Raw genomic sequence first — 57,671 nt, forward strand, 5'->3', positions numbered from 1 at the left:
TGAAGGCCGCGGACGATTGGAAGTGGAGCAGCTTCCGCCATTACGCGTTTCGACAAGTGGGAGTGGTGGAGATTGAATCGGAGTGGGCAGCGAGGGATCGGGAATCGTCCGGCGCGCAGAGAATCTTCTTGCGGCCTCCGCTGTAGGACGCCACAATCCTGACGGTTTCGAACTTTCGTGATACCCGGGTTAGCGTCCAACTGCCGGACGCGAACCCGGGGCACCCAAACATTGAGGCAATTGAGGGACCCGGGCCACCAGCCTGCCCTAATGGAGTTCGAGAATGAAAACACTTTTACTGCTTGTCCTCTCATTGTCTCTTGTATTTTCGATTGCTTACGCGCACCCTGGAAAATCGCCATCGTGCGAAATGGTTGCCGCTGCTCTCTCGGAAGTTGAAACCTTCAAACCCGGTATCACGCGAGCAGAAATCGAGGGATTCTTCGAACTCGATGGCGGTATCTCAAGTCCACAGCAAGCTACGTACGTATATAAAGAGTGTCAGTACTTGAAGATAGATGTCGAATTTCGCCTCGTGAACAAAAACAACAAAGTCGAGTTTAGTCCCACCGATGTCCTAGTGCGCTCATCGAAGCTCTATGTCTCGCATCCAGTAAAGGATTAACAGCCTTGTTGAGGTGCTGATGGCGGGTGGCGCAGACAAACGCGTCCGACACCCTCACCTCAACCCCCAAAAGAACTCCGCCACATCCCCTGCTAACGCCACCGGTTCCTCCGCTGGCGCGAAGTGTCCGCCGCGTGGAAACACCGTCCAGCGCTGGACGTTATACAGACGCTCCAGCAGCGACCGCGGAGGCTCGCCCTCCGGGACCTTCTCGTGCGCGAACACACCGAAGGCCGTTGGCGACCCCACGTACGTCGGCTCCACCGGGTGTCGCCGATTGTCCCAGTAGTCGCGCATCGACGACGTAATCGTTTGCGTTACCCAGTAAAGCGTGAGCGTGGCGCAGAGGAAGTCGTCCGACGGCGTAACGTCGCTCCACGAATGCCACTTCTCGCCCACGTAGGCCGCCAGCCCCGCCGGTGAATCGTTCAGTCCATAGCCCACCGTCTGCGGCTTCGTCGACTGGATTGCGCTGTACCCCCGCTCCGTCGCATCCCAGCCCTGCCGCACCGCCAGGTACGCCCGCTCCGACTCCGAAAGGTCCGCGTCATTTACCTCCGGCGTGAGTTCCGGTGTCGTCAGGTGGATCCCGATCACCGACTCCGGATGGTCCAGCGCCAGGAACGTCGACACCCCTGCACCGAAATCACCGCCTCCCGCGCCATAACGGGAATAACCGAGCTCGCTCATCAGCCTGTGCCAGCGCTCCGACACGTACCGGTAGTTGATGCCCACCTCCGCCGGACGAGGCGAGAATCCATATCCGGGCAGCGAGGGCACCACCACGTCGAAGTCCCCCAGCATCGGCAGCACGTCCACGTAATCCAGGAAGCTGCTCGGCCACCCGTGCGTCAGGATGAGCGGCACACCCCGCCCTGACTTCGCGCGCTGATGCACAAAGTGAATGCCCTCCCACCTGAAATGCTCCAGCCGGTTCAGTTTCCGTTCCCACGCGCGCCAGTCGAACTCGTCGGCCCAGTACCGCACCAGGTGCCGCAACCATTCGAGTTCCGTGCCCTGTTCCCAGCCGATGCCCGGTATCTGGTCGGGCCATCTCGTCCGCCGCAACCGCGTGCGCAAATCGTCGAGCACATCGTCCGCAACATGAATCTCAAACCGTTCCACTTTCACTCCCCGGTCACTCCCCGGTGCCGACCAACTTACACGAGAATTTCCCGTTCCGGGAAAAGTTATGTCAATGGGGTCCAAGCCCTTAAAAATTCGTAAGTCGCTGATTTAACGGCAAATATAAATTTCAGAATGGTGGCATGATGCCCCCACCCAAATTGCTATTCTGAAAATGTAGGTGGTTTTCGTTCTTTGTCATTCTGAGTTCTGAGGCAAAGCCGAAGAACCCCTGTACTGGGGTTTTTGGGTTTGTCATTCTGAGTTCTGAGGCGTAGCCGAAGAACCTCTGTACTTGGGTTTTTTGGGTTTGTCATTCTGACCCTGACGCTGAAACGAAGTGAAGCGGAAGGGGAAGAATCCCTCTAGCTGCCGCCGACTCTTCAGGAGGAGAGCTTTTACCGACAACCAACGACTAAGGACTAACGACTGGCTTTTTCTAACTCCTTTGTTTTCATATATGCGTCGTGTAACTCATTTGTTTTCATATACAGATTCTCCATATATGAAAACAAAGGACTTATAAATCCTTTAGAATCATATATGTAGCGCCCAACGCACCTGTAACTGCTTTGTTTTCTTATATAACGGCAAAACAGGGGGGGCCCCCTCCCAAACCTGCCTGACCACTACAGGTTGTGGTCCTCTTGACATCGAAAGAATCCCATCCGCCGAGCCGGAATGATACAAATCTGAACCAGTAACCAGGAGCAGATTGATGCCGACTCGCAGGCAGTTCATCCAAACCGGACTTGCCGCAACCGCCACCGCCGCCACCCTCCCCAGCCTGCACGCGCAGGAAAAAAATGAGAAATCTTCCCTTCCCGCCTCGATCGCCACGCTGAAATCCATGAAGTCTCAGGCGACGCCGATCACCGTCGAGGAACGCCGCGAGCGCATCGCCCGCGCGCGACAGCTCATGGCCGAAAACAAGCTCGACGCGATCGTCATCGCGCCCGGAACATCGCTCATGTACTTCAGCAACATCCGCTGGTGGCCGAGCGAGCGCTTCTTCGCCATGATCCTGCCGGCAAAAGGCAATCCGTTCTACGTCTGTCCCGCATTCGAGGAAGGACGCGCTCGCGAGCAGATTTCGCGCGGACCGCTCGGCGATTCCGCCGACGTTCGCATCTGGCAGGAAGACGAAGATCCTTACGCTCGCCTCGCACAAGGCCTGAAAGATCACGGCATCGCAACTGGTCGAGTCGGAATCGAGGAGACGATGTATTACGTCTTCAGCAGCGGCTTGTCGAAAGCCGCAAGTTCGGCGCAGTTCACCAGCGCAACGCCAGTCACCGCTGGTTGCCGAGGCGTGAAGTCAGCCCACGAACTGGAACTGATGCGCTTCGCGAACAAGGTCACGCTTACCGCGTACGAAGCAGCCTGGAAAGCCTTGCATCCCGGAATGACCAACCGCGACTTCGCCTCGCTGATCGCAAAAGCCCACGATCAGCTCGGCTTCGAAGGCGGAGCGATGGTGCTCGTCGGCGAATATTCGGCCCTTCCGCACGGAACCATTCAGCCACAAACGATCAAGGAGAACGACATCGTCCTGATCGACGGCGGTTGCGAAGCGGAAGGCTACAACTCCGACATCTCGCGCACCTTCGCCATCGGCAAGCCGACGGACAAGATGAAGCGCGTCTTCGACATCGTCCATCGCGCCCAAACCGCTGCCTTCAAAGCAGCCAAAGCAGGAAACACCTGCGGATCTGTCGACGACGCCGCGCGCAAGGTCATCACCGACGCAGGCTTCGGCCCGGACTACAAGTACTTCACGCATCGCCTCGGACACGGAATCGGACTCGATGGTCACGAATGGCCCTATCTTGTCCGCGGGAACAAGACCATGCTGCAACGGAACATGACGTTCAGCGACGAGCCGGGAATTTATATCCGCGGTGAGTTCGGGGTTCGGCTCGAAGACGACCAGGTGATTACCGAAAACGGCGGAGAACTGATGACGCCGCAGTCGCCATCGCTCGAGCAGCCGTTCGCGAGCTAAGGCTTAGCGCTGGAAGGAGTAATGTTTCGGACTCAGTTACTCTTGAGTTACTCCCGTTTCCACAGGATGTTCGCGTACAGTCGCGGATATGGTTTCCGTAACTGTCCTGGCTAGTGGGAGCAAGGGCAACTGCACGGTTGTCTCCAGCTCCCGGACGAAGATCCTCGTCGATGCCGGACTTTCTGCACGCGAAACCTTCCGCCGTCTCGAGATGGTCGGCGACAGCGCCCATTCGCTGTCGGCCATCGTGATCTCCCACGAGCACTGCGATCACGTCGCTGGACTCTGCGTACTCGCGAAGAAACTGCGAATCCCGGTCTATATGACTGGCTTAGCCCATCAGGCTTACGAGCGGGCGGAGCGCGATAAGCAGAACGAAGAAACGGGAAAAGTCCTGGAACGCTGCGAGATCTTCCAAGCAGGACACGGTTTCCATATCGGCGACATCGCCGTGATGCCGTTCACCATCCCGCACGACGCGGCCGATCCGGTAGCGTTCACGTTCAAGGTCGAGGGCGTGAAGGTCGGAGTAGTGACGGACCTTGGCTATATGCCGCACAGCGTGGTGCAACATATGCGCGGGTGCGACATGCTGATGATCGAGTCGAATCACGACCTGGAGATGCTGCGGATTGGGCCTTATCCGTGGTCGGTGAAGCAGCGGGTGATGTCGCGATTGGGGCATCTGTCCAACGATGCGCTCGCGGAATTTTTCCGCAGCGAATATGATGGAGGCGCAGCATTCGTTGTGCTGGCGCACTTGTCCGAGCACAACAATCATCCGGAACTGGCACGCACGGCTGCCGAACACGCGCTGTCCAGCCGGAGAAGCTTGCTGCAGAACCGCCTGGTGCTGGCGTCGCAGGAACATCCGCTGGAGCCGCTCAGGTTTTAGTGCCGCATGAAGACTCAGTGCGTTGATAAAGTCGTCGGCGATATCCTGGCTAGCTGGCGCTACGACATTTCCGGCATTTTTCCAGAAATGCGTGGCGACTACGAAGCCCACTTCGCCGAGTGTGAGCACTGCCAGGCGAAACGGCGGCTTCATCGCACCATCGACTTCACCCTCATCGGACTTGCCACATTGTCCGCGTTTGTTTTCCTCGTGGCGTTCGCGGTCATCCACCAGTTGAAACCACAACACGCTTTTTGGCTGGAGGTTGGGTCGCTGGTGGGATTCTCGCTTTCCGCTTTTATCTGGCTGCTGGTAGCGATTGCCACGCCTGCACCGATCGTGGCAGTGGAAGCGGCGCGTGTTGGCGCACGGCGGGTACACGATCGACTTCCTGAAAAGATTCGCGACCGCATCCCCGAAGAGCTTTGGGTGAAAATCTCCGGACAGTCCTGAAACGTCTGGGGATCCAGCACGGTGGAATCTGCGTCCAATTAACCAGCAATTCATACTGTAAAGTTTCCACATGACCTGCGTCAGCACGGTTGTAACGCTGATTCAGGAAGGCAAGACATTGAAAGCGATCACGACTCTACTGCTTACTTTTGTTTTAGTTACAGGCGCTGCCGCCCAACACGAGCAGCACGACATGTCTCAGCATGGCGACCATAGCCAGCATGAGATGAAGATGGAAACTGCCAAGCCGACGACCGGCGGGATCTTCGAATCGGGCACGGCGTGGGTTCCGGCCTCGACGCCGCATTACATGTGGATGACCCAGAAGGGCGGCTGGAACCTGATGGCCCACGGCAACCTTATCGTGGGCTACAACCAGCAAGGCGGACCGCGAGGTGTGGGCAAGGCCGAGTCCACGAACTGGCTGATGCTGATGGAAGAACACGCGCTGGGCAAAGGCACGATTCAGTTCCGGCAGATGCTTTCGGCGGAGCCGCTGACATCTCCGCATCCGGGATACCCGACGCTGTTCCAGACCGGAGAAACATACAAAGGCAAGCCGCTGGTCGATTACCAGCACCCGCACGACCTGTTCAGCGAGCTGGCGGTGCGATTTACGTATCCCCTTTCGGAACGATTCAGCTGGCTGCTGTACGGCGGATTAGCGGGCGAACCGGCGCTCGGCCCAGTTGGGTTCCCGCACCGGTTGTCGGCGATGGATAATCCCGCGGCTGTCCTCGGACACCACCTGCAGGACTCAACGCACATCACGTACGGACTGGTGACGACGGGCTTCATCTACGGGCCGGTGAAATTGGAAGCTTCGGCCTTCAACGGTCGCGAACCGGACGAGGTCCGCTACAACTTCGACCTGAAGGGTTTCGATTCGTGGTCCACTCGTCTGAGCGTGGCGCCGGGCAAGAACTGGGTGATGCAGTACAGCTACGGGCACCTGGTAAAGCCTGAGGCACTGGAAGAAGGAAACGCCGAACGCCAGACCGCGTCCGTGACCTACAACAAGCCGATCAATCGCGGAAACTGGGCAAACACGCTGGTGTGGGGACGCAATCGCAAAGACCATCACGGTACCGACGCGATTACGAACAGTTACCTATACGAGTCGTCGTTGAACTTCCTGGATAAGAACTATGTCTATGGCCGGACTGAGTTGGTGGATAAGGACGAACTGCATCTCGATCCGCCGCTCGATCACGGATCTTTCCGGATCGGCGCATACACGATCGGCGGCGTGCGGGATATTGTGCAGAACAAGTACGGGCAGATTGGTCTCGGCGCGGACGTGACGTTCTACTCGAAGCCGGCGGTGCTGGATTCGGTGTACGGAAAGAATCCGGTGTCGTTCCACGTCTTCCTGCGGTTCCGGCCGGGGAAGATGAAGCACTGAGCAGTTAAGGCGAGATACGCGAGATGCGTATCTCGCCCTCCCCCACACATTTTCAAGGTTGATTCGAGGACTGATGCCAAGATCGCTCTCAACCGCATGCGCGACGGAAAGGTAGCGCCGGGTTGGCGAGTAAGAGAAGTACGCGATCGACGAAGGGTATCTAGGAACGTTCAGAGGTGGCGCGGCTAGATTTGAAATTCACTTTCGGAAGAACTTCATCGTAATCAGAAATCAAAAGTGATTCCCTGATCCTCACAAAGAGATTCGCAAAGCACGTGGAGAGTCAAATTTCGCCGAATTAGCTGAGCAGGCGCGGAAAGATGAAGCAGTGAGAAGCTACCTACTTCGTTTCACCTCGGTTCAATTCACTTGACCGCCACATCGCAAACGATCCAGCAGCTATCAGCGGACTGGAAAAAACCAACTTTAGATTCTTGAATTCCGAGAAGAAGCTCACGTTCGGAAAGTTCAGGGCGAAAACAGGGGCGTCACCTGAGCCAAAACGGCCACAGTAAAGAAAGTACCCGATCTGTAGGCCGGCCGGTGAAGATTAAGCCCGAGATGTTGAGCCTAGATACGGGTAAGCGCGCCTCCTTATTCCACAAAGAAGACTTTCGATTTGGCGACTTTGCGATTTGGCGGGTTTTCACATGTCCTGTCGCTCTCGCCCGGCCAGTACCAGAGGACGAGCCGCATCTTTCCTTTACCAACCAGCCGAAACGGATACTCGTGAGTCTGTCCTGCTTGTAGCGGTACAGAAGAGCGGCCATTGCCGAGGTCCGAGCCGAGAAGCAAGGTGTGCCAGCCCTTCTCATAAGCTTCCACGTAAACGGGTGTCGGCGTTGACTCGGTCAGTTCGGTCTCAGTTACTGAATAGCGCCCGAAATCTACGCAAAATGAGATATCCTGCCTTCCGACATTCTTGATCGTGACATCAATCCGTTCATGCGCTTTGAACCGTTCTTTCGGGAGGGTGACTCGTACCTGCGACAATGCCTCAAACCCCAGCAGACACGAAACACACAACACGAGGGTAATTGCACGCAGAATGTTCACGGTGGAAATCTATGTCATCCAGCATGCGATTTCCATCTCTTATGTTGTGAGCCGATTCAAGTGTGACTGTCTGCTTCGCAGACTGATCCGGTCGTCCATTGGTTGGACTTACTCCGTTAACAACCCGCCGATCAGATCGGTGATGTTTTCGATGTTGTGCTCGAAGCACCAACTCTCCCGATTAAGCAGTGAGCGCCGACTTACGATAACGATTTCTTAGCAAGCCCGACTGTCTTCCACGTCATCTCCGCGAACGTCACTGCAATGACTGCACCGGATGCGAATAAGAATTTGTGTTGCATCAGCGACCTTCCATTAGCCGTCAATTCGTGCGACAGCAAGCTGTCAATCTGCTTGTGACCACCCCAGTGAAACCATGGCTCGGTCGGGAGGTCCACTTGCAGCGACTCAAGTTTCCGATACCTGAGTTCGTGTAGTGTCTTTTCATCGAAGCTGAGGAAGGTCGCACGAACCGCAGCTTGCGAAGGCCGGACAATCGCCTTCTTGGCAGTACCGAGTGCATCACCGAATGTGAACTCCAACAGATTGCTGTCGAAGAGTGGATCCTTTTCGTCGGTGAATCTTTCGTATGTACGCTTGGCAAGTCTGGGACGTAACTTCCTCAACTGTTTGTTGTAGGCGCGGTACAGCTGCTTCGATTTCTCGTGAGCCCGCCGAAGCCGATCCGGGTCAAACGGTTCCGCGTTCCACGCATTCTGCAACTCGCGGTCATAGTAGGTGAGCGGTTCAGGGTTTGCGTTCATGCTTAATAGCCACTCTATTCCTAACCACACCCAGAGTTCCACAACTCATCACAAACGCGGCCTGAAGGCCCGCTCTTTCAAATCTCTCCGGAATCCGATTTGGCTTATCCCTCTGTTATCAACCCGCCGATCAGGTCGGTGATGTTTTCGATGTTGTGCTCGAAGCACCAGCTTTCGAGGGCGTCCACCAACTTTTCCGTTGCGCACGGGTCCCAGTAGTTGGCGGTACCGACTTCGACTGCTGCCGCGCCGGCAAGCATGAACTCGATCACGTCCACGGCGGTGCTGATGCCGCCGATACCGATGACCGGAATTTCGACCGTGTGCGAGGCCTCGTAGACCATGCGCAGAGCGATGGGCTTGATAGCCGGACCGGAGAGTCCGCCGGTAACGGTAGAGATGCGCGGCTTGCGGGTTTCGGCGTCAATGGCCATGGCAGTAAAGGTGTTGACGAGGGAGATGGCGTCGGCTCCGGCCTCGGCGGCCGCATGTGCCATGGTGGCAATGCTGGTCACGTTTGGTGACAGCTTTACGATCAGCGGACGGCGCGCGGCGCTCTTGCACAGCGCCACCAGTTCCATGAGCATGCCCGGTTCGGTGCCGAACGCCATGCCTCCGCGCTTCACGTTGGGGCACGAAACGTTCAGCTCATAGGCGGCGATGCCTTCGCCGTCGTTGAGCATCCGGATGACGGCTTCGTAGTCTTCACGCGTGTATCCGAAGACATTGGCGATGACGTTAATGTTCTTCAGCTTGCGCAGGTGCGGGAGCTTGTCTTTGAGGAACGCCTCGACGCCGATGTTCTGAAGGCCAATGGAGTTCAACATCCCGGCCGCAGTTTCGAAGAGGCGCGGCGGCGGATTGCCCGGCATCGGCTCTCGCGAGAGGCCTTTGACGACGAAGCCGCCGAGTTTGTCGAGAGCGACGACGTCCTCGAACTCCACGCCATAGCTGAAGGTTCCGCTAGCGGCGATGATGGGGTTCTTGAACTTCAGCCCGGCGAAGCCGACGTTAAGGTTCGGCTTGGGCTGGGCGCCGCGGCGGGGACGTGGGGCGGTAGAGGTACTGCTCATCGTTTACTCTCCGAAGCGGGTTTCGCCAGGGCTTCCGTCAAGACGCGGCCGACGGCGGCGGAAGGTGAATTGATTCCTAGAAGGTTGGCGAGCGTGACGGCCATGTCGACAGGCTCGCAACGTCCGCGATAGGTGCCGGGTTGGAAGGGCAATCCGAAAAACATGAGCGGCACGTGCGTGTCGTAGCTGTAAGGCATGGCGTGATCGGTGCCGGTGCCTGACTTACGGGTGACGGTGAAAGGCGGCGAGAAGGCGTAGAGGTACCATCCGCCTTGCGGTGCATAGCTGTTGGCAAATTTCTTCCCGAGCGGCGTGGGCGGAAGATCGTGGCGTGCGATCTGCGAACGTCCGACATACCCGCGGCTCCCGAACTGCGTGAGAATGTCCGCCACCTGGCGCTCGGCGTCGTCTTCGTTGAGCTTCGCGGCAGTGAATGCATCGGGATTCAGGAAGACAAGCGGCCATTCGGTTTGGGGAACGTACTCGGCCTTGCCGTATTTCGCGCTGAGCTGAGTGTTAATGGCGGAGCGGATCTTTTCGTCGACGAGATATCCGGAAGGTACGCCGATGGTTTTCGTGAACGATGGCGCGGTGGAGACGCCGTGGTCGGCGGAGAGGGCGATCCAGAGATTGCCGAGGCCAAGACGGTTGCCGAGGAACTCGAAGAATCCGGCGAGTTGACGGTCGATGGCCTGCACCATAGCGCGACTTTCGTCGGTGTTGGGGCCGACCTTGTGGCCGAGGATGTCAGGCGCTGACAGGCTGATCAGCAGCAGGTCGGTGGCAGGACCTTCGCCCAGCTTTTCCTGGGTGACGAGTTCGCGCGCGAAGTCGAGTTCGAAGTCGTTGGCGTAGGGCGTGGAGCCGACGATCTCATAGAAGCTGTCTTCGCCTCTCAACTCGGCCGGCTTCGAGGTGCGACGCAGGAGTTTGTCACCGACCTTCCAGTCGCGATTCCAGTATTTTTCCGCCGGGTTCGTCTTGTTGTACGACTTCACCCAGTCGGGGAGGTCCTTCATGTAGTAAGTCGAGGTGATCCATTGGCCGGAGTACTTGTACGGCCAGAAGGCGGTACCGGAGTATCCGGCGGGAAGAATGGAGGAGCGTTCTTTCAGAGAGATGGCGAACACGCGAGACTTCCCGTCCGTCGCCATACGGAGTTCATCGCCGAGAGTGTCGGCGAGGAGGTTGTGCGGGGAGAAGCCGGGGTAGTTGCCGTCGAGTCCGACGAGACGGGTGGAGTCGTCATCGACGGCCGTGATCATCTTCTTCTTTGTCGCGTCGTACCACTCGTTGTTGAGGATGCCGTGCCCGTTGGAGTAGGTGCCGGTGAACAGAGTGGCGTGTCCCGGGGCGGTGCGGGTGTTGGCGTACTGATAATTGCAGTCGCTAAACCAGGCTCCGCGGTCCATCAGGAGGCGGAAGCCGTTGGGGCCGAACTGGTCGCGACCGCGATCGAGGTAGTCACCACGGAACTGGTCGATGATGATGACGACGACGAGTTTCGGCTGGCCGTTATATGCGGAGGCCCATCCGGTTGCAGGAATGAAAAAAATTGCACATGAGATAACGGCGAGTATGAAAGCTGCGCGGCGTCCCATGCTTCTAGTGTACCGAAAGCAGCGACTTTGAATCTGTCGACAATCAAGGATATGGACGGTAATATCGATCAACTCACATCTATAAGCTTTCAACAGGAGAAAACAGGGGATGAGGAAACTCACACTTTTGGGCGGAATTCTGCTCGTATGTGTAACGGGCATTTCTGCCATGGCACAAACCGCTGCAACGCCGGCGAAACCGGCCGGTAACCTCGCGCGCGGGAAATATCTGGTGAACAACGTGGGCATGTGCTCGGACTGCCATACGCCGATGGACAAGAGGGGGAACCTGGTAAGGGCGAAATTCCTGCAGGGCACTCCGCTGATGTTCAAGCCCACGGTGCCGGTTCCAGGATGGATGGAAGCGGCTCCGGGCATTGCGGGACTGGAGTGGACGGACGAGGAAGCGATCACGTTCTTCACGACCGGCAAGCGTCCGAACGGCACGATGGCCGCGCCTCCGATGCCGCAGTTCCGCTTCAATAAAGCGGATGCCGCGGCGGTTACGGCGTACCTGAAGTCGTTGAAGAAGTAATTGCGGCTGGGGCGACCGCCCGGTCGCCCCGCTTACTCCCACGTGCAGTGCCACCCCTCCGACTGATACAGTTATTGCTTCTATGCTCGACTTATCTTTTGTCCGTGATCATCTGGAACTTGTAGAAGAGAAACTGCGCCAGCGGGGTGCGAATCCTGCCGAACTTTTGGGCAATTTCCGCGAAATTGACCAGGACCGTCGCCGTGCCATTGCCGAACTCGAGAACCTGCAAAAAGACCGCAATACGATGTCGAAGCGCATCGGCGAGTTCAAAGGCAAGGAGAAAAAAGGTCAACTCACCGAGGCCGAGAAAGGCGAGTTGGAGGCCATCTCTGCGCAGGTGACGAAGTTCAAGGAGCAGATCCCTGCCCTCGAAGAACGCGTCAAGGAAGACGAAGGGAAGTTCTACGAAATCCTGAAGAGCATTCCGAATATTCCGCATGAGTCGGTGCCGGTGGGCAAATCCGAGCACGATAACGTGGAAGTGCGACGGTGGGGCAAGCCGCGGGAGTTTGATTTCACTCCAAAGCCGCATTGGGAAGTGGGCGAGCAACTTGGAGTGCTGGACCTGAATCGAGCGGCCAAGCTGAGTGGCGCGCGGTTTGCCGTGTACTGGGACTTGGGCGCGAAGTTGGAACGCGCGTTGGCGAATTTCATGCTCGATCTGCATACGAAGGAGCATGGTTATACGGAAGTCCTGCCGCCGTACATGGTGAACGCGGAGTCGATGTATGGCACGGGTCAGTTGCCGAAGTTTGAGCAGGACCTGTTTAAGGTTCCACATGGAGACAGGAATCTGTACCTGATTCCCACGGCGGAAGTGCCCGTTACGAATCTGTATCGCGATGAAGTGATCGAGACTGACCGATTGCCGGTTTCGCTGACTGCGTATACGCCTTGTTTCCGAAGCGAGGCGGGATCGTATGGGAAGGATGTGCGTGGAATTATCCGGCAGCACCAGTTCCAGAAGGTGGAGTTGGTGAAGTTCACGCGGCCCGAGGATTCGTACGCACAGCACGAGAAACTGACACGCGACGCAGAGACGATTTTGCAGAAGTTGAACTTGCCCTATCGGACGGTTTGTTTGTGCACGGCGGACATGGGGTTCGCGTCGGCGAAGACGTATGACCTGGAAGTATGGCTGCCGGGGCAGAACCTGTTTCGCGAGATTTCGTCATGCTCGAACTTCGAAGCGTTCCAGGCGCGGAGGGCGAACATCCGCTATAAGCCGGAAGGTAAGAGCAAGACCGACTATGTCCACACGCTGAACGGCAGCGGACTGGCGGTCGGAAGAACGTGGTTAGCAATCCTTGAGAATTATCAGCAAGCAGATGGGAGCGTGGTGATTCCGGAGGCGCTGAGGCCGTACATGGGCGTGGAGCGGATTGAGCCGAGGAAGATGTAGCTAGAGTTAGCGGTTTAGGCGGTAGGAGGGCGCGACGCGGTCGCGCCTTTACCGTTTTTGGGATCATTGATTTCCGGGGCAGACCCGAGATTCTGCTCTGGTTCGGGCTTTTGAAGGCTCGGTATTTCTGAGAAACTAACCGCGAGGATGAAGGTTGTCGGCAGCGTCACAATACATGTGTGACCTACGACACAGACTCATGGTACGGGGTGACTCCATTATCCTCGGCACCGATACGGCTGGGGCGGCGCAAAGTTCGCCTCCGGTTGGGAGGCGTTTCCAGATGGCCAATCTGCATCATAGCCGGTTGCTAATATCGAAACGCCCAGAAAGCTTCGTTCTCACGAAGATGCGGCCTCCGCTCCTGTCCTCCGCAACGCATCTTGAGAGACCCGGCCCGCCGGGATATGCGAGGTTGACCGGTGCGAATGCGCGCCCCCCGTACGGAATAGAACGTATTTCATACTCATACTCAGTAAGGCTTCATTCTTCTAAATCAGGCCCTGGTTCCAAGCATTTCATTAAGACATAGGAGCATTGCCACCCCGGTCCCGCCACCTGAAAGCTTGCTTATCGGTTTAGGGGAGTAGTGTTCCTGTTTGGCACCAAGAGGAGGAGAGATGCCTCAAGAGGTAACGGCTGGGAGTCAGCCTGTCGCCAACCAACAACCGGAAGACGTGTGGGAACACGTCGCCTCCATGGACGAGTTCAAGCTTCTTTTGATTGCCAAGTGGGAGTTCGTCATCCCGGCGGTGATCACGTTTGTCGTCTACTACTTTCTGCTGCCGATTTCCGTCGGCTACTTTCCGGAGTTGATGGACAAGCGGATCGGTCCTGTCAACCTGGCTTACCTGTTTGCCCTTTCGCAATTCTTTGTGGCGTGGCTGATCGCTGCTTTGTATGTCCGCGGCGCAAGGAAATTCGACGACTTTGGAACTCGCATCATGGAACACCTTGACCGGCGGGAAGCAGAACGCCTGAAGGGAGAAAACTAACATGTCGTTAACACTCGTTCTCTTCCTCGCGTTCATTGTCGTTACTCTTGGGATCACATACTGGGCTGCCCAGCGCTCCAAAGGCGCGGGCGCTTACTTTGCTGCCGGACGCCGGATCACCGCCTGGCAAAACGGCGTGGCTGTGGCGGGCGATTACATGTCCGCGGCCTCTTTCCTTGGCATCGCGGGTTTGATTGCGTTTTTCGGATACGACGGGTTCATGTACTCGGTTGGATGGCTGGTGGCGTACCTGACCGTGCTGCTGGTGGTTGCAGAGCCGCTGCGCAACGCCGGCAAGTACACGATGGCCGACGTACTCGCGTATCGACTGAGCCCCCGACCGGTAAGGGCGATGGCGTCGTTGAGCACGCTGACCGTCAGCACGTTCTACATGATTGCCCAGATGGTCGGCGCTGGAGCACTGGTGTCGCTGCTGTTAAAGGGCTCCGGCATACAGTTCCACACCGCCGTGGTCGGAGTGGGAATCCTGATGATCGTTTACGTCGTATTCGGCGGAATGCTGGCGACGACGTGGGTGCAGATCATCAAAGCCATTCTGCTGATGAGCGGCACGATCCTGCTGAGCATCCTGGTGATGGCGCACTTCGGTTTCAGTTTCAGCGCGTTCTTTGACGCGGTCGGTCACGTGAAAACCGGGGTGGATCCGAAGACGGGAGCCGATGTGGTTAAGGACTTCCTGCAACCGGGGCTTCGCTTCAAACCACCGTATGGCGCGCTTGACTTGATCTCGCTCGGCATGGCACTGATCTTCGGGACGGCAGGACTGCCACACATTCTGGTCCGCTTCTACACCGTACCCGACGCAAAGACGGCCCGGCACAGCGTGGTCTGGGCGATGGTGCTCATCGGTACCTTCTACATCATGACAACGTTCCTGGGCTTTGGAGCGGCGACCATCGTAGGCCAAACGTTCATCAAGCAGAACGGCGGAACAAACATGAGCGCTCCGCTGCTTGCGCAGGTGCTCGCCGGAGACGTGTTCTTCGCGTTCATTTCGGCGATTGCCTTCGCGACCATCCTCGCGGTGGTAGCGGGGTTGACGATTTCGGCTTCGACCTCGTTCGCTCACGATCTGTGGACCAACGTGATTCATCGTGGCGTCGAGCGAAAACCGGGTGAAGAAGTGCGGGTTGCGCGTATCACGGCGTTCGTGGTGGGTGGCATTTCAATGGGCATCGCGATCATGCTCGGGCCGACCGCAAACGTTGCGTTTCTAGTGGCGCTGGCGTTTGCCGTAGCGGCGTCGGCAAACCTGCCGGTGATTGTGCTTTCCATCTACTGGAAGCGCTTTAACACCACAGGAGCGGTGCTTGGACTGGCTAGCGGACTGGTGGGTTCCATCCTGCTGATCTTTATCGGGCCGAGCATCATGGGCGTGGATGCGCCCGGAGCAGCGGTTCACCACATGATTCAGCGGGCTCCCATCTTCCCACTCGAAAATCCCGGGATCCTCAGCATTCCGATTGGGTTCGCTGGAGCGGTACTGGGAACGCTGCTGAGCAAACGTGAAGCGACGGCGGAACACAAGTTCACCGAGCTTCAGGTTCGCGCCAACACTGGACTGGGTGCCGAGAAGGCGACGGCACATTAATACAAGAGGAGGCCGGGGCAAACCCCGGCCTCTCGGAGATTTGCATCATGAGTACTGCTACGCCAACCACCAAACAGGCGATCGACTCCCTGCTGGCTGTCGATACGGAATACGCATCGCCGCAGATCGTTTCGGCCAATGCCACGCAGAAACACTGGGAGCGGGAGTGCCGGCGAGCGCTGGAGTCGCCTGAGGCATTTTGGGGCGAATATGCCAGCAAATTCGTCTGGCTGAAGCCATGGACAAAAGTATTCGAGTTCGACGGTGTCCATCATCAGTGGTTCGTGGACGCGCGAACGAATATCACACTTAACGCGCTCGACCGGCACGCAAATTCCGAGCATCGTAATCGGGTCGCGTATATCTGGCTCGGCGAAGACGGCACGGAGCGCCAGGTCACATACGCCCAGCTTCATGCACAGGTCTGTCGATTCGCGAATGGACTGAAATCGCTCGGGGTGAAGAAGGGCGATCGCGTCATCATCTATATGCCGCTGACGCTTGAGGGCGTGATCTCGATGCTTGCCTGCGCCCGGCTTGGCGCAGTGCACTCGGTTGTCTATGCAGGCCTTGGACACACGGCCTTGCGTGACCGCATCGTCGATGCGCAGGCAAAGATTGTCATCACCGGAGACGTGGGATACCGTCGCGGCAAGATCGTTCAGCTGAAGAGCATTACGGACGAAGCTGTGGACGGGCTCGATTTTGTCGAGAAGATCGTGGTGTTCTCACGCGAACAGACGGAACTGGCAGGCAACGAGGTGAACTTCGCCGACTTGATGAAGTTCCCCGATGTTTGCCCTGCGGAAGAGATGGATGCGGAAGACCCGCTGTTCATTCTTTATACGTCCGGCAGCACGGGAAAACCAAAGGGCGTGGTGCATGTCCACGGCGGGTACATGGTTGGCATCACCTACCACTTGCAGAATTACTACGACGTGAACGAACGCGACATCTTCTGGTGCACGTCGGATATCGGATGGATCGTTGGACATTCCTACATTGTTTATGGTCCGCTTTGCGCCGGAGTGACAACGATGTTTCGTGAAGGCGCCGTAGATTATCCGACGCCCGACACGGCGTGGGAGATAGTCAATCGTTACCGTGTTACGAAAATGTTCACGGCTCCCACGGCGTTGCGTATGTTCATGCGATATGGCGAGGCACATCCTCAGAAGCACGACATCTCGAGCCTTCGCGTAGTGGCGTGCGCGGGAGAACCGCTGAATCCGGAAGCGTGGAAATGGGCACAGACGTACATCGGAGGAGACGGCCGCTGGGGCTACGTCATCGACAACTGGTGGCAAACCGAGTTGGGATGCCCGGCGATCGGGACTCCGCCATCTATGGCAATGCGTCCGGGAAAATGTGGTATCGCCCTGCCGGGAGCCGACATCGACGTGGTCGATGAGAACGGAAAAGCCGTACCTCCTGGAGCGGGAGGCAGGCTGGTGCTGAAGCGGCCATTCCCGACCATGATGCGAACCATCTGGGGAGATCCCGAACGCTACGAGCGAGAGTGGCAAAAGATTCCGGGGCTTTATATGACAGGTGACGTCGCGGTTCGCGATGCGGATGGATACATCACGGTATTGGGACGTGTAGATGACGTGCTGAATGTCGCGGGACATCGCATCGGTACGGCGGAGGTTGAGAGCGCGCTCGTGTCGCATCCTGCGGTAGCAGAGGCGGCGGCGATTGGCATACCGGACGCACTGAAGGGAGAGGTAATCAAAGCCTTTGTGCAATGCCGCGCCGGGCACGTTGCATCGGATACACTGGCTACCAGTCTGATTGAGCATGTTCGGCGTGAGTTGGGGCCGATTGCGACTCCGTCCAAAATAGAGTTCGTGGCAGCCCTGCCGAAGACGAGGTCAGGTAAAATCCTGCGACGGTATTTAAAAGCCAAAGAGCAGGGCCTTGATCCCGGCGATATTTCGACGTTGGAAGCGTAGTTCATCGGCGTGGACCAAATGTCCGCGCCAAAATCTCCGATCATAAGAGGATGGAATGGCACAGGAGAGCGCACAGCAACAACAGGCAAACATCGATTCGATTCTTCGTGAAGAACGCAAGTTTGAGCCGTCTCCGGAGTTCCGCCAGCATGCATACATAAAAAGCATGGCGGAGTACGAGCGGCTGTATAAAGCTGCGGCTGAAAATCCGGAGCAGTTTTGGGGCGACATCGCGAAAGACCTGCACTGGTTCAAGCCGTGGACGAAGGTCCTGGAGTGGGATTGCCCGTGGGCAAAGTGGTTCGTAGGCGCAGAGACGAACATTTCCTACAACTGTCTCGATCGCAATATCGAAAATGGCAAGGGCAATAAAAAGGCGCTTATCTGGGAAGGCGAACCGGGAGAGATTCGTACTTACACTTACAAGCAACTGCTCGACGAAGTGAGCAAGTTTGCCAATGCATTGAAATCTCTCGGGGTGAAAAAGGGCGACCGTGTCACGATCTACATGGGCATGTGTCCCGAACTGCCGATTGCCCTACTCGCGTGCGCGCGCATCGGCGCTCCGCATTCGGTCATCTTTGGCGGCTTCTCTGCGAACGCGATCGTTGACCGCAACAACGACTCTCAATCCGTTGCTTTGATTACGCAGGACACCAGCTACCGTCGCGGCAACGAAGTCAGGCTGAAAGATACGGTGGACGAGGCGCTCGAGAGCTGTCCAAGCGTGAAGCATGTCATCGTTTACAAACGGTCCGGAACGAAGGTGAACATGAAGTCCGGCCGCGACCACTGGTGGCATGACCTGATGGAGAAGGCTTCGCCGGAATGCCCGGCTGAGCCGTTGGATTCCGAGCACCCGCTGTACATCCTTTATACGTCGGGAACGACGGGCAAGCCGAAGGGCGTGGTACATACGACCGGCGGGTATGCGGTGGGAACTTACATCACCACAAAGTGGGTTTTTGACCTGAAGGACGACGATATCTATTGGTGCACGGCTGATATCGGCTGGGTAACGGGACACAGCTACATCGTTTACGGACCGCTGCAAAATGGCGCCACCTGCGTGATGTACGAAGGCGCGCCGAACTTCCCGGAGCCGGACCGGTTCTGGAGCATCATCGACCGGCACAATGTCACGGTGTTCTACACGGCGCCGACGGCAATCCGCACATTTATCAAGTGGGGCGATGCGTGGCCGAACAAACACAAGCTGAGCAGCCTGCGGCTCCTAGGCACCGTTGGTGAACCGATCAATCCGGAAGCATGGATGTGGTATCGCGAGGTGATCGGCAAGAACAAGTGCCCGATCGTCGATACATGGTGGCAAACGGAGACGGGAGCCATCATGATCTCACCTCTTCCAGGTGCGATTCCCACCACGCCAGGAACCGCAACGCGGCCTTTCCCGGGAGTTGCGGCGGATGTCGTCACCCTCGATGGACAACCGGTGCCGCTTGGCTCGGGTGGATATCTTGTCGTCAAACAACCGTGGCCCGCGATGTTGCGCACCGTGTGGGGCGATCCGGATCGCTACAAGGCAAATTACTGGTCGCAGATCCCCGGCATGTACTTCACCGGTGACGGCGCCCGCAAGGACAAAGACGGCTACTTCTGGATCATGGGTCGCGTGGACGATGTGCTCAACGTGTCGGGCCACCGGCTCAGCACGATGGAAGTGGAATCGGCCCTTGTCGCTCACCCCAAAGTCGCCGAGGCGGCGGTCGTCGGACGTCCGGACGACCTCAAGGGACAGGCAATCTCGGCCTTCGTGACGCTGGAGCAAGGCAACGATCCAAGCGACACCCTCAAAGATGAACTGAAGAAGTGGGTGGTGAAGGAGATCGGAGCGCTGGCTCGTCCAGACGACATTCGGTTCACGGACATGCTGCCGAAGACGCGAAGCGGCAAGATCATGCGTCGTTTGTTGCGCGAATTGGCGAGCAGCGGTGAAGTCAAAGGTGATACGACCACGCTGGAAGATTTCACGGTGATTGCACGCTTGAAGGAACAGGACGAGGCCTGATTTCAATCACTTACGTCGATAACAGAAAAGGCCGGCTCGAAAAGCCGGCCTTTTTCATTCATGTACGCTCGAAACTGAAACATATCGTTTTCAGCCTGCATCCATTAGACTGATTAGTTTGCTTATACCCTTGGAGTCCTTCTAGAGTTTTGGAGCCGCAGTTACAACCACAACCGCGCCTGGTGTCCGTAGATCTGGTCCGGGTGTTCGCCATGGCGCTGATGGTGCAGGGTCATACGCTTGACGTCCTGCTGACCCCGCAGGTTCAGAGTGCCTCCTGGTACAACTTCTGGCTGTTCTGCCGCGGCTTTACCGCTCCCATCTTCATGACGCTGGCGGGCTTCTCGTTCGCGCTGGCGACGTCGAAGAAGTGGACCGACCACATCCAGTTCGGCTCTCCGGTTTACAAGCGCATCCGCAGGTTCGCGTTCTTCGTGCTGCTCGGCTACGCCATGCGCTTCCCGGTACATTCCGTTCGCGACCTCAAATGGGTTGCGCCCGAGCATTGGCAGACGTTCCTTCAGGTCGACGTGCTACAGACTACCGGGTTTACCCTGATCGCGCTGCAACTGCTTGTGCTGGCTCTTCGGAGCAAGAAGCTGTTCATCGGCGTATCGCTGGCACTGTCATTCAGTATCGCGTTCATGGCTCCACTGGCTTGGAACAGTGGCCTGATCCAGTCTCTGCCGCTGGCAATGAGGTCGGCGCTTGTTGGTACAGGCGGATCACTTTTCCCGCTGATCCCCTGGTCGGCATACTTGTTCTTCGGCGCGGCCGCCGGATTCAGTTACACGATGTACCGCCAGTCGAAGACTTCCCTGCTGCGACTGGCAATACCCGTCGGGATGGTCCTGATGCTTGCGGGCGTGAAACTCGAACATGCTTCGCACGCCCTGTACGGCGACGCGAGTTTCTGGCCTTCGACTCCGCATTTGTTTATCACGCGAATCGGTTTTGTAATGACCGTGATGGGTCTGGCAACATTTATCGAGGGATTTGTCAGGCCAAAAGCTTCGACGATTCGTTCCCTTGCGGAAGAATCACTGCTCGTTTATTTCGTCCACGTGGCGTTGCTGTACGGTTCGATGTGGAACCCCGGGGTCAAGCAGTACATGGGCGGCACCATGGGATTCTCCCACGCCTATGTTTTCGTGCTCCTGATGATCAGTTCGATGATGACGATGGCCTATTTTTGGAACCGTGCCAAGAAGGGTTATCCCACGCCTAGCTATGCGTTCCGGACTGCAATCTTTGCGGTAGCAGCGATAGCGATCGCTTAGTCCCCGCAGCCTCCAAGCGTCATCAGCTTGTCTTTCGCCATGAGGTCGGGCTTCGATGCCAGGAAGTTATGGGCCTCCACGCAGAACGGACACTTGCCCAAGGTGACTTCGGCTTCCCATCCGTCGCGTCCCTTGAGGAAATAGCGGTCTCCGTCATCCTTCTTCAGTTGCATGATGACTTCTTCCACCATCAGGACGCGCGACCAGCCGTCCTGATCGCCGAGTCCGACGTGGGTTATGTGGCGCTGCGGGTCTTCGGTCTTAGCCGCACGAGTCGCGCAGACGATCTGATACCGCGCCAACTTATCGCTCCTGCTGGAACATGTAGCGTCCGCCTTCGCGTTCGGCGAATGACTGGGCGATATCCATGAATGCCCGGGCAGCATGAGAGAGAGTGGCATTCTTTCGATAAACGAGCCGTACCTTACGCTCGAAGACCAGGTCCCGGCATGGAACACGTACGAGTTCGCCACGCTCCAATTCGTTCTCTATCGTGATTGCCGGGATCAGCGCAACTCCATTACCCATTGCGACGAACTTTTTTAACGCCTCGATGGTGGGCATCTCGACATCCATGTGAAGTGGAACTTTGCGCTTATGGAAGGTCTCAAGGACCTTAGCACGGTACGGTGATGCGACATGATGGGCGACGAAGTACTCGGCTCCCAACTGGCGGATGCTGACTTCCTTGGATCGCGCGAGCGGATGATTTGGCGGAACGACGAACGCCAGTTCGTCACGATAAACAAGAATGGAGCGCAGGCTGTCGTCCGGGCGAAAAGTGAGAACGCCCATCTCGACACTGTGATTGAGCAGTTCGTCGGGGATGCGGCTTGCGAGCGAGCGCTCAATGATAACTTTCACCATCGGATGAAGCCGCCGGAAGTCGTTAAGCACGGGCAACAGATAGAGGCACGTAAGCTCGTTGGCCGCGATGCTGAGCTTGCCCTTGGTCATCTCACGCAACTCCTGGAGTGCGCCGATGGCTTCGGTTCTCATGTTGAGCAGCTTCTCGGCGTACTCGAGCAGTACGCGCCCGGTATCGGTGAGAATGCCTTCGCGCGAAGAACGATCAAACAGCGATTCGCCGATCTCGTCCTCCAGTTTGCGGACGGTCTGGCTTACCGCAGGTTGGGTGCGATACAGCTTCTTTGCGGCTCGAGAGAAGCTGCCTTCTCTGGCCACGGTCAAAAAGGTCTCCAGTTGGAATAAATCCACGAATGTCCCCTTGCACTTGGGATGAAAGTAAAGCTTATATCATAAGCCTACATTATCTTTCAAGAATAACTATAAACTTGTCTTATTTACCCGACGGCTGCACCCTACTTGTGGGCACCTTGCCCGAACAAGCAGGAGGATCCCCCAAATGCAGCGAGCCCGAGTACAGATTTTCGATACCACATTGCGCGATGGTGAACAGTCGCCCGGTTGCAGCATGAACCTGGATGAAAAGGTCCGCATGGCCCGCCAGCTCGACGTGCTGGGCGCGGACATCATCGAAGGTGGGTTCCCGATCGCATCCGATGGCGACTTTGAATCAGTACGCGCGATCGCGGAAGAGATCAAGCGGCCGAAGGTCGCCGGACTTGCTCGCTGCACGCCGATGGATATCGAGCGCGCATACGAAGCCGTAAAGGTTGCGGCGCACCCGCGTATCCATGTGTTCCTGGCAACATCGGACATTCACCTGCATTACAAGCTGAAGATCAGCCGCCAACAGTGCCTTGAACAGGCGGTCCAGGCCGTGAAGTTCGCGCGCTCGCTTTGCGAAGACATTGAGTTTTCCGCCGAGGATGCGACCCGTACGGATCTGGATTTCCTGTGCGACGTTTCGGAAGCCGTCGCCGAGGCGGGCGCCAGTACGGTGAACCTGCCGGATACGGTTGGATTCAGCCTGCCATCCGACATGACGCGGATCATCTCCGCCGCCTGTGCGCGTACACGCAAGTACGGCACCGTTCTCTCTACCCATTGCCATAACGATCTTGGCCTGGCGGTAGCGAATTCGATCGCCGCCATCGAGGGCGGTGCGCGCCAGGTGGAATGCACCATCAACGGCATTGGCGAGCGGGCCGGTAACGCCGCGTTGGAAGAGATTGTGATGACACTCCGCGTGCGCGCCGACATGCTGCCGTACGACACAGGCATTGTCAGCGAACAGCTCTATCCAACAAGCCGCCTACTGACCGAGATGACCGGCGTACACGTGCAGGCCAACAAGGCCATCGTCGGACGCAATGCTTTTGCGCACGAAGCCGGCATCCACCAGGACGGCGTGATCAAGAATCCGTTGACGTACGAAATCATGGCGCCGAAGTCGGTCGGCGTTCCGGAAAATAAGCTCGTGCTCGGCAAACACTCCGGGCGGGCAGCGCTCGGCTTCCGTTGCGGCCAACTCGGATACTCCTTCGATCGCCGCCAGCTCGACAGCGTTTACAAGAAGTTCGTCACTCTCGCCGACCAGATCAAGGTTGTCGAAGATCGGCATCTGCTCGCGATCATTCGCGAAGAATTTCCCACGTTGGGAATGCCAGTAGAGGCAGCGACCACTGCCGCAGTTTCCACTTCGATGGGAAGGGCATAGACTCGGCTTTAAAGGTTCAGTGACAAGGTTATGAAGTTAAATATTTGTGTTCTCCCGGGCGATGGAATAGGTCCAGAAGTTACGCGCGAGGCAGTCCGCATATTGCGTTTCGTGGCTGAATCGCAGAACTATGATTTTCGTTTTACCGAGCGTTCCGTAGGCGGAAATGCCATTCGGCAGTTTGGCTCGTCTTTTCCTGACCAAACCGCCGAAGTGTGCCTGAAAAGCAACGCAGTCCTGCTTGGGGCTGTTGGAAGTCCTGAGTTTGACAACCTGCCTTCAAAGGAGCGCCCGGAAGCGGGCTTGCTTGCGCTTCGCAAAACGCTGGGCGGATTCGCCAATCTGCGGCCTGCGATTGCTTATCCGGCGATTGCCGACTGCTCGCCCATCAAGGCGGAAGTTCTCGGCAAGGCGGACATCCTCTTTATCCGTGAGCTTCTCGGGGGCCTTTACTTCGGACAGCCGCGCGGATTCGAGGGCAAGCGCGGCGCGGCGTTCAATACCATGCGCTACACGGTCGAGGAGATCGAGCGGGTGGCACGCGTAGCGTTTGAACTCGCCCGGAAGCGCCGCAAAAAAGTAACGAGCGTCGATAAGGCCAACGTGCTGGAAGTTTCGCAACTCTGGCGCGAAGTCGTGACCTTGATGGGCAAGGAATATCCGGACGTGAAGCTGGAGCACATGTACGTGGATGCATGCTCTATGCGGCTGATCACCCATCCAACATCGTTCGACGTTGTGCTCACCGAGAATCTGTTCGGCGACATCCTTTCCGACGAAGCCGCCGCATTAAGCGGATCGCTCGGCATGCTCTCGTCTGCGACGATCGGCGGCAGCGTGGATCTATACGAACCGGTACACGGGTCGGCTCCCGACATTGCTGGGAAAGGCATCGCCAATCCGTTGGGTGCGATCGCTTCCGTCGCCATGCTGCTTCGCCACACGGCTAAGCTGGAAGAGGACGCGCGGGATGTGGAAGAGGCCATTCGCGACGTACTGAAATCCGGATACCGGACGCCTGACCTCAATCCCAACGGAAAGCACAAGAACGTGCTTTCGACCGAGCAGATGGGAAAGATGGTTGAGCACAAATTGGCGGAGGCTTTCGATCGCCGCCGTGCCTATCACGCCGTTTAGCGATGCCGAAACCAAGGACACTGTTCGAGAAGTTGTGGGATTCGCACGTCGTCTGCACACCAGACGACCAGCCTCCGATTCTCTACATCGACCTGCACCTGGTACATGAGGTCACGTCTCCGCAGGCGTTTGATGGACTTCGTGCGGCCGGCCGAAAGGTCCGCCAGTCGAAGCGCACAATTGCCACCATCGATCACAATGTTCCGACCTCGCCGGGACATCTGCCGGTGCTTGATCAGATCGCTGCCAAGCAGATGGAAGCACTGCGCAAGAACTGTGCCGAATTCGGAATCAAGCTATACGACGTAGATTCCCCGGAACAAGGCATTGTGCACGTGATCGGTCCGGAGCTTGGGCTGACTCAGCCAGGGATGACGATCGTTTGCGGCGACAGCCATACCAGCACGCATGGAGCTTTCGGCTCGCTTGCCTTCGGCATCGGCACAAGCGAAGTGGAGCATGTGCTGGCCACGCAGTGCCTGCCGCAACAGAAGCCGAAAACGATGCTCATCCATGTAAGCGGCAATCTGGCTGCCGGTGTGACGGCGAAAGACCTGGCCCTGGGAATCATCGGAAACATCGGCACGGATGGCGGAACTGGCTATGCGATCGAGTTCGCCGGAGAAACCGTCCGTGCGCTTTCGATGGAAGGCCGGATGACGCTCTGCAACATGAGCATCGAAGCAGGCGCGAGAGCCGGGATGGTCGCTCCTGATGAGACCACGTTCGAGTACGTCCGTGGAAGACGCTTCGCCCCGAAAGACTTTGACGCTGCGGTTGCGAACTGGAGAACATTAGCCAGTGACGACGGCGCTACTTACGATCGGGTGGTCGAAGTGGACGCATCGAAGTTCGCGCCATTTGTGACCTGGGGAACCAGTCCCGGGATGGTGGTGCAGATCACGGATCGAGTTCCAGATCCGGCGCACGTGGCCTCGGAAGTGGATCGAAAGTCTGCCGAACGCGCGCTCGAGTACATGGCTTTGGAGCCGAATCAGCCGCTGGAGTCGGTGAGCGTAGACCGTGTGTTCATCGGTTCGTGCACCAATTCGCGCCTGGAAGATCTTCGTGTCGCTGCAAGAGTTGTAAAGGGCTATCGTGTCGCCCCGAAGGTTAGCGCAATGGTGGTGCCGGGTTCTTTCCAAATCAAGCAGGAAGCGGAAAAGGAAGGTTTGGACAAGATCTTCCGCGAAGCCGGGTTCGACTGGCGCGAGGCCGGATGCTCCATGTGCCTGGGAATGAATCCCGACATCCTGCAACCGGGCGAGCGTTGTGCTTCGACATCGAACCGGAACTTCGAGGGGAGACAGGGGCGTGGTGGACGTACACACCTTGTAAGTCCCGCCATGGCGGCAGCAGCTGCCGTAACCGGCCATTTCACCGATGTGCGTCGCTGGGAGTTCAAGTAATGCAGCCGTTTCGCGTACATACCGGACTCGTCGCGCCACTAGATCGCGCGAACGTCGATACGGACCAGATCATCCCCAAGCAGTTCCTCAAACGGATCGAGCGGACGGGCTTCGGCCAGTTCGCGTTCTATGATTGGCGGCTCCGTCCTGACGGAACTCCGAATGATTCTTTCGTACTGAATCAGCCAGACTATGCCGGCGCAAGCATCCTGGTGGCCGGAAAGAACTTCGGTTGCGGGTCTTCGCGCGAACACGCGCCATGGGCACTGGCGGACTATGGTTTCAAGGCAATTATCGCGCCGACATTCGCCGACATCTTCTACAACAACTCGCTTAAGAATGGATTACTGCTGGTGAGGTTGAGCGAAGTTGACGTTGCCGAACTGCTGAAGAAAGCCAAGACAAACGGCTATCAGCTCACAGTCGATCTGGAGCAATGCCGAGTTCATGACGACAGAGGATTCGAAGCTTCGTTCGAGATTGACCCATTCCGCCGCAGATGCCTGCTGGAAGGGTTGGACGATATCGGATTGACGCTCAGATTCGCCGACCAGATCGCGGCCTACGAGCAGCGGCACGTATAACTCGCCATAGCGCAACCATTTAGCTATTTCGTAAGCGCTTTAGAATCATGCGGTCAGAGGCGGACAGCGTTCTCGCCGCCGATGCTTCACCGCCGCCCCGCTCGGATTCGACTCTCTCTCCTCAGTTGCGACCTTGTCACAGTTTCTGCATCGAATGGAGTGTTAGGATAAAAAAAGTCACCAGTAACCGGCGTAAGCACGACGGTGGCGTATAGCACTCAGCTTTTATCCGGGAGAGGAAAAGGAATGGCGAGTAATCTGATTCAGGAAGTCACCGATGCCAACTTCGATCAGGATGTTTTGAAGTCCGATCAGCCGGTGGTAGTTGATTTTTGGGCGGCGTGGTGCGGACCCTGCCGCGCCCTGGCACCCGTCGTGGACGAGGTAGCCAACCAGTATCAGGGCAAAGTAAAAGTCGCAAAGATGGACGTGGACAAGAACGTCGCGACTCCCCAGCGCTACAACGTTCGCGGCATCCCGACCCTGTTGATCTTCAAAGGCGGCCAAGTTGCCGAACAGATCGTCGGATACGTCCCGAAAGAGACGATTGAGAAGGCTATTAATAAGCACGTGGTTGGGTAACCCAAGAACTCAAGATTAAAAAGCCCGGCTCAGCGAAGCCGGGCTTTTCTGCTTCAAGGGAGAAAAGAAGCTAGTACTTCCTGAGAACTCCAATCACTCTTCCCTGCACCTCGACGGTATGCGCGGGAACTACGATAGGCTGCATCCTAGTATTCGACGGTTGTAGCCGGATCTTTTCGCCTTCGCGATAGATACGCTTCAGGGTCGCATCCGATCCTTCTACCAGGGCTACCACGATCTCGCCGTCGCGGGCTGTTTTGGCGCTTTCGACGATCACGTAGTCGCCCTCGACGATGTGCTCGTCCTGCATGGATTCGCCAACAACCTTCAGGACGTAGACGTCTTTGGAACCTGCGAAATCGGATAGAGACAGCGTCTCTGGATTCTCAACGGCTTCGATCGGGCGCCCCGCAGCGATCCGGCCCATCAGTGGCAAGGTCAGCGGCGGGGGAGCCATGGTCTTCTTCAAACCGCCCTTAGGCGGGATGACATCAATCGACCGGCTTCGGTTGTAGTCGCGCTTGAGCAGGCCCTTCTTTTCGAGGTTGGAGATATGTTTGTGGACGGTGGCCAGCGAACTCAGGCCCAGGCCTTCGCCGATCTCCTCAAACGAAGGGGAGTAGCCGTTCCGCGCCACGAAATCGGAAATGAAGTCGTAAACCTGTTTCTGGCGCCGCGTAATAGCCATGCGCATGCCGTCCTAGCCAAGAAGTCAGAGCCTGAACTTCGGCGTAAGTATCGGCGAAAGGAAGGCGAAAGTCAATACTTCTCTTAAAGTGCGCGATGTAAGCGAAATGCTCAATTGCCGCGCCTATTACCTCCGCATACAATACCCAAACTCAGCGGATGGCTCGCTCACGGAGTAAACTGGTCTCGGTCTCATGTCGGAAATCGCAAAGCGCCTGGAAAGAGCGGAGAAATACCTTCAGAAGGGGAAACTGACTTCGGCGCTGGAAGAATTCCGTGAGGTCATCCGCGAAGATCCCTCGAACGACTCGGCCCGGCAACGTGCCGCCGACCTGTGCCTTTCGCTCGACCTCTCCAGCGAAGCTTGCTGCTATCTGGGCGATATTTTCGATCATGCCGTTGCCCTCGGACGCAGCCCCGAGGCAATCAATACCTACAAGAAACTGGCGCGCCTGACTTCTCCGGGGATCGAACGCACCTTCAAGTACGCACAATTAATCGAGCGCTCCAGTCCCCGCGAAGCGCTCGACAGCCTCAAGTCTGTTTTTCAGGCTTACATCACGAATGGTGATCGCGCCCAGGCGATGCAGACCATCAAGCGCATCGTCTCGCTCGAACCCTGCTCCGAGAACCTTAAGCGCGAAGCGGATCTGGCCGTGGCAATGGGCGACAACCGCAGCGCGGCGCTGTCGTTCCTGCAACTGGGCCGCATGGAGGAAGACAGCGGGCGCGATGGCGCTGCAATGTTCGAGCGTGCTTACTCGCTGGATCCCGAGAACCCCACAGCCGGGCTATCGCACGCACGCTGCCTCCTGCGGGACAGTCGCGCCGAGCAGGCCGTTGAAGTGCTCCAAACCGTCAAACTAGATACGACGGAATATCTCGAGTTATTCGCGAACGCCCTGCTGCTGGCCAACCAACCAGAGAACGCCGAACCCGTAATCACCCGGTACTACAAGCAGTCACCTGGCGCGATGCCTCTTATTGGAGAGGTGCTGAACTCATACATTTATAACGGCAAAACCGTTGAGGCCATCCATTTTGCCCGCGAGATCGAGCCTGAGATCAGCAAGCGCGGCGATATGCGCGATTTCCTGGGTTTAGTGAACGACCTGGTGCAGCGGCAGAATCCGGGGGTCGAGTTTCTTGAGTATCTGGCCCAACTTTTCAACACCGCGAATCGCGAACACGAATACTGCGACACTCTGCTGAAGCTCTTCGAACTGCACTTTGCAAATCGCAATTACATGAAAGCAGCCGAGTGCCTGGACCGCGCGTCAGAGGTGGATGCTTACGAGCCCGGCCATGAAGAACGCCTCGAATTGCTTCGCGGCAAGATCGATTCGAATCGCTTCAATTCCATTGCTAACCGGATCACGACGGTAACGCGAACCACAACCGCTGAAGCGACAGAAGATGATATTGAAGTCGAGCCGGAACCAGAAAAGCCGCAGGAGCCGACGATCCTGGAAGACCTGATGCTTCAGGCAGAAATCTTCCTGCAGTACTCCATGCGCTCAAAAGCCGTTGAGAGGCTCGAGAGAATTAACAAGCTCTTCCCACGGGAAGAGGAGAAACACGAGAAGCTCCTGAGCCTCTTCAATGCTGCCGGGTTCACTCCGAAGTACGAGGATGCCAGCCAAGCGCAGCAAGCGACATCGACGGCGGTTAACAATGAGAACGCTGTCGATAACTTCGCGCGGGTGACGGAAATTACGCGCAATATCGCGCGACAATCGAGCATCAAATCCGTTCTGTTCACCACGGTCAACGACGTGGGACGGCACTGGAACGTTTCGCGGTGCGTTGCAGGTCTGAGCGCACCGGGGAAACCTCCGTCGGCTGCGATGGAGTACTGTGCATCTGGTGTGCCGAAATCTGACGTCATGGGACTTGCCCGATTGATCTCGACTCTACAGACGCAAGCCGTCGCCGCCGGGGGGCCAGTCTCATTCGAGAAAGCACAAACTGCGCCGGAACTCTCGTCAATTCGCCAGGTCCTGATCGCGCAAAAGATTGAATCGCTGATCGCCGTTCCGATGAAGGATGGCGACGAACACATCGGCATTGTCATTCTCGAACAGTGCGGAAATGCCCGAATATTCCGCAAAGTGGACCAGATTGTTCTGAACACTATCTCGGAGCAGATCGTGATCGCGGTCAACAACGCGCGTCTGCGGAGCCTGGTGAAGAGCCTTGCTCCCACGGACGAAAAGTCGGGGCTGCTGCGCCGCTCGTCTTACCTCGACGTCCTTCTATCCGAGGTTCAGCGCAGCCTGCAAACGAAGTCTCCCGTCACGGTCGTGCTCATGAACTTCGGTTCCGCATCGGCATTGGTCAAGGAAGTAGGCGAGCCCACGGTCGAATTTGCCATGCAGGAGGTCGGTCATGTGGTTACGGCCAACATCCGGCAGAGCGACCTGGCGGTACGTTACGGGCTCACTACCATCGCGCTCATTCTCTCCGATACCACTGACAAGAATGCTTTCTTTGTAATCGACAAGTTGCGGAAGAAGACCGCCACGATGCGAGTGCCCGGGAAGAACGACCCTGTGACACTGACGGCCGGTATCGCCGAACTCGTGATGCAGTCCAAGTTCGAAGCCGTGGACATCGTGACTGAAGCGATCAACCGAGTGGAGAGCGCCCTCGAAATTGCCCGCCATGAAGGCGGCAACAGCGCCCATGCTTTGGCTCCCATGTTCGAGGCAAACGCCGTCAGCGCCTGATTTGTCCCACCCTCTGCCCCGCTGATACACTAGTTCGTTTTCGAACGGTCGTTCGAACTTTTCTGGGGTGCAATGCCAAATAGTACCGACATCGTCATTGTCAGCGGCGTACGCACGCCGATGGGCCGTTATTGCGGCAAATTGAAAGACTTTACCGCCATGGAACTTGGCGCCGCAGCAGCCAAAGGCGCACTTGAACGCGCCGGAGTGGACCCAAAGGACGTTGACCACGTCGTCTTCGGAAATGCCCAGCAGACGTCTGGCGATGCTCTCTATGGCGCGCGTCACGTGGGATTGCGGGCGGGCGTCCCCATCGAGACACCTGCGTTGACAGTGAACCGCCTGTGCGGATCGGGCATGCAGTCGCTGGTCACGGCGGCGCAAATGATCCAGTTGGGCGAGGCCAACGTCGTTCTTGCGGGCGGAATGGAGTCGATGTCGCAGGCTCCGCACGTAATCCGCGGCATGCGATGGGGCGTGGGTCTTGGCGAAGGCAAGCTCGAAGACTCACTGATGGTCGCATTGCTCGACACCTACTGCGGTCTTTACATGGCGAATACTGCTGAACTTTATGCAGAGCAGCAAGGCATCACACGCGAGATGCAGGACGAGTTCGCACTGCGCTCACAGAGGTGTGCGGATGATGCGTACAAAGCCGGCCGCCTTCAGGAAGAACTTGTTCCCGTTCCGCTGAAGAACCGCAAAGGCGAACCAAGCGGCGAAATGTTCACGGAAGACGATCATCGCCGTCCAGAAACTACGATCGAGAGCCTGCAAAAACTGAAGCCCGCATTTGGCAAGAATGGTTCCGTAACCGCTGGAAATGCCAGCGGGATCGTCGACGGCGGGGCCGCCGCGGTCATGATGAATTTGGATGAAGCGCAGAAGCGTGGGCTGAAGCCGCTGGGGCGTATCGTCAGTTGGGGCATTGCTGGTGTGGATCCGAAGATCATGGGCAGTGGTCCGGTACCCGCGTCGAAGATGGCGCTGAAGAAAGCGGGGCTAACCCTTGCAGACGTCGACCTGATCGAAGTCAATGAAGCGTTTGCCGCACAATACTTGGCGGTCGAAAAAGAACTCGGACTCGATCGCGAGAAGGTGAATGTCAACGGCGGTGCCATTGCCTTGGGCCATCCGCTGGGCGCGACAGGGACGCGGTTGGTGATTACACTTCTTCACGAACTGCGGCGGCGCGGAAAGAAGTACGGCCTCGCGACGGCTTGTATAGGTGGTGGACAAGGGATCGCAGTGATCGTGGAAGCTTTTAAGTAATAACCGCGGATTGCGCGGATTGTTACGGATTTGGAGAAACCGATGGAAATCAAGAAGGTAGGCGTCTGCGGTTGCGGTCTGATGGGCTCGGGCATTGCGCAGGTTTCGGCGATGGCCGGATTCGACGTGGTCGTCCTTGAGGCTGACCAAAAGTATCTCGACAAAGGCTTCACGGGAATTCAGAAGTCACTGGCGAAGTTCGCCGAGAAGGGCACTCTGAAGGAATCGGCGGAAACTGTTTATGGTCGTCTAAAGGGCACAACCAACGCCCAGGATCTCGCCGACTGCGACATCGTGATCGAAGCCATTATCGAGAACGTACCCGACAAAAAAGCGCTGTATTCCAAGCTCGATGGCATCGTGAAGGAGGGGGCAGTGTTCGCGACGAACACGTCTTCCATTTCCGTAACGGAACTGCTCACCGCCACCATGCGTCCGGAACGCTTTGTTGGGCTGCACTTCTTCAATCCGGTTCCGCTGATGAAACTAGTGGAAGTCGTGCGTACGATTGCCACGGACGAGCAGGTCTTCGAAGCGGCCTTCAATTTCGCCCGGAAACTGAACAAGATTCCCGTCCGCACCAGCGACAAGACTGGCTTCATCGTAAACCGCCTGCTGGTTCCCTACTTGCTCGATGCGATCCGCGCCTACGAAGAGGGTGTCGGCTCCATCGAGGACATCGATTGGGCAATGCGCCTGGGCTGCGGCTATCCGATGGGCCCGTTCACGCTGCTCGACTTCGTCGGTCTCGACACCACGTACTACATCACCCACGTGATGTTTGATGAATTTAAGGAGCGCCGTTTCGCCGCGCCCCCGCTGCTAAAGCGCATGGTGCTAGCGGGCTGGTATGGTCGCAAAAGCGGCAAGGGATTCTACGATTACACCAATCCCGAGAAGCCGGTGGCGAACGATGCGGCTTTGCGCGGTTTCGCCGCTGAAGCACGGCACGCAACCGGAGCTTAGGCGTGAGCGAAGTTGTTTATATGCCGCTGCTCGACGAAGGCACTGAAACCTGGCGCCCAGTTCACGCGGCTTTGTTGCACGACGATGTCTACGAAATTGAAGTAGACGAGGAGCCCCAGGGCGAACGCTGGATGTTTCCGCCGCGGTCGCACGTCCGTTGCCGTGAGCATGTCTTTCACGATGGTCATCGTGGACTGCTGGCGTATGAACTAGTGGAGTAAAAAGCTGTCATATAGATTCACGAGGAACTCATATGAGCACAAGCACTGTTCCCACCGCCTTTGAGAACATCATTTACGAGAAAAAGGGCGCCATCGCCTACGTCACCGTCAACCGCCCCAAAGTCCTGAATGCCCTCAACATGGCAACCATGGCCGAACTCCGCGCTGCATTCTTCGACGCGAAGGATGACTCCGTCGTTCGCGTGGTCTTGCTAACCGGCTCGGGCGAAAAAGCCTTCATCGCCGGTGCCGATATCAGTGAATTGCAGAAGCTGTCTCCCGTAGAGGCGAAAGAGTACACGCATCGCGGTCAGACCGTGCTCGACCTGATTGAGAATCTCGGAAAACCCGTCATTGCGTGCATCAACGGATTCGCTCTCGGCGGCGGATGCGAAGTCGCGATGGCCTGCACCATGCGTCTTGCCTCCGAAAATGCAAAGCTTGGCCAACCCGAAGTCAAACTCGGCGTGATTCCGGGATACGGCGGCACCCAGCGCCTTCCGCGGCTTGTCGGCAAGGGCATCGCGATGCAGCTCAATCTCACAGGTGAAATGATCACCGCACAGGAAGCCCACCGAATCGGCCTCGTCAACGAGGTTGTACCCGCCGCCGATCTCATGCCGCGCGCAGAAGCACTGGCGGCGAAGATCATCGCCAATGCGCCATTAGCTATCCGCTACTGCATGGAAGCCATAAACAAGGGCATGGAGATGACACTCGCGGAAGGGCTTTTCGTCGAGGCGACGCTGTTCGCTGTCACCTGCGCCACAGAAGACAAAAAGGAAGGCACGACGGCTTTCCTCGAAAAACGTGTGGCTAACTTCAACGGGAAATAAGCTATTGACCAGACTGAGAGAAATAATCCTTCGGTCCCGTTATTTTTAGCTTCCTGTCTATAGTTTTCACTTCCATGGTTTTCGATTTTCCGGGCGACGGTGGCTCTGTCGCAGAAAACGTCACCGCATATAGGCCATCCAGCAGTTGCTGAACTTTCGTGAATACGCCGGGGAAGTCCTTCTTCCCCAGATTATGAAAGATGCGCCCACCGGTCTCATCCACGAACTTTTGCAGGTTGGGGTCGCCGTTCATCAACACGTCGACCGAGTATTCCTGAGTGTTTATGGCAAAGATGGTTATGCCTGCCTTTTGGGCCGCAGTGATGACCTCGTTTCGAGGATGTTTGCTGTTGTTATCGTTGCCATCACTCAGAATGATCAGCACTCGCCTGGCCGGGCCTGCGGGTAATTTGCTGAATGCACCGGCGGCGAGCAGCATTCCATCGAAAAGCGATGTTCCGCCACCGGGTTGAAGATTCAGTTGGAGTTTCTCGAACTCGCCCAGCGCCAGCCATTCCGTAGGTGTCGGAGTTGTATTCGCAACCACCACCATCAGGCGATTTGCAGGATTTTGAATCGATGTCTTCATGAAATCGTAGGCGCCCTGAACGGTCGGGTTGTAGAGAGGGTTGGACTTTTGCGAGTTGCTGCTGTCGATCACGACAGCCATGTGCAGTGGTAAATCCTTCATCGGCTGCACCAACGTGACAGTAACAGGCTTTCGGTTCTCCAGCGCCTGGATACTGCCGGCCGTAATGTCCGGAACTGGTTGGCCATTCCGGTCAGTCACCACGCACTGGATCGTCACTTGATTCGGGTTAGTCTGTCCCAGCAACGACAAGCCAGTAAGCGTTAACAAACCAACAAGCAAAAGGACGGCGCCAGAGGAACTCAGAATCGTGGTTTTCATGGTTCTGACCCGGAAATGTACCTTAACCGAGGCAAATTGCGGAACCGTGTCATCGCTTTTCTCGGGCAGGATTACCAAAATAGGACAACCGGCTTCAATCGCCTGAACAGGCCATTCCGTCCCTAAGAATGAACTTTTCGGGCATTTCGAGCGTATCCTTTGGGCAGAATGTCACGTCGCCGGGGAATTTCTTTGCGCGAACCCGTGTTTGTTGCTTTAAGCACCCTTCGCGCGCATAAACTTCGCTCCTTCCTCATGCTGCTGGGGATCATCTTGTCTGTCTCCACGCTGATCGTGGTGGTGGCCCTGATCAACGGGACAAATCAGTACATTCAGGAGCGCGTCGCCAATATGGGCGCAAACGTGTTCCTGCTTAGCCGGTTTGGGGTAATCACGAATGCGGAAGACTTCACCAAAGCCATGCGGCGGAACCGGAACATCACCTGGGAGGACTACGAAGATCTCCGTGACAATCTGAAATTGCCCCAAGCCATCGGCGTGGAAGTCCGCAAGCGGGGCACGGTTCGATTCGGTAATGAAACGCTCGAGGACACCGACGTCAGGGGCGTAACGGCGAACATCGCCGATATGGATGTGCAGGAGACCCGGTCCGGTCGCTACATAAGCGAAAGCGACACAGACCACCGCACTTATATCGCGTTCGTGGGGGTCGAAGTCGTAAACCGTCTTTTCCCTAATCAGGAGCCACTCGGGAAAGTCATCAACGTGGACGGTCGTCAGTTTGAAATTGTTGGCGTGGCTAAGGAAGTAGGAACGGTCCTGGGACAATCACAGGACAACTTTGTGTATGTCCCGGTCACTACCTGGCTCAAGGCTTATGGCTCCGCGAACAACAGCATTACCATCAACGTTCAGGCGCAAGGCCCGGAGTGGATGTCACGTACCCAAGATGAAGTAAGAGCTAGGATGCGCGCTCGCCGACACCTCGGCAGCAACGAAGAAGACAATTTCGGATTCCTGTCGTCGGAATCCATCATGACGCTTTGGAATAACCTGACGGGCGTTCTGGCTTCTGGCATGGTCGGAATCGTCTCGGTCTTTCTGGTCATCGGCGGGGTTGTGATCATGAACGTGATGCTGGCTAGTGTGACCGAGCGTACCCGTGAGATCGGCGTCAGGAAATCCATGGGCGCACGGCGCAGCGACATTTTGTTGCAGTTTCTTGTCGAAACCTCTGTTATGTCAGCCGTTGGCGGAGCTGTGGGTATTCTGCTGGCGTGGATTATCGCTCTAATTGTGAATTACGCCGACCTGCTTCCGATGTCGGTACCTCTTTCAGCAGTCATGATTGCGCTGCTGGTATCGACGGCAGTAGGCATGTTCTTCGGTGTGTATCCGGCTCGCAAGGCAGCGAAACTCGATCCCATCGAAGCGCTGCGGGCGGAGGCATGATGAAGATCGCTCGAAAGAGAATCGAATTCGGCGAGAACGAGCGCATGGCGTTCAGTTCGCTCCGTGAGCACAAGGTACGTTCGCTGCTGACGGTCTTCGGCGTCGTGATCGGTGTGACCGCCCTGGTCGTAGTCTCGTCCATTCTCGTCGGAGTCGATAAAGATATGCGCGACTACCTGAGCGACTACGGCACCGAGACCCTCTTTATCTTCAAGTGGAATCCAGGTATCCACGTAGGCCGTATGAGCGCCGAGGAACGGGCCCGCAAGCCGGTCACCTACGAAGACGCCATGGCGATCAAGGAAGAAGCCCCGCACATCAAGAATGTTGCCGTAGAGGTGTTTCCGCGCGTAACGCCTGGCCGTCCCTCACGAACGCCTCCTACCATCCGCTACAAGAACAACGAAGTGTACGGGATCGAGCACAGCGGCACGATTCCCTCTTACGAACAGGTCTACAACACCCGCATGGCCGCCGGACGTTTCTTCAACGAAGCCGAAAACATGCACAGGGTTGATGTCGCGGTTCTCGGATACGACCTGAAGGAAGCGCTATTCGGACAGGAAGAGCCCATTGGCAAGCAGGTGCTGGTCGAAGGCGTAACCTACACCGTGGTCGGCATCATGGAGAAACGCAAGGGCACCCTGATGCACGACGACTCGGCCGACAAGAACGTGCTTGTGCCTTACCAGACATATAAACGTCATCATCCGGCAGATGACGAGCACTTCATCGGCGCGCAGGCGTATCCGAATTCGAAAGCCGAAGCGGAAGATGAAGTCCGCGGAATCCTGCGCCGCCGCAGAAACGTCCCCTTCAGCAAGCCCGATAACTTCGGTGTCTCCAGCGCCGAACAAGTAGCCGACCAGTTCCGGCAGATCATGAGCGTCGTCGCCTTGCTGATCGTGGTCGTCAGCTCGATCGGGCTGCTCATCGGCGGCGTTGGCGTGATGAATATCATGCTGATGTCCGTTACCGAACGCACCCGTGAGATTGGGGTACGCAAAGCCATCGGGGCGCGAAGACGAGACGTCATCCGCCAATTCCTGACCGAAGCTGTCGCCCTCACCGCAGCAGGCGGTGTAATCGGCATCATCATTGCCGTCTTCATCAGCCTGATTGTTCAGAAAGCCCTGAACTTCCCGTCTGCGATTCCACCCTGGGCCATTGGCCTAGGAGTGGGCGTATCGATGGGTGTGGGTCTTTTCTTCGGAATGTACCCTGCTGTGAAAGCAGCAAGGCTCGATCCTGTGGAAGCGCTACGCTACGAGTAGCGATTTCTTCCGGGTCCGTCCACATTCACGCGCGCGCCAAGTTTGTTATATTTTTGTGTACTCCTCTTTCATGCGCACCCGCTATGCCAACTGGATGTACTCGTGGGAGACCCGTCTCACCATGCGCGATACCAATCGCGTGGTGCGTCCCTTTGAATGGGGACTCGAGTGGACCCGGGATTTTCCCTATGTAAACGGCAACTATCCCGCCGAAGCAGCCGATATGGAGCGCTATTTCCATGCGCTCAACGAAAAGCTGGTGGCTCATAGCGACGAGTTCTTCTCGTACAAGCCGCCGGCTGACTATCGCGTGGAGCGCCGTCCAGCCATGCGCATGGGTACCGGACAGAACGCCCTGCCCGAACCGGACCAACCGGAAATCGCGGAATTTCTCCGTTTCACATCGCCGGTCCGAACGCCTTATCCCGAGAACGATCTCGTCAATGCCCGCTGGTTTCCGGCGAAGAACCCTAATAGCTGCGCGATGGTCGTAATGCCCCAGTGGAACTCCGACGCCTTCGGCCACAACGCTCTCTGCAAGATCTTCAACTGGTTCGGCATCTCGGCGCTGCGCCTCAGCAAGCCCTACCACGATGTCCGTAAGCCCGGCGAGATCGAGCGTGCCGACTACGCGGTTTCCGCTAACGTCGGCCGCACGCTCAGCGCCGCACGTCAGGCCGTCATCGACGTCCGCTGCTGTCTCGACTGGCTCCAGCAGCAGGGCTACAAACGCTTCGGAGTTCTAGGCACCAGCCTCGGCTCCTGCTACGCCTTCATCGCCAGCGCCCACGACCAGCGCCTTGAAGTAAACGCCTTCAATCACGCCTCCACATATTTCGCCGACGTCGTCTGGACCGGCCAATCCACGCGACACATTCGGGAAGGAATCGAACACGCCATCTCGCTTGATAGCCTCCGTAAATCATGGCTGGCGATCAGCCCCATGGCGTATTTCGACAAGTTCGCCCGCTGGCCGAAGAAGTCCCTGATCGTGTACGCGAAATACGACCTCACCTTTCTGCCCGAATTCTCACAGCATGTCGTCGAGGAATTTCAGAAATGGAAACTCGATGCGAAGGTCGCAGTGCTTCCCTGCGGCCACTACACCACCGGCGAGACGCCCTACAAATACATGGACGCCTGGCATCTCGGACGTTTCGTGAAAAACGCGTTCCGCTAAGTGTCGCAATTCGCGCCGCTACTCTCGAATTGCGTTGAGCCAGCTTACGTTTTTGTCTAGCTTGGTGGCAGGCAAAAGCAGAAATTCCCTCCCCTCGTTTCTCCTGCCAGCAATGGAAAGGCGCGCTGTCTCATGACAACGCGCCTCATTTGTCTCTGGACCATCGGTCCTACTTGTTCTTCCAGACGGGCTTTCTCTTCTCCAGAACGGCCCTCAACCCTTCCTGTGCATCCTCCAGGTCCATGAGTTGGTTCAAGTAGATATCGTGCGACCGCCTGATCGCCTCATTCAGCGGCATGCCCATGGTCGAACCGATCACCTTTTTGGTCATCTCCAGTACCGGGGCACTGATCTCGCCGATCCTCCCCAGCACCTCCTGCACCGTTTTGGCCAGTTCCGCCTCGGGCACCATTTTGTTGATAAGCCCGACCTGGAGTGCTTCGTCAGCCGACATAGGCTGTCCGGTCAGAATCAACTCATACGTCTTCTTCGGGCCGATCAGCTGCGGCAGCATGATGGCGGCGAAGGGCGGAAACACACCCATCTTCACTTCCGGCTGGGCGAAGCGTGCGTTCGGGGTCGCAATGATCATGTCGCCGAAGGCCACCAGTTCCGACCCGGCGCCGATTGCCTGCCCGTTGACCACGACGATCAACGGCTTGGAAATCTCCGACACCGCCTGGAAAACTCGCGTAAATGCATCCAGGGTCTGAAAAACCCTCTCCGGCCTTGAATCCTCCAGCGAAATCCCGGCCGAAAACATCTTCTGGTTCGAATCCAGCATGATGCACTTGATGTCGCCGCGGCCGTTCAGGCTCTCGATCGCCTCCGCCAGTTCCGTCATCATAGGCACGGTTAGCACGTTGTACGGCGGGTGGTTCATGGTGATATGCGCCACAAACGTGGACGTGTCGAACACAATGAACTTGAAGCTCTTCCCTGCCGCTGTCGAACTGGCAGACGCCATTAAGCCCTCCGATTGAACCCACAGGAATGCGAGCGCATTATCGAATAAGTGCGCCATTCGGGGCAAGCATTGGAACACCTTACGAACGGTGTTGGCCGGAATGTTTGTCCTGCCAGACCGGTTGTGATGTCCGTCATGGCGGGGTGTTTGGTGCCATCGTAGCCTAGCTGGTTAGTCGGAGGCGTGTGCATGCACGAGGCCGTACACCGGCTTTGGCCGGAACTGGATTGGATTTCCAATCCCGACCTGCGCGAGAAGACTGCTCGCACCTGGGAGCGGGCTTTGGAACTGAGCCCACTGAAACCCGAAGACCTGGAACGTATCCCGTTCACCTTGTTGGTTGCGAACTGCCCCACCACTTTCATGGAGCACAAACGGTGCGTGGTACACATCGCCCGTAAGGCCGCCGAGTCCATGAAGGAATTCATGGGCAATGCCTTGCCAATCTGTACCGATACAGTGATCGCAGGTGCCATCCTCGCCGACGTCGGCAAGCTCCTCGAGTACGAAACCGTCGACGGCAAAGCCAAACAGAGTAAACGCGGCGAGATGCTCCGCCACCCATTCACCGGCGTCGCCCTGGCGATGGAATGCGGAGTGCCCGACGAAGTCTGCCACATCATCGCCGCTCACGCCGCCGAAGGAGACCTGGTGAAACGCACGACCGAGGCGTACATCGTGCATCACGCTGACTTCATGTCGTTTCTGCCGTTCAAGAATCTAGGTAAGTAGAACGAGTTCAAAGAAAAAGGACGACGTATGACCACTGCCACCACGGCTTCCCCTGCTGCGAAACCAGTCACGAAGAAAGAAACGATTTCTGCCGTCATGGCTAAATGGACGGCCGGCCTGAAGTTCGAACATCTCTCCCAGGACGCCGTCTATCAGGCCAAGCGCTACCTGCTCGACTCGGCCGGCTGTGCGCTCGGCGGATACCAGCAACACGATGTCGTCATCGCCCTCGACGTCCTCCGCGAAATCGCAGGACACGGCAAGTGCACCCTCATCGGATCGGGCGAAACGATGGACGCCGTCTCGGCCTCGCTCGCCAACGCCCTGATGATCCGCTGCATGGATTACAACGACATCTACTGGAAGCAGGACCCATCGCACCCGTCCGACATCTTCCCCGCCGCGATGGCCGCATGCGAGCGCATGGGTAGCGACGGCCGCGAACTCATCGTCGGCTTCGTCCTCGGACACGAGTTCGAACAGCGCTTCTGCGAAGCAGCCTTCCCGGGCATCCGCGAGCGCGGATGGCACCATGCCACGTTGACCGCATTCGTTTCCCCAATCGTCGCCGGACGCGCACTGAAGCTCTCGTGGGAGCAAATTCAGCACGCCATCGGTATCTCGGCCTCACGTCATTGCACCCTCGGCGCAGTCACCGCCGGCAAGCTCACAATGATGAAGAACACCGTGGATCCGATGGCCACGCAGTCGGGCATGTTCGCCGCCTTGCTTGCCGAAAAAGGCTATAGCGGCCCCGAGCACGTCATCGACGGCAAAGAAGGCCTCACCCACTGCTTCGGTCCTGAGTGGAAGCTGAACATCCTGACCGACGGTCTGGGCGAAGGTTGGCGCATCACCGATTGCTCCATGAAGGCATTCCCCACGGAAGCCCTCACCCACACGCCCATTTCGGCCGTCCTGGCCATAGTCAAAGACAACAACCTCAAGCCGGAACAGGTGAAGGAGGTCCACGTTCGCACCACCGCCCGTGGCGCCGATATCCTCAGTGACCCGAGCAAGTACGATCCGCACACGAAGGAAACAGCCGACCACTCGTTGCCCTACGTGATTGCCGCGGCAGTCGCCGAGCGTCAGGTAACGCCCCTGCAATTCACGATGGGCAAGATCATGGACCCAACGATCCGCGCACAACTGAAGAAAGTGGTTGTCGTCGCAGATCCCGAAATCGAGAAGGTCTTCCCGGCATTGCAGCGCGTCGTGGTGAAGATCACCACCACGGACGGACGCACGTTTGAGAAGCAACTCGATTATCCGAAAGGCGATCCGCGCAATCCGCTGACCGACCGAGAAATTGAAGAAAAGTTCGAAGCACTCGCTGATCCGGTCATGACCAAATCCGCACAGCAGAAGCTGAAAGACGCCGTGTGGAGCCTGGAGAAATGCGATTCCGTAAGTGCATTGATGAAGTTGATGAAAGCAGACAAATAACACGCAGCACCGGCGACTCGCCGGCTCTCGGTGCGGGCGATTTGCCGCACCAGATCAGTACCGAGGTGAATCATGGGCCAGACAATCGTAGAGAAAATAGCACTTGCTTACATGACGGAAGGGCCATCGCGTCCGCTGCGCGCGGGCGACTTCGTCTCCATCAAGCCGCGCCATATCATGACGCACGACAACACCTCGGCAGTGATCAAGAAGTTCAAGTCCATCGGCGCAAAACGTGTCTTCAACCACCAGCAGCCGGTGTTCGCTCTTGATCACGACATCCAGAACCAGTCTGAAGACAACCTCAAGAAGTACGCCGCGATCGAGGCCTTCGCACGCGAGCACCACATCGATTTCTATCCGGCGGGAACCGGCATCGGCCATCAGATCATGATGGAGCGCGGCTACGTCGTACCCGGTTCTTTCGTTGTCGCCAGCGACTCGCACTCCAACATGTACGGCGCCCTCGGCGCGATCGGCACGCCGGTTGTTCGCACCGACGCCGCCGCAATCTGGGCAACCGGCGAATTCTGGTGGCAGATACCACGCACCGTCCAAGTGGAACTCAAGGGCGAGTTGCAGAAGGGCGTAAGCGGCAAGGACGTAATCATCGCCCTCTGCGGTCTCTATAACAAAGAAGAGGTCTTGAACGCCGCCGTCGAATTCCGTGGGCACGGAGTCGCGTCGCTCTCCATGGACGCGCGCATGAGCATCGCCAACATGACCACCGAATGGGGAGCGCTCGTTGGCTGGTTCCCGTGCGACCAGGCGACTATTGCCTACATGCGGCAGGTTCGCGACCGTCTCAAAGCCGAGGGTAATCAGCGCGTCACCGACGATGACATCGAACATTGGGTCTGCTGTGCTTTGCGCCCCGACGTGGACGCCACCTACTCCTCTTACATCACTCTTGACCTCAGCGAAGTCACGCCGCACGTGAGCGGTCCAGACACGGTGCAGGTGATGGCCTCTCTCGCCGAGATCCAGCCGAAGAAGATCCCGGTCAATAAGGCGTATTTGATCTCCTGCGTGAACTCGCGCCTGGAAGACCTCGAAGCCGCCGCGCGCGTCCTCGAGGGCAAGAAGATTTCGCCATCCGTGAAGTTCTACCTCGGAGCAGCCTCCAAAACCGTGCAGGCCGAAGCCGAGCGTCGTGGTGTATGGAAAACCATTGTTGACGCCGGAGCCATCGCGCTGCCTCCGAGTTGCGGCCCGTGCATCGGACTGGGAACCGGACTGCTTGAATCGGGCGAGATCGGAATCTCGGCCACCAATCGCAACTTCAAGGGACGCATGGGCGCCAAAGATGCACAGTGCTACCTGGCATCGCCCGAAGTCGTAGCCGCTTCCGCAGTCGCCGGATACATTACGACAGGAAACGGTACCGCTGCGAAACCACTCACTCGCGATTACGCTCTAGCCGATCTTCCCGAAGTTGCTCCGGAAAAGGTCAGCATCATTCAGGGCTTCCCTGAGCGCGTGAAAGGGCGTCTGGTCTTCCTGCCGAAAGACAACCTGAATACCGACGGCATCTACGCCGGCGCTTATACCTATCGCGAAGACATGACGACCGAAATGATGGCAAAGGTCATCTTCGACAACTACGACGCCTCGCTGCCCTCGCGTGTACAGAAAGGCGATGTTGTCGTAGGCGGATTCAATTTCGGAACCGGATCGAGTCGCGAACAGGCCGTCACCGCGCTCAAAGCCGCAGGCATTCCGCTCGTCATCGCCGGGTCGTTCTCGCAAACGTATCTGCGTAACGCGTTTAACAACGGCTTCCTCTGTATCGAGGTGCCCGAACTCGTGAAGAAATTAAAGGCAGTATTCACCGGGACGGAGAAGTCCTTCATCCCCGGCGACGAGATCGAAGTGGATTTCACCAGCGGAACCGTTACTTTTCGCGGCACAAAGTACACCTTCCCAGCGATGGGTAGCGTGCCGCAACGTTTGGTCGTCGCAGGTGGAGTGGAGAATCTGGTGTCCAAGAGATTGGGAATTTCGAAATAGCACGGGTTGTCAACAATCGTGCCGCGCGATGACCCGATGGCCCGATGACTCGATCACCCGATTAGTTTGACAGGAGAGATTATGAGCAAGAGAACGGTGATTACGATGCCCGGCGACGGCATCGGAAATCAGGTACTGCCCGAAGCGATTCGCGTTTTGAATGCGGTTGGCTTTGAAGCGAACTATATCCACGCGGACATCGGATGGGAAATTTGGTGCAACGAAGGCAATGCCCTTCCCGAACGCACCATCAAACTGCTCGCCGAGCACAAACTCGGACTGTTCGGCGCCATCACTTCAAAGCCTAAGAAAGCGGCCGACGCGGAACTCAAGCCCGAACTGCGCGATAAGGGTTTCAGCTATTTCAGCCCAATCGTGACCATGCGGCAGAAGTTCAATCTCGACATCTGCATGCGTCCGTGCATCGGATTTCCAGGCAATCCGCTGAACTTCATCCGCAAGAAACCGCAGGGAGGATTCGAAGAACCGCAAGTCAATGTAGTTGTCTTCCGCCAGAACACCGAAGGACTTTACGCCGGTGTCGAATGGTCGAATCCTTCGGCGCAGGTGCGCGATGCGCTCGCCACTCACTCGAAGTTCAAGCCATTCTCTTCCGTCAAAGGCGAGGACCTGGCGATCTCCGTCCGCATCATTACCCGCGCAGCGGCCGAGCGCATTTGCCGCGCGGCATTCGAGTACGCCAAGAAGTTCGGCTACAAGAATGTGACTATCTGCGAGAAACCGAATGTGCTTCGCGAAACCAGCGGACTGATGGAAGAAGTCGCGAAGCAGGTCGCGAAGGACTATCCGAATATTCCGCTGTGGTCCACCAACATCGACGCGCAGTGCATGTGGCTCACCAAGAATCCGGAAGACTATGGAGTCATCGTGGCGTCGAATCTATTCGGGGACGTCATCTCTGACGCATTCGCAGGCCTGATCGGCGGACTTGGGTTTGCCGCTTCCGGAAACATCGGACAGGAAGTTGCCGTCTTCGAACCAACACACGGATCTGCTCCGAAGTACGCCGAGCTCAATCCTCCGATCGTGAATCCGATTGCGATGATCCTCTCGGCAGCGATGATGCTCGACCACGTCGGCGAGACCGCAAAAGCCGGCATGATCCGCACGGCAATCGCAGGCGTTGTTGCGGAAGGGAAAGTCCGCACCTACGACATGATGCGGATTCCCGGCGGGGCAAAGTCGATCTCGCAAGGCGCAGCTTCAACCACACAGATGACCGACGCGATCCTGCACGAACTGGAGAAAGTTCAAGCGCGGGAGTTGGTGGCGTCAGCAACCAAGTAAGGACGTAGAGCAATGTCCAGCATTGCACACACAGAAACAACCCAGACTTACACAGCTGGTCGGAGCGGAAAGGATGTCCGCTCCGATCTGGCTGTTCACTTCACTCCACGCAATTCCGGCGGAATCGAGATCGAATTGGTCTCGCGGGTAGCGACTTATTACGGTGATTCCATCAAGGCGCAAGTCCTCGACGTCCTGAAGCAGATGTCCGTTGTGGACGCTTCCGTGAAGATTGAGGACGAAGGCGCGTTGCCGTTCGTCATTTCGGCACGAGTGGAAGCAGCGGTCCGTCGTGCGTGGAGCGGAAAGGGCAAGCGCGTTTTGCCGGAACGAACTGCGCACATTCCCGCGGCACAACGGGATCGGCTGAGAAGATCGCGGCTGTACTTGCCAGGTTCGGAGCCTAAGTACTTTACCAATGCGGCGCTTCATCAGCCCGATGCGGTGATTCTCGATCTGGAAGATTCGGTCCATCCGAGCGAGAAGGACGCGTCGCGAATCCTCGTCCGCAACGCTTTGCGCTGTATCGACTTCGCTCAGTGCGAGCGCATGGTACGTATCAACCAGCTTCCGCTTGGACTGGCTGATCTGGAAGAAGTCATTCCTGAACATCCTGACCTGATCCTGATTCCGAAGACCGAAACGCCGGAACAAGTCATCGAAGTGGCGCGCAAGATCGCCGAAGTGAAGCGGCAGTACGCGATGTCAGGTCCGATCTGGCTGATGCCGATCCTCGAATCAGCGCTTGGCATCGAGAACGCGTTTGCCATCGCCAAGGCCGATGAATCCGTCGTCGCCCTTACGATTGGCCTCGAAGACTACACAGCCGATCTCGGAGTGGTGAAGACCGTCGAAGGCAGCGAGTCCCTTTATGCGCGAACACGCCTGGTAAATGCCGCGAAAGCCGCAGGCGTTCAGGCGATCGATTCGGTCTTCGGCGATGTTGGTGACATGGATGGATTGCGCGCGTGGGGCGAGCGCTCGCGCGGAATGGGCTTTGAGGGAATGGGCTGCATTCATCCGGGACAGATCGAGATCATTCATCGAGCTTATGCTCCAACGGACAAAGAGATCGAGAAGGCGCTGAAGATCGTTGTGGCATTCGAAGACGCCAAGGCGCAAGGTCTTGGGGTGGTTTCGCTGGGGTCGAAGATGATCGATCCTCCAGTCGTGAGCCGCGCAGTCAAACTGGTGCAGCGCGCGAAACAGATGGGATTAGTGCAATGAGCATCGATACACAAGTCGCAGTGGAACTGGAGAAGAACGCAGCGGGAAGAATTGTTCCGCTCAACGTTAACGGCCGCGAACAAACACCGTTTCAGGGAGTTGGGAATTACGAGCCGAAAGGCCGCAAAGCTGCTCCGCCGATTCGGTCGAACCGCGATTATCCCGAGAACGGCGACAAGCGCGTTCCGGATTTGGAAACTGCACTCCGTCTTTGCGGCTTGAGTAATGGAATGGTGATTTCGTCGCACCATCATTTGCGCGATGGCGACGTGATCGCTTTGCAGGCACTGCAAACAGCGGCGAAGATGGGTGTTCGCGACTCGATGTGGTTTCCGTCAGCTTCGTTCCCTTCGCAGAAGCCCGTGATCGATCTGATGGAAAATGGAGTCGTTCATCATATTGAAGGATCGATGAACGGTCCGCTTGGTGATTACTGCACGCAAGGCAAGATGCGCGGAATGGGCATCCTGCGCTCGCACGGCGGAAGATGGCAAGCGATTCAGGATGGTGAAGTTCATATTGATATCGCAGTCATTGCCGCGCCGACAGCTGATCCATTTGGAAACGCAACAGGCTCGATCGGCAAGTCGGCTTGCGGATCGCTTGGCTTTGCGCTCGCCGATTCGATGTATGCAGATCGCGTGATTGTCGTAACCGATAACCTGGTTCCGTTTCCGTGCATTCCGTGGCAGATCCAGGGCAACAACGTTGACTATGTTGTCGAAGTGCCTTCGATTGGCGATCCTTCAAAAATCGTTTCTGGGACGACGCAGATCACGCGAAGTCCCGATCGACTGATGATCGCTCGCTACGTCGCAGAGTTTTTGCGCGATACGGGGATCATGCACGACGGTTTCTCATTCCAAGCCGGTGCCGGGGGCATCGCTTTGGCCTTCGTCGATTATCTGCGGGCGATGATGAAGCAGGCCGGCGTGAAGGCCCGCTTCGTGCGCGGCGGTTCGACGAAGTTCCTGGTCGAACTTCTTAATGAAGGCTTGGCCGACTACATCCTCGACGGCCAGACGTTCGATCTTGACGGCGTTCGTTCGCTGGCGACGAACCCGCGGCACGTGGCGAGTTCTCCGTTCACCTCCTACAACTACCACGGCAAGGGCAACTTCGCCTCGATGATCGATGCAGTTGTGCTCGGTGCAACCGAGGTTGACGTGAATTTCAACGCCAACGTGGTCACTCACTCGGACGGACGGCTTCTTCACGGCATCGGCGGGTGGCAAAACTGCCTCTTCGCGGGGTGCAGCATTCTGGCTTTACCGTCGTTCCGTGACCGCATCCCGGTGATTGTGGACGAGGTCACGACCATCACCGGCCCCGGCGAGATGGTTGACGTAGTCGTTACGGAGCGCGGGATTGCGATCAATCCGCTCCGGCAGGATCTGATTGATGCGGCAAAAGGATCGAAGCTGCCGATCCGCACGATCCAGGACATTCAGCGCGAAGTTTATGCGATTTGCGGTGGTGCGCCGCAGAAGCCGAAGCGAACCGAGAAGCCTGTGGCGGTAGTGAAGTGGGTGGACGGCACGGTGCTCGACACGGTCTGGGGTCTCTAGCAGTGCCGTTTTTGGTGCCTTCCATTCTCTCGGCTTAAGATCCGGCCATTTGCAAAGGAGTAACCTGCACGTGATGCACAGTATTTATGCGGCAAGATACCCTACCCCCTCCCCCCTATCTCTCCTGACGTAATGGAATCAATGACTTGCGTGTAGACTTTTGACCCGACGTTAGATTCTAAAGGACTTACATCTCAAGCTCTTCATTCCAGAACAGTTAGTCGATTCGGCATTTACCTTCCAGTTATCGTTTCTGTTTTAGAGTATGCGTCCCACACACGACTTCACCACCTACATTTTCAGGATAGCAAGTTGGCCGGGGGCATCATGCCAACATTCTGAGATTTATATTTGCCGTTAAATGAGGAACTTACGTGAAAACGGGGTGTGGGACCCCATTGACACACTCCTTCCCGAATCGGGACCGCGAAGCGCATGGGTAGCGACTGAACACGGCAATAAGAAAGGGGCTGCCGAAGCAGCCCCTAAGCCCGGAGGCAAGTTGTTTAGAAGGTGAACTTCACCTGGAAACGAGCATTGAAGCCGGGGTTGAACTCGGCAGGCTGACCGTAGCGAGGATCTCTATCCACGATCTGTCCACGAGTAGCCGCCTGGCTGGTCAGCAAGCCCTGCCAATCGAAACCGTTCCGGAAGTCGGGCACGACACCGTTGGTCACACGGAGACCGGTGGACGAACGATGATCGCGACGGTTGTAGAACTGGTAGGTGTAAATGTTCGTTTTCTGGTTGAAGAGGTTCTGGATGTTCATTTCGAACCGCAGAGCCTTCTTTTCGCCAACTTTGAAGTTGTGGGCTACGAGCAGGTCAGTCTGGCTGAAGACCGGCTCACGGCCGAGATCACCGCGACCTTCGACATAGATCGGAATACCCTGAGTGGTATAGACCTGGGTCGTGATCGGGGTACCGCTCTGGACGCGGAAGAAGCCGCCGACTTCGGTACCGAACTTGAACTGCTTGGCGCCGTAGAACTTCAGGACGTGCGGACGGTCCGTGGGCAGTCTGCCGAGGATGTCCGTATTTCCGTGAGAGTCAACGAAAGCCTGATCAAGATCGAAGTAGCGGTTCGCGTTTCCACCCGGACGATAGGTCTGTCCGGCGAACGCCTGGTTGCCACTGTACGCAGCTCCGTAGGTGCTGGGCAGGATTTCGTCCGTGCTCTGCAGACCCGAGTAGTTACCGTACAGGCGGCTGTAAACGTAGCTTACGTTGCCGAGCCAGCCACCACCGAAACGCTTGTTGACGGAGAGTTCCATCGCGTCGTAGTCACGGCGGGCTTTCGGCATCGGAATTGTGCAAGTCGGAACGCCGCCCACATAGCAGGACGGAGCTTCAGTGTTCTGACCTTCTCCGGGGTTGCCGTAGAAGTAAGATTCAGAACCGTTGACGAGAACGCCCATATCTTCAATGGTACGGTTGAGATGGGTGCGGACATACCGGCCGGTGAAGACCATGTTGTTCCGGAATTCCCATTCAACACCAGCGTTCATTGCATCCGAGCTCATCGGCTTCACGCCAGGATCGAGAGTATCGAAACCGGGCAAGCGCCAATCCTGGTGATCTTCCACCCAGAGGTTGGTGCCGGGCAGGTTGCCAAGGCTGATGCTGCTGATCTGGTTCGGATCATCGATGGTGCGGTAGAACGTCCACCAGCGATCAGCACCGAAGGTTCCGCGAGGCAGATCGTACTTGGTCCAATCGAAGTAACGGCCCCAGCCAGCAGAGATTTTCACCTTTCCGTTGCCGAGGAGGTCGAAGCTGCCGCCAATACGAGGAGCCAGCTTGTCGCCATACCCGAACTCAATTGCATACTTCTTGATGTCAGGGCGGAACGACGGGATGAGTTCTTTCTCAGTGCGGAAGCCGGCGTTGATGGTCAGGCGACCACCGATCTTCCAGGAGTCCTGCACATAGAAATGGGTGATGGAAGAACCGGCGGTACCAATGGTTCCGAGGTCATCCACGGTGTAATAGCCGTAGGGCGTCGCACCAGCCTGGCCACCAGCAGAGACGCAGATTTCGCACTGCTGTGCCCAGAAGAGGGTGATCAGTCCGTCTGGAGCCGAGCTATCGAGAACGTTGTTAACGCTCTTCTGCGTGCCGAATCCAAACTTGAAGTTGTGCTGGCCTGCGAAGCGGACAACCTGCGACAGATCAGCCTGAACGTAGGTACGAGTCGTGAGGTCGTGCGCGGTCTGCGCCGCCGTGGGAGTTGCAAACCCATCGGGCTGCTGCAGGGACGGCGGAACACCAGCGAGGCCTTGGGAGGAACCACTCCAGACCCAACGACGGGTGAAATCCACACCGGTGTCTTTGTAGTTCAAGTAGTAGCGACCACCCTTAACGCTGAGCAGAGTGCTGTTGGTGAGGGTGATGTCAACCTGGCCGGTGTAGCTGTTTTCAAACTGACGGGAACCGAGATTGCCGTCCAATTTTGCGGTCTCGTAATCGCGAGCCACGCCGTTGGGGCCAAACTCGTTGTAACCGTAAAGAGAGCCCTTCAAAGTCTGGGGCGTATACAAGAAAGTGAAGTTGGTGCGGATACGGCTGATCGGATCCCAAGAGACCTTGTTAAACCAGTTTTGCTGGTTGAAGCTGCGGCTCATGGGGCCAAACGTATCCGTGAACTGGTAATAATTGGTGCGGCTCTGCCAGCGAGGCGAGGCGGCAGTATAGAACCACAGCTTGTCCTTAAGGATTGGACCGCCGATCGAACCACCGAACTCGTGGTTATCGTTCTTCCACTTGCCATCCTGGAAGTACGCCATTGGATACGGACCGGGCGTCGCTGTGGTACGGCTGACCGCGAGGCGTTCTGTCGGTGCTGCGTTTAGCTTATTGCCATAGTAGTAGTAGTGGAGGTCGCCGTGGAACTCGTTACCACCGGACTTGGTGATAGCGCTGACCACACCACCGAGTGCGCCACCGTATTCGGCATCGAGACCAGTCGTCTTAACCTGGACTTCCTGTAGGTAGTCGAAGGTCGAACCCTGACGAGCCGAACCGTCGATGACGGAGTTGGTTGCAACGCCGTCTACGTAGTAGGCGTTTTCAGCAGCGGAAGCACCGTTGATCTGGTAGCCGCCGTCCGCGAAGCCGGTGTTGACCGAAGGAGCCAGAACGGCGACGCCTTCAAAGCTGCGGCCTTTGGGAATACGGTCGAGTTCTTCCACCGTGACGTTGGTGGCGATGATGTTGCTGCTGGTGTCAATCACGGGAGCCGCTTCCACGACTTCCACCTTCTGATCGACGCCGCCGACCTTTAACTGGGCCTGGACGTTGACGGTTCTTCCGACCATGACCATCACGTCGGGAACTTCATAACGGCTGAAGCCAGTCTTCTGGAAGAGGAGCGAGTAGCGTCCGGGTTCCAGATCATTGGCGTTGAAGGTGCCGTCATTACGGGTCTTCGCGGTGAAGACACGGTTTGTAGATTTATTAGTGACTGTGACGGTCACGTCGGGAACGACGGCACCGCTGGCGTCTGTGACCACGCCAGTCACGTTGCCGAACCGTTCCTGAGAAAGGACCGGCAGGCTGCATATCACGAGAAATGCGCAAAGCAGTGAAAGAACCACTGCGCATTTCTTTAGCGATAAACTTTTCACTTTTTAACCCCCATAGTTTAGCGGTAAAACTTTGGAACGTCTCTTTTTGAGATCATCCCCGGAAGACTCTGGTGCTACTGGGACAAGTAGAAGCATTCTTGTGACCAGAGTGCTAAATGCCGTGTTGAGTAGCAAAATCAACAACTTACATGACGATTTCGTCCCAGCTTTACGCGTTACTTATGGTTTTTGGAAGGCGCTAAAAGGGGCCTATATGATTTTTGGCACTCTCCCCTTTTGGGAATCGCGAATTCGCTTTTTTTCCGGGGGATCACCTCGCGTGGCGGACCCAGTTTTTGCACGCAATGAACGAGACCAGAAGGGGTTCTGTGGTGTGTGGCGCGTTGCAAAGCAATTTCTTACAATTGGGCGCCGCCCAAAAATAAACAACATGGCGAACCCAACCAGTTACGGTTCAGCACGACCGCGGTCGCTGGGCCAGATATGGGCTCTAACACTGACCGTTTTTCAGAGTGCGTTCAGCGAGTACGCGCTTAAGACATTGGTACTGGTGCTGCTGGTGGGGTCGGCCATGCGCGAACTGGGGCGAGAGCGATCGGCGATCCTAGTGGGGGCGCTTTTCGCAGTTCCTTTCCTCTTCTTCTCGACACCGGGCGGCTTCCTGGCGGACCGGTTCAGCAAAAGAAACGTAACGATCGGCACCAAGCTGGCCGAACTGATATTCACGGCCCTGGTGGCGCTGGCGATTGTGGTGAACAACGTTCCCCTGGCAATCCTGGCGGCGCTGATGATCAGGTCCGGCGCGGCGGTGTTTGGTCCGTCGAAGTACGGAATTCTGCCGGAACTGTTGCCGGAGTCGAGACTATCGCAAGCCAATGGCATTTTGCAGGTATCGATGTTCAGCGCCATCGTGACAGGCTCGTGGACGGGAGCGTGGATCGCGCAACGTTTCCTTGAGCGTCAGTTGTGGGGCGCCGGCCTGCTGATGGCATTCGCGGCTACTGGGACGGTCATCAGCCTGTTCATTCCGAAGGTGAAGGCAGCGGATGAGAGCCGAAGATTCCCATGGAACCCGGCGAAAGAATTGCGGGACCGCGTGCTGGAGATTCGCGCGGACCGAGGCCTACTGCTGGCGGTGTTGGGATGCGCTTACTTTTACTTCCTCGGCACGATTCTGCAACTGAACACGATTGTCTACGGCACGAAGTTGCTGGGGCTAAGCGAGGGAACAAGCGCATTGCTGCTGGCGGCGCTGGCGATCGGCGTGGGGTCCGGAAGCGCGCTGGCGGGATACGTATCGAACAACAAGATTGAGCATGGCCTGGTACCGCTGGGGACGATTGGCGCCACCTGCGCCGTGGCAACGATGGCGGCCGAAATGCCTGACGCGTGGGCATTGGGGATGAGGCTGGGAGTACTGGGGTTCTTCGCCGGCATTTTCATTGTGCCGTTGTCAGCGATGATCCAGCACCGTTCGGATGAACGGCGGCGTGGAGCGATCATCGCGGCGGCCAATCTCTACTCCTTCGCGGCGGTCTTCGCCGGCTCCGCGCTGTATTACATGCTCACGATCCAGTTTGGGATCGGGCCGCGGGGGGTTTTCATCGTTTCCGGCGTGCTGACGTTGGCCGCCACGGTATATGCCCTGATACTGCTTCCGGAAGCGCTGGTGCGATTCCTGCTTTGGGTGCTAACGCACACGGTATACCGAATCAAGATCGTGGGACGGGAGAATGTACCGGATAAGGGCGGCGCACTCTTCGTGTCGAACCACATGTCGTTCGTGGATACGCTGCTACTGATTGCCTCCACGGACAGGATCATACGGTTCGTGATCTTCAAAGACATTTACGACCATCCGATTGTCAAGCCGATTGCGAAGATCATGGGAGCGATCCCGATTTCTGCGAAGTCGCGGCCGAGGGAGGTAGTGCAGTCACTGCAGAAGGCAAGCGACGCGCTGAAGAACGGCGAAGTGGTGTGCATCTTCGCAGAGGGGCAGATCACGAGGGTGGGGCATCTGCTGCCATTCCGCGGAGGGTTGAGCAGGATCATCAAGGGATCGACGGCGCCGATCGTACCGGTATACCTGGATGACACCTCGGGGTCGCTGCTGAGCTTTGAGCGAGGGCGCTTCTGGTGGCGTGTACCCCAACAGATGCTGAATCCGGTAACGGTTACATTTGGCAAACCGTTGCCGCCACGTTCGTCGGCGTTCGATGTGAGGCAGGCCGTGCAGGACGTAAGCACCACGGCGTACGCACAACGGAAGAAGTTGATGCGTCCACTGCACTGGTGGTTCGTGAAGAGGGCGCGGAGACATCCACTTCGCTTTGCCATGGCGGATATGCGCGTGGAACGAGTGAACTTCGGCACACTGCTGACGCGCACGATTTTCCTCGGCCGGAAGCTGAAGAATCTGTGGGCTGGGCAGGAGATGGTCGGGGTCTTGTTGCCGCCGTCGGTAGCAGGCGCGGCGGTAAACTACGCGGCGTCCATGATGGGGAAAGCGCCGATCAACTTGAACTACACGGCGTCGAACGAGGTAATTGAGTTGTCGGCGAAACAGGCCGGATTGAAGACGGTGGTGACGTCGAGAGCGTTCCTGGAGAAGTTACCGCACCTGAAGCCACCGGGAGAGGTCATCATCCTGGAGGACCTAGCGGCGAATCCGAAGCTCAAGGACAAGTTGATCGCGCTGGCGTTAACGTGGCTGGTACCGGTGAGGGTGCTGGAAAAGACGCTCGGGCGCGAGAAAAAAGCGGACGTCGATGAGTTGATCACGGTCATCTTCTCGAGTGGGAGCACGGGTGAACCCAAGGGCGTGATGCTGACGCACTACAACGTCGGCGCGAATTGCCGCCAGATGGGCCAGCTGTTCATGCTGAACAGGCATGACAAGGTGCTGGGGATACTTCCCTTCTTCCATGCGTTCGGCTACACGGTGACGATCTGGCTGCCGGTGGTGCTGGGGGTAGGAGCGGTGTACTATCCGAATCCGCTGGACGCGAAGGCTATTGGAGAGCTTGTCGAAAAGTACAAGCTAACGTTCATGGTAGCAACCCCGACGTTTTTGCAGACGTATATGCGGCGGTGCACGTCTGAGCAGTTCAAGTCGCTTCAATATGTGATCGTGGGCGCAGAAAAGTTGACCGACCGCCAGGCGATCGCCTTCGAGGAGCAGTTCAAGATACGTCCGCTAGAAGGCTATGGCTGCACGGAGTGCGCGCCGGTGGTGGCGGTCAACACGCGAGATTATCGCAAGCGCGGGATTCGGCAGATCGGCGTGAAGAGAGGGCATATCGGGCATCCGCTGCCCGGGGTTGCGGTGAGAATCGTGAATCCTGAGACGATGGAACCGGTGGTACTTGGCGAGTCGGGGCTGCTGATGGTTAAGGGACCGAACATCATGCAAGGGTACCTTGGGCGCCCGGACAAAACGGCTGAGGTGTTACAAGACGGCTGGTATAACACCGGCGATATCGCAACACTGGACGAAGATGGCTTCCTGGTGATTGCGGACAGGTTGAGCCGCTTCTCGAAGATCGGCGGAGAGATGGTTCCCCACGTCAAAGTAGAAGAAGAGCTTCACAAAGCGGCGGGGCTTTCGGAGCAGACGTTTGCGGTGACGAGCGTGCCCGACGAAAAGAAGGGCGAAAGGCTGGTGGTGCTGCATACGCTTCCTGAACAGAAGCTGACGGAGGTGCTGGAGAAACTTGCGACGACGAACTTACCGCCGCTATGGAAGCCGCGCCCGAACCAGTTTTTCCGCGTCGAACATCTCCCCTATCTGGGAACGGGGAAAATGGATTTGCAGGGCTTGAAGAGGATCGCCGCGGAAATGACGAATTCCGAGGCGATCGTTTAGCGAGCTCAGTCCGCTTTGGCGTCGGTGGAGGGTGCGGCGTCGAAGTGATGGCGAACGTCGGCGCCGCGCACCCAGAAGATGACGTCTTCGGCGATGTTGGTGGCGTGATCTCCTACGCGCTCCAAGTTCCGGGAAATCAGAAGAGCATTCAGCGCCTGCGGTGTGAGTTCGGGCGACTTCTGCATCAGGTTGAGCATGGCGTGGTACGTCTGCGCGTTGAGTTCGTCAAGTTCGTCGTCGAGTTTCAGGACCGTTTCGGCAACGTCAGCACGGGCGTAAATGAACGACTCGAGAGCGATGCGAACCATCTTGGCAGCGGTGTCGGCGACTTTCGGGATGTCAACCGAGAGGTCGACCTCCGGGAGCTTAGCAAGCTCGAGCACACGCTGCACGACGTTGACGGCTTGATCGCCGACACGTTCGAGATCGGCATTAATCTTCACGACGGCCACGATGAAGCGGAGGTCCACGGCCATGGGTTGCTGCATCGCGAGCAGGTCGAGGGCGAGCTCATCGATCTCGCGTTCCATGATGTTGATGGAGTGCTCCGCATCGAGAACACGCCGGCAGAGAGCGACATCGCGACGGCGGTACGCTTCGTTGGCGCGGTCGACAGCCTGTTCGGCCATGCCGCCCATGCGCAGCAGTTTTTCCTTTAGTTCGTCGAGTGACTGGTGAAAGCGGGTACGCATTATCCAAACCTTCCGGTGATGTAGTCTTCCGTACGCTTGTCGGAAGGATTCGTAAAGATCTTTTCCGTCTTGTCGAATTCTATGAGATTTCCCAGAAGAAAGAAGCCGGTATAGCCCGCTACACGCGCGGCCTGCTGCATGTTGTGGGTGACGATGACGATTGTGTAGTTCTTCTTCAGTTCTTCGATGAGTTCTTCGATCTTGCTGGTCGAAATGGGGTCGAGGGCCGAGGCCGGCTCATCCATGAGCAGCACTTCGGGATCGACCGCCAAAGCGCGAGCGATACAGAGACGCTGTTGCTGGCCGCCGGAGAGACTGGCGCCGGACTTCTTCTTCAGGACATCTTTCACTTCTTCCCACAAGGCAGCGCGCCGGAGCGACGTCTCGACGATCTCGTCCAACCTTGTGCGGCTGCGGAAGCCGTTCAGTTTGAGCCCGGCGGCCACGTTGTCGTAGATGGACATCGTCGGAAAGGGGTTCGGTTTCTGAAACACCATGCCGATGCGGCGGCGAACGTCAACGGCGGCCGTGTTGTAGACGTCCGTATCGCCGACCATGATCTCGCCTTTCATGGTCGCGCCGGGAATAGTTTCGTGCATGCGGTTCAGGCAGCGCACGAACGTCGACTTACCGCAACCTGACGGACCAATGATGGCCGTTACTTGATTGGCACCGATACTCATGTTGATGCCGTGCAGCGCTTCCGTCGCGCCGAACCAGGCCTTGAGATCGCGTACCTTGATTTCTACACCCATTTATGAAGCTCCTCGATACATGCCGCGACTAGCGGCAATGCGCACGGCGGTGACCGCGCCCACAATCAGCACAATCAGCACCAGCGCTCCAGCCCATGCCTGACGGTGCCATTCGTCAAAGGGCGAAATGGCATAAGCAAAGATCTGCAAGGGCAGAGCTGCCGTCGGCTGGTTTACGTTCCAATTCCAGAATTGATTCCCAAAGGCGGTGAACAACAAGGGGGCAGTTTCACCCGCGGCGCGCGCAAAGGCGAGCATGACGCCAGTGATAACTCCCGCCTGCGCGGTCTTCAACGTCACGCTGAGCGTCGTCTTCCAGTTCGGTACACCCAGGCCCCATGCCGCTTCGCGGATATTGCGCGGAACCATGAGCAGCATTTCCTCCGTCGCCCGCGAGACGGTAGGGATCATCATGATGCCGAGAGCAACTCCACCGGCCAAGGCGGAGAAGTGCTTCTGCCTTATCACGATCAACCCGTACACAGCGATGCCGACAACGATTGAAGGCACTCCATTCAGAACATCCGCGACGAAACGTACGGCATTCCCGAACTTATTCTGGCCGAACTCAGCCAGATAAACTCCGGCACCAATTCCAAGCGGGATTCCGATCACCGAGGCAAGCAAAAGGATTACGCCGGAGCCAACAATCGCATTGGCCATGCCTCCACCGGTTTCACCCACGGGTTTTGGTATCTGCGTCAGGAAGGCCCAATTAATGGAGCCTATTCCTTTCAACACGAGATAGCCGAAGATGGCAACCAGCGGCAGAATAATCGCGATGGAAGCAAGAACGGCGAAGATCGTGGCGGCGTGGTCGGTTAAGCGGCGGCGAATACTGACCCGCTGAACGCGGAACATGGAAAGCTTATTGTCCATGAGCCCTCGCTGGCATGCCGCGCGTGGTGGCC

Annotated in this window: 47 protein-coding genes (1 of these 47 running past the window's edge); 32 read left to right on the forward strand and 15 right to left on the reverse strand. The window is 57.2% G+C overall.

What is annotated here, in order from left to right; all coding sequences use genetic code 11:
• Nucleotides 1-283 precede the first annotated feature (283 nt).
• Nucleotides 284-625, forward strand: a complete 342-nt coding sequence (locus VN577_14160; GenBank protein HWR15968.1) for a hypothetical protein — start codon at nucleotides 284-286, stop codon at nucleotides 623-625.
• Between the two features lie 54 nt (nucleotides 626-679).
• On the opposite strand, the gene VN577_14165 is transcribed toward VN577_14160, so the two are convergent.
• Nucleotides 680-1,750 (reverse strand): epoxide hydrolase, encoded by a 1,071-nt coding sequence (locus VN577_14165; protein HWR15969.1) that lies wholly within the window; start codon nucleotides 1,748-1,750, stop codon nucleotides 680-682.
• 718 nt (nucleotides 1,751-2,468) lie between these two features.
• Between VN577_14165 and VN577_14170 the strand changes: the two genes are divergently transcribed.
• From VN577_14170 to VN577_14185, 4 genes are all read left to right on the forward strand, one after another.
• Complete coding sequence (locus tag VN577_14170) at nucleotides 2,469-3,755, forward strand: Xaa-Pro peptidase family protein (protein ID HWR15970.1); 1,287 nt, start codon at nucleotides 2,469-2,471, stop codon at nucleotides 3,753-3,755.
• A gap of 88 nt (nucleotides 3,756-3,843) precedes the next feature.
• Nucleotides 3,844-4,650, forward strand: coding sequence for an MBL fold metallo-hydrolase (locus tag VN577_14175; GenBank protein HWR15971.1), 807 nt, complete (start codon nucleotides 3,844-3,846; stop codon nucleotides 4,648-4,650).
• A 6-nt stretch (nucleotides 4,651-4,656) separates the two neighbouring features.
• Nucleotides 4,657-5,103 carry a hypothetical protein gene (locus tag VN577_14180; GenBank protein HWR15972.1) on the forward strand — a complete coding sequence of 149 codons (447 nt, stop codon included), beginning with the start codon at nucleotides 4,657-4,659 and terminating at the stop codon, nucleotides 5,101-5,103.
• A gap of 70 nt (nucleotides 5,104-5,173) precedes the next feature.
• The gene (locus VN577_14185; GenBank protein HWR15973.1) at nucleotides 5,174-6,508 is read left to right on the forward strand and encodes a hypothetical protein; all 1,335 of its coding nucleotides are present in this window, start codon (nucleotides 5,174-5,176) and stop codon (nucleotides 6,506-6,508) included.
• A 594-nt stretch (nucleotides 6,509-7,102) separates the two neighbouring features.
• On the opposite strand, the gene VN577_14190 is transcribed toward VN577_14185, so the two are convergent.
• The 4 genes from VN577_14190 to VN577_14205 all read right to left on the reverse strand — a co-directional run bounded on the left by VN577_14190 (nucleotide 7,103) and on the right by VN577_14205 (nucleotide 11,002).
• Nucleotides 7,103-7,564 carry a hypothetical protein gene (locus VN577_14190; GenBank protein ID HWR15974.1) on the reverse strand — a complete coding sequence of 154 codons (462 nt, stop codon included), beginning with the start codon at nucleotides 7,562-7,564 and terminating at the stop codon, nucleotides 7,103-7,105.
• 200 nt (nucleotides 7,565-7,764) lie between these two features.
• The gene (locus VN577_14195) at nucleotides 7,765-8,328 is read right to left on the reverse strand and encodes a hypothetical protein (protein ID HWR15975.1); all 564 of its coding nucleotides are present in this window, start codon (nucleotides 8,326-8,328) and stop codon (nucleotides 7,765-7,767) included.
• A gap of 104 nt (nucleotides 8,329-8,432) precedes the next feature.
• Entirely contained in the window at nucleotides 8,433-9,401 is a 969-nt protein-coding gene (locus tag VN577_14200; GenBank protein ID HWR15976.1) for a dihydroorotate dehydrogenase, read from the reverse strand.
• The gene (locus VN577_14205; protein ID HWR15977.1) at nucleotides 9,398-11,002 is read right to left on the reverse strand and encodes an alkaline phosphatase family protein; all 1,605 of its coding nucleotides are present in this window, start codon (nucleotides 11,000-11,002) and stop codon (nucleotides 9,398-9,400) included. Before VN577_14205 ends, VN577_14200 begins: the two co-directional genes overlap by 4 nt.
• A 109-nt stretch (nucleotides 11,003-11,111) precedes the next feature.
• Here VN577_14205 and VN577_14210 point away from each other — a divergent pair, with 109 nt between their 5' ends.
• The 7 genes from VN577_14210 to VN577_14240 all read left to right on the forward strand — a co-directional run bounded on the left by VN577_14210 (nucleotide 11,112) and on the right by VN577_14240 (nucleotide 20,813).
• Complete coding sequence (locus tag VN577_14210) at nucleotides 11,112-11,537, forward strand: cytochrome c (GenBank protein ID HWR15978.1); 426 nt, start codon at nucleotides 11,112-11,114, stop codon at nucleotides 11,535-11,537.
• Nucleotides 11,538-11,619: 82 nt separating this feature from the next.
• A complete protein-coding gene (serS, locus tag VN577_14215) occupies nucleotides 11,620-12,942 on the forward strand; it encodes a serine--tRNA ligase (protein ID HWR15979.1) in 1,323 nt (440 codons plus the stop codon).
• Between the two features lie 620 nt (nucleotides 12,943-13,562).
• A complete protein-coding gene (locus VN577_14220; protein HWR15980.1) occupies nucleotides 13,563-13,937 on the forward strand; it encodes a DUF485 domain-containing protein in 375 nt (124 codons plus the stop codon).
• Nucleotide 13,938: 1 nt separating this feature from the next.
• Nucleotides 13,939-15,549, forward strand: coding sequence for a cation acetate symporter (locus VN577_14225; protein ID HWR15981.1), 1,611 nt, complete (start codon nucleotides 13,939-13,941; stop codon nucleotides 15,547-15,549).
• A 47-nt stretch (nucleotides 15,550-15,596) separates the two neighbouring features.
• Nucleotides 15,597-17,504, forward strand: a complete 1,908-nt coding sequence (acs, locus tag VN577_14230; GenBank protein HWR15982.1) for an acetate--CoA ligase — start codon at nucleotides 15,597-15,599, stop codon at nucleotides 17,502-17,504.
• A 55-nt stretch (nucleotides 17,505-17,559) separates the two neighbouring features.
• Entirely contained in the window at nucleotides 17,560-19,533 is a 1,974-nt protein-coding gene (gene acs, locus VN577_14235; protein HWR15983.1) for an acetate--CoA ligase, read from the forward strand.
• A 149-nt stretch (nucleotides 19,534-19,682) separates the two neighbouring features.
• Nucleotides 19,683-20,813: a heparan-alpha-glucosaminide N-acetyltransferase domain-containing protein gene (locus tag VN577_14240; GenBank protein ID HWR15984.1), complete on the forward strand. Its 1,131-nt coding sequence runs from the start codon at nucleotides 19,683-19,685 to the stop codon at nucleotides 20,811-20,813.
• On the opposite strand, the gene VN577_14245 is transcribed toward VN577_14240, so the two are convergent.
• Both VN577_14245 and VN577_14250 read right to left on the reverse strand, forming a co-directional pair.
• Nucleotides 20,810-21,115: a hypothetical protein gene (locus VN577_14245; protein ID HWR15985.1), complete on the reverse strand. Its 306-nt coding sequence runs from the start codon at nucleotides 21,113-21,115 to the stop codon at nucleotides 20,810-20,812. The genes VN577_14240 and VN577_14245 overlap by 4 nt on opposite strands.
• A 1-nt stretch (nucleotide 21,116) precedes the next feature.
• On the reverse strand, nucleotides 21,117-22,031 hold the full coding sequence (locus VN577_14250; GenBank protein ID HWR15986.1) for a LysR family transcriptional regulator: 915 nt from the start codon (nucleotides 22,029-22,031) through the stop codon (nucleotides 21,117-21,119).
• A gap of 148 nt (nucleotides 22,032-22,179) precedes the next feature.
• Between VN577_14250 and VN577_14255 the strand changes: the two genes are divergently transcribed.
• The 5 genes from VN577_14255 to trxA all read left to right on the forward strand — a co-directional run bounded on the left by VN577_14255 (nucleotide 22,180) and on the right by trxA (nucleotide 27,109).
• Complete coding sequence (locus VN577_14255) at nucleotides 22,180-23,397, forward strand: 2-isopropylmalate synthase (GenBank protein ID HWR15987.1); 1,218 nt, start codon at nucleotides 22,180-22,182, stop codon at nucleotides 23,395-23,397.
• Between the two features lie 30 nt (nucleotides 23,398-23,427).
• Entirely contained in the window at nucleotides 23,428-24,534 is a 1,107-nt protein-coding gene (gene leuB / locus VN577_14260; protein ID HWR15988.1) for a 3-isopropylmalate dehydrogenase, read from the forward strand.
• A 2-nt stretch (nucleotides 24,535-24,536) separates the two neighbouring features.
• Complete coding sequence (gene leuC / locus VN577_14265) at nucleotides 24,537-25,943, forward strand: 3-isopropylmalate dehydratase large subunit (protein HWR15989.1); 1,407 nt, start codon at nucleotides 24,537-24,539, stop codon at nucleotides 25,941-25,943.
• A complete protein-coding gene (leuD, locus tag VN577_14270; GenBank protein ID HWR15990.1) occupies nucleotides 25,943-26,527 on the forward strand; it encodes a 3-isopropylmalate dehydratase small subunit in 585 nt (194 codons plus the stop codon). The genes leuC and leuD overlap by 1 nt, the downstream gene beginning before the upstream one ends.
• Nucleotides 26,528-26,773: 246 nt before the next feature.
• A complete protein-coding gene (gene trxA, locus VN577_14275; protein ID HWR15991.1) occupies nucleotides 26,774-27,109 on the forward strand; it encodes a thioredoxin in 336 nt (111 codons plus the stop codon).
• Nucleotides 27,110-27,179: 70 nt separating this feature from the next.
• Here the strand turns inward: trxA and lexA are convergent, their stop codons facing one another.
• Nucleotides 27,180-27,797: a transcriptional repressor LexA gene (gene lexA, locus VN577_14280; protein ID HWR15992.1), complete on the reverse strand. Its 618-nt coding sequence runs from the start codon at nucleotides 27,795-27,797 to the stop codon at nucleotides 27,180-27,182.
• A gap of 193 nt (nucleotides 27,798-27,990) precedes the next feature.
• Between lexA and VN577_14285 the strand changes: the two genes are divergently transcribed.
• The 5 genes from VN577_14285 (at nucleotide 27,991) to VN577_14305 (ending at nucleotide 33,820) form a co-directional block, all read left to right on the forward strand.
• Entirely contained in the window at nucleotides 27,991-30,525 is a 2,535-nt protein-coding gene (locus VN577_14285) for a diguanylate cyclase (GenBank protein ID HWR15993.1), read from the forward strand.
• Nucleotides 30,526-30,597: 72 nt separating this feature from the next.
• Nucleotides 30,598-31,797 (forward strand): acetyl-CoA C-acetyltransferase, encoded by a 1,200-nt coding sequence (locus tag VN577_14290; protein HWR15994.1) that lies wholly within the window; start codon nucleotides 30,598-30,600, stop codon nucleotides 31,795-31,797.
• A gap of 42 nt (nucleotides 31,798-31,839) precedes the next feature.
• The gene (locus tag VN577_14295; protein HWR15995.1) at nucleotides 31,840-32,763 is read left to right on the forward strand and encodes a 3-hydroxyacyl-CoA dehydrogenase family protein; all 924 of its coding nucleotides are present in this window, start codon (nucleotides 31,840-31,842) and stop codon (nucleotides 32,761-32,763) included.
• Nucleotides 32,764-32,765: 2 nt separating this feature from the next.
• Nucleotides 32,766-32,984 (forward strand): hypothetical protein, encoded by a 219-nt coding sequence (locus VN577_14300; protein HWR15996.1) that lies wholly within the window; start codon nucleotides 32,766-32,768, stop codon nucleotides 32,982-32,984.
• Between the two features lie 32 nt (nucleotides 32,985-33,016).
• Entirely contained in the window at nucleotides 33,017-33,820 is an 804-nt protein-coding gene (locus tag VN577_14305) for an enoyl-CoA hydratase-related protein (GenBank protein ID HWR15997.1), read from the forward strand.
• Between the two features lies 1 nt (nucleotide 33,821).
• Here VN577_14305 and VN577_14310 read toward each other — a convergent pair whose 3' ends face one another.
• Nucleotides 33,822-34,730 (reverse strand): VWA domain-containing protein, encoded by a 909-nt coding sequence (locus VN577_14310; GenBank protein HWR15998.1) that lies wholly within the window; start codon nucleotides 34,728-34,730, stop codon nucleotides 33,822-33,824.
• 255 nt (nucleotides 34,731-34,985) lie between these two features.
• Here VN577_14310 and VN577_14315 point away from each other — a divergent pair, with 255 nt between their 5' ends.
• The 3 genes from VN577_14315 to VN577_14325 all read left to right on the forward strand — a co-directional run bounded on the left by VN577_14315 (nucleotide 34,986) and on the right by VN577_14325 (nucleotide 38,597).
• Nucleotides 34,986-36,143, forward strand: coding sequence for an ABC transporter permease (locus tag VN577_14315; GenBank protein HWR15999.1), 1,158 nt, complete (start codon nucleotides 34,986-34,988; stop codon nucleotides 36,141-36,143).
• Complete coding sequence (locus VN577_14320) at nucleotides 36,140-37,417, forward strand: ABC transporter permease (protein ID HWR16000.1); 1,278 nt, start codon at nucleotides 36,140-36,142, stop codon at nucleotides 37,415-37,417. Before VN577_14315 ends, VN577_14320 begins: the two co-directional genes overlap by 4 nt.
• A 70-nt stretch (nucleotides 37,418-37,487) precedes the next feature.
• A complete protein-coding gene (locus tag VN577_14325; protein ID HWR16001.1) occupies nucleotides 37,488-38,597 on the forward strand; it encodes a hypothetical protein in 1,110 nt (369 codons plus the stop codon).
• A 169-nt stretch (nucleotides 38,598-38,766) separates the two neighbouring features.
• Here VN577_14325 and VN577_14330 read toward each other — a convergent pair whose 3' ends face one another.
• Nucleotides 38,767-39,564 (reverse strand): enoyl-CoA hydratase/isomerase family protein, encoded by a 798-nt coding sequence (locus tag VN577_14330; protein HWR16002.1) that lies wholly within the window; start codon nucleotides 39,562-39,564, stop codon nucleotides 38,767-38,769.
• A 189-nt stretch (nucleotides 39,565-39,753) separates the two neighbouring features.
• Here VN577_14330 and VN577_14335 point away from each other — a divergent pair, with 189 nt between their 5' ends.
• From VN577_14335 to VN577_14360, 6 genes are all read left to right on the forward strand, one after another.
• Entirely contained in the window at nucleotides 39,754-40,296 is a 543-nt protein-coding gene (locus tag VN577_14335) for an HD domain-containing protein (GenBank protein HWR16003.1), read from the forward strand.
• Between the two features lie 27 nt (nucleotides 40,297-40,323).
• Nucleotides 40,324-41,745, forward strand: a complete 1,422-nt coding sequence (locus VN577_14340; GenBank protein HWR16004.1) for an MmgE/PrpD family protein — start codon at nucleotides 40,324-40,326, stop codon at nucleotides 41,743-41,745.
• Nucleotides 41,746-41,817: 72 nt separating this feature from the next.
• A complete protein-coding gene (gene lysF, locus VN577_14345) occupies nucleotides 41,818-43,755 on the forward strand; it encodes a homoaconitase (protein HWR16005.1) in 1,938 nt (645 codons plus the stop codon).
• A gap of 81 nt (nucleotides 43,756-43,836) precedes the next feature.
• Nucleotides 43,837-45,063 carry an isocitrate/isopropylmalate family dehydrogenase gene (locus VN577_14350; protein ID HWR16006.1) on the forward strand — a complete coding sequence of 409 codons (1,227 nt, stop codon included), beginning with the start codon at nucleotides 43,837-43,839 and terminating at the stop codon, nucleotides 45,061-45,063.
• 12 nt (nucleotides 45,064-45,075) lie between these two features.
• A complete protein-coding gene (locus VN577_14355; GenBank protein ID HWR16007.1) occupies nucleotides 45,076-46,290 on the forward strand; it encodes an aldolase/citrate lyase family protein in 1,215 nt (404 codons plus the stop codon).
• Complete coding sequence (locus VN577_14360; GenBank protein ID HWR16008.1) at nucleotides 46,287-47,858, forward strand: citrate lyase subunit alpha; 1,572 nt, start codon at nucleotides 46,287-46,289, stop codon at nucleotides 47,856-47,858. The genes VN577_14355 and VN577_14360 overlap by 4 nt, the downstream gene beginning before the upstream one ends.
• 506 nt (nucleotides 47,859-48,364) lie before the next feature.
• Here VN577_14360 and VN577_14365 read toward each other — a convergent pair.
• A complete protein-coding gene (locus VN577_14365; protein ID HWR16009.1) occupies nucleotides 48,365-51,454 on the reverse strand; it encodes a TonB-dependent receptor in 3,090 nt (1,029 codons plus the stop codon).
• 421 nt (nucleotides 51,455-51,875) lie between these two features.
• On the opposite strand from VN577_14365, the gene VN577_14370 reads away from it, so the two are divergent.
• The gene (locus VN577_14370; GenBank protein HWR16010.1) at nucleotides 51,876-55,313 is read left to right on the forward strand and encodes an acyl-[ACP]--phospholipid O-acyltransferase; all 3,438 of its coding nucleotides are present in this window, start codon (nucleotides 51,876-51,878) and stop codon (nucleotides 55,311-55,313) included.
• Between the two features lie 5 nt (nucleotides 55,314-55,318).
• Here the strand turns inward: VN577_14370 and phoU are convergent, their stop codons facing one another.
• The 4 genes in view from phoU to pstC are tightly spaced (each overlapping or abutting the next) and all read right to left on the reverse strand, a layout consistent with a single transcriptional unit that may run on beyond the window.
• Complete coding sequence (phoU, locus tag VN577_14375; GenBank protein HWR16011.1) at nucleotides 55,319-56,005, reverse strand: phosphate signaling complex protein PhoU; 687 nt, start codon at nucleotides 56,003-56,005, stop codon at nucleotides 55,319-55,321.
• Nucleotides 56,005-56,760 (reverse strand): phosphate ABC transporter ATP-binding protein PstB, encoded by a 756-nt coding sequence (gene pstB / locus VN577_14380; GenBank protein ID HWR16012.1) that lies wholly within the window; start codon nucleotides 56,758-56,760, stop codon nucleotides 56,005-56,007. The genes phoU and pstB overlap by 1 nt, the downstream gene beginning before the upstream one ends.
• Nucleotides 56,761-57,639: a phosphate ABC transporter permease PstA gene (gene pstA / locus VN577_14385; GenBank protein ID HWR16013.1), complete on the reverse strand. Its 879-nt coding sequence runs from the start codon at nucleotides 57,637-57,639 to the stop codon at nucleotides 56,761-56,763. It lies immediately after the preceding gene.
• Nucleotides 57,629-57,671, reverse strand: partial view of a phosphate ABC transporter permease subunit PstC gene (pstC, locus tag VN577_14390; GenBank protein HWR16014.1) — the end only. It continues 917 nt past the right edge of the window; the window shows 43 of its 960 coding nt (coding positions 918-960); its start codon lies beyond the right edge, outside the window; it ends in the stop codon at nucleotides 57,629-57,631. The genes pstA and pstC overlap by 11 nt, the downstream gene beginning before the upstream one ends.

Source organism: Terriglobales bacterium (genome assembly GCA_035561515.1).
In the GTDB taxonomy this organism is placed as follows: Bacteria; Acidobacteriota; Terriglobia; order Terriglobales; family Acidobacteriaceae; genus DATMXP01.

Excerpts from the sequence above, each read along its gene's own strand:
- VN577_14160 (HWR15968.1), top strand. The coding sequence starts at position 284 with ATGAAAACACTTTTACTGCTTGTCCTCTCATTGTCTCTTGTATTTTCG.
- VN577_14170 (HWR15970.1), top strand. The coding sequence starts at position 2,469 with ATGCCGACTCGCAGGCAGTTCATCCAAACCGGACTTGCCGCAACCGCC.
- VN577_14175 (HWR15971.1), top strand. The coding sequence starts at position 3,844 with ATGGTTTCCGTAACTGTCCTGGCTAGTGGGAGCAAGGGCAACTGCACG.
- VN577_14180 (HWR15972.1), top strand. The coding sequence starts at position 4,657 with ATGAAGACTCAGTGCGTTGATAAAGTCGTCGGCGATATCCTGGCTAGC.
- VN577_14185 (HWR15973.1), top strand. The coding sequence starts at position 5,174 with ATGACCTGCGTCAGCACGGTTGTAACGCTGATTCAGGAAGGCAAGACA.
- VN577_14195 (HWR15975.1), bottom strand. The coding sequence starts at position 8,328 with ATGAACGCAAACCCTGAACCGCTCACCTACTATGACCGCGAGTTGCAG.
- VN577_14200 (HWR15976.1), bottom strand. The coding sequence starts at position 9,401 with ATGAGCAGTACCTCTACCGCCCCACGTCCCCGCCGCGGCGCCCAGCCC.
- VN577_14205 (HWR15977.1), bottom strand. The coding sequence starts at position 11,002 with ATGGGACGCCGCGCAGCTTTCATACTCGCCGTTATCTCATGTGCAATT.
- VN577_14210 (HWR15978.1), top strand. The coding sequence starts at position 11,112 with ATGAGGAAACTCACACTTTTGGGCGGAATTCTGCTCGTATGTGTAACG.
- serS (HWR15979.1), top strand. The coding sequence starts at position 11,620 with ATGCTCGACTTATCTTTTGTCCGTGATCATCTGGAACTTGTAGAAGAG.
- VN577_14220 (HWR15980.1), top strand. The coding sequence starts at position 13,563 with ATGCCTCAAGAGGTAACGGCTGGGAGTCAGCCTGTCGCCAACCAACAA.
- VN577_14225 (HWR15981.1), top strand. The coding sequence starts at position 13,939 with ATGTCGTTAACACTCGTTCTCTTCCTCGCGTTCATTGTCGTTACTCTT.
- acs (HWR15982.1), top strand. The coding sequence starts at position 15,597 with ATGAGTACTGCTACGCCAACCACCAAACAGGCGATCGACTCCCTGCTG.
- acs (HWR15983.1), top strand. The coding sequence starts at position 17,560 with ATGGCACAGGAGAGCGCACAGCAACAACAGGCAAACATCGATTCGATT.
- VN577_14255 (HWR15987.1), top strand. The coding sequence starts at position 22,180 with ATGCAGCGAGCCCGAGTACAGATTTTCGATACCACATTGCGCGATGGT.
- leuB (HWR15988.1), top strand. The coding sequence starts at position 23,428 with ATGAAGTTAAATATTTGTGTTCTCCCGGGCGATGGAATAGGTCCAGAA.
- leuC (HWR15989.1), top strand. The coding sequence starts at position 24,537 with ATGCCGAAACCAAGGACACTGTTCGAGAAGTTGTGGGATTCGCACGTC.
- leuD (HWR15990.1), top strand. The coding sequence starts at position 25,943 with ATGCAGCCGTTTCGCGTACATACCGGACTCGTCGCGCCACTAGATCGC.
- trxA (HWR15991.1), top strand. The coding sequence starts at position 26,774 with ATGGCGAGTAATCTGATTCAGGAAGTCACCGATGCCAACTTCGATCAG.
- lexA (HWR15992.1), bottom strand. The coding sequence starts at position 27,797 with ATGGCTATTACGCGGCGCCAGAAACAGGTTTACGACTTCATTTCCGAT.
- VN577_14285 (HWR15993.1), top strand. The coding sequence starts at position 27,991 with ATGTCGGAAATCGCAAAGCGCCTGGAAAGAGCGGAGAAATACCTTCAG.
- VN577_14290 (HWR15994.1), top strand. The coding sequence starts at position 30,598 with ATGCCAAATAGTACCGACATCGTCATTGTCAGCGGCGTACGCACGCCG.
- VN577_14295 (HWR15995.1), top strand. The coding sequence starts at position 31,840 with ATGGAAATCAAGAAGGTAGGCGTCTGCGGTTGCGGTCTGATGGGCTCG.
- VN577_14305 (HWR15997.1), top strand. The coding sequence starts at position 33,017 with ATGAGCACAAGCACTGTTCCCACCGCCTTTGAGAACATCATTTACGAG.
- VN577_14310 (HWR15998.1), bottom strand. The coding sequence starts at position 34,730 with ATGAAAACCACGATTCTGAGTTCCTCTGGCGCCGTCCTTTTGCTTGTT.
- VN577_14315 (HWR15999.1), top strand. The coding sequence starts at position 34,986 with ATGCTGCTGGGGATCATCTTGTCTGTCTCCACGCTGATCGTGGTGGTG.
- VN577_14320 (HWR16000.1), top strand. The coding sequence starts at position 36,140 with ATGATGAAGATCGCTCGAAAGAGAATCGAATTCGGCGAGAACGAGCGC.
- VN577_14325 (HWR16001.1), top strand. The coding sequence starts at position 37,488 with ATGCGCACCCGCTATGCCAACTGGATGTACTCGTGGGAGACCCGTCTC.
- VN577_14330 (HWR16002.1), bottom strand. The coding sequence starts at position 39,564 with ATGGCGTCTGCCAGTTCGACAGCGGCAGGGAAGAGCTTCAAGTTCATT.
- VN577_14335 (HWR16003.1), top strand. The coding sequence starts at position 39,754 with ATGCACGAGGCCGTACACCGGCTTTGGCCGGAACTGGATTGGATTTCC.
- VN577_14340 (HWR16004.1), top strand. The coding sequence starts at position 40,324 with ATGACCACTGCCACCACGGCTTCCCCTGCTGCGAAACCAGTCACGAAG.
- lysF (HWR16005.1), top strand. The coding sequence starts at position 41,818 with ATGGGCCAGACAATCGTAGAGAAAATAGCACTTGCTTACATGACGGAA.
- VN577_14350 (HWR16006.1), top strand. The coding sequence starts at position 43,837 with ATGAGCAAGAGAACGGTGATTACGATGCCCGGCGACGGCATCGGAAAT.
- VN577_14355 (HWR16007.1), top strand. The coding sequence starts at position 45,076 with ATGTCCAGCATTGCACACACAGAAACAACCCAGACTTACACAGCTGGT.
- VN577_14360 (HWR16008.1), top strand. The coding sequence starts at position 46,287 with ATGAGCATCGATACACAAGTCGCAGTGGAACTGGAGAAGAACGCAGCG.
- VN577_14370 (HWR16010.1), top strand. The coding sequence starts at position 51,876 with ATGGCGAACCCAACCAGTTACGGTTCAGCACGACCGCGGTCGCTGGGC.
- phoU (HWR16011.1), bottom strand. The coding sequence starts at position 56,005 with ATGCGTACCCGCTTTCACCAGTCACTCGACGAACTAAAGGAAAAACTG.
- pstB (HWR16012.1), bottom strand. The coding sequence starts at position 56,760 with ATGGGTGTAGAAATCAAGGTACGCGATCTCAAGGCCTGGTTCGGCGCG.
- pstA (HWR16013.1), bottom strand. The coding sequence starts at position 57,639 with ATGGACAATAAGCTTTCCATGTTCCGCGTTCAGCGGGTCAGTATTCGC.